The organism is Chitinophaga barathri (assembly GCF_003807585.1).
Classification (GTDB): Bacteria; Bacteroidota; Bacteroidia; order Chitinophagales; family Chitinophagaceae; genus Chitinophaga; species Chitinophaga barathri.
Map to the genome: position 1 here is coordinate 576,713 of NZ_RMBX01000001.1, position 57,671 is coordinate 634,383.

The window sequence follows — 57,671 nt, forward strand, 5'->3', positions numbered from 1 at the left end:
TTTATGACGTAGGCGGCATCATCCAACAAAGAATGACCGTTCAGTACATCTTTAAAAAGTTGCCTGTTACTGTCGCTTTCGGCAAGCCACACGACCAAAATAGTTTTTTCTTCCTCCGATAGCGGCTCTTCAGGAGCGCCCCCAATGTGCTTCATCAGTATCGCAGTGGGGATCTCCATCCGATTGTTACGAGATTCTTTCATAGACTTGGTGTCATTTTTGAATATTGCTGAAGAAAACACCCTCTTCCTGTTAGAATACTCTTTCCGCTACCTTATAAATGGAAAACGGGTAGAAAATCCCGACGATTTCAGGGCAATTTTCAAATATAATTTTAATCCATGTGTTTCGTCATGATTACCAAAATAATTGATCACCTGAGAAAAGTAGAGGCAATGGTTATCAAGAGGGTTGTGTTGGGATATTTCAACATTGCTTTTCGCAGCATGGCGCGCAGTATTCCGGGGTAATTCTTTGCGGTCTTAGGGGAAATTTCCAGTTTTTTGCCGATCTCCTGGTGGCTGAGCCCTTGTCGGGCAAGCTCATAGTATTTCCGATACTTTTCAGGAAGAAGAGATAAATGCTGCTCAATTTCATTGTAGAGGTCTGCTCGAGTGATTGTTTCTGCGCTGGGATCGTCAACAGTTTCCGATAGTATTGCTAAGTTGGCTCTAAATTTTTCTTCCCTTGGTAATGCTTCGAGATAAGAAAGGCAGTTGTTGCTTACGGTACGCATGAGGAAACCGACAACATGACTTTCGTTATTGAAGTTCCGATGCAGCCACAATTTCATAAATGCTTCCTGGACAATATCCTTCGCAACTTCTTCGTCTACAACATATCTGCGTGCCTTAAGGAAGGCATGGGCATAATATTCGTCCCACACAGCCTTGAAAGCAACAGGGTCCTGCCGGTTGAGTAGCGGGACTACGTCTTTATGTTCAAATGATTTCATGTGCAGTTGCCTTGGAACGTCAACTATTTGGTTCAATGATATTCCCCGCCCACTCAGCAATCCTGAATCCATTATCAATAGGCCATCGTAAAATCTAAAACGAATAGGGAATTTCTATGATATCTAATAAGGAAAAGGTCTAAGGTGAGAAAATCGTTGAACTGGTGCCGAATCGGCGGTCAATCCGCCACAATAGTAAGGAAATTTAGCCAATTCGCATACATCTGAAAAATCAACGCTACTGAGCACTTCAACGCCTACACACCTGTCCCAAAAAGATTATAACGCTTATGTGAAACCGTACTAAGATTAAAAAATGAGACATTTTCCGAGGTATACCGAACGCATTCCAGAGGTCGCTTACTTTTATGATGTCAACATTAGTGGAATTAAACCTTTCCATCATCATGAAACGTGGAGTCACTATCTTCTTGGTAATTGTTTTCACCTGGTTAAGTTCTTGCAAGTGGGAAGACAACTTTACAGAGGCACAAGTAAAAAACGGAGATGCAATCAACTTCCTCCCAAAATTCAAGATGCTGCGTCTAGACAGCACCGAGATCAAAAGCACTTCAATTCCTAATGACAAAATCACAATTTTAGTATTGTTCGATCCAACATGTCACAATTGTAAAGACGAGCTAATTGCGCTGAGTGACAGCATTAACCATTTTTTTTCCGCAAGCATAGCCTTAGTTGCACCATTTCCTATTTCAGATATAAAATCCTGCCCCGAAATTAAGCGCTTTGAAGGCTTAAACAACGTGACAATAGCAAGTGATCATCATAATGTCACACAGACTATTTTTAATGGAATGCAAGTCCCAATGACTTTGATCTATGACAAGGATCAACGTCTGCGAGCAGTATTCCGCGGAACAGCCGATATGAATGACTTAATTAAGCAATTCAATAAGGTAAAACAAAAGCCAACTATGAAAGGCTAATATAAAAGTTTCATTCTTATAATTTATGCCTACTTCCTTTAAAAATTTAGACATCAAAGATGTCTTTGAGAAAGAAAATGTGCAATTCAAAAGTGAAAGCATCTTCCTCACAGTAGGAAACGCTTCACCAGAAGCTCAGGAGATTTTCTATATCTCAATTAGTCCCGCATTTTTAATCGATTTCCTCCCCTACTATATAAGTTTGGCACACAAAAGGCAAATTAATTATCAGATTGTCAGCACTTTAGCAAATGCTCTAGATGTTGTAGACGGTGTATACGGAATAACAACTGTCGGCAAAACGATCACAATTTACTTTTACGACTTTGTTGACCTCCCTTTCATAAAAAATGTGATTCAGGCATGTCAAACATATTCAGGACCAGATATTCCAGGAACATATAAAATCGACAATTGCGTTTATTCAAATTTAAAGACGAAGTTCTCAGTCACTGACTTCCCTAACATGGCCGAAGTTCAAGTTTCCAGGATAGATTTCGGTCACAACTACCAAAACACAGCTATTTTCAGCGAGCGGCCTAAAGGGAATATTCTAACCTCAACATTAATATTACCTGATAAATCCAAACAATCCGTTTTCATTAAAGAAGGAAAAAAGTGCATGTGGCGCGACAAATCTGGGCGCACAATCATAGATCGAATCAAATGGGAGGGAAATCTTCTCAAACAACTGCAGTCCATTGTCAAGGTTCCAATTCTTTTCGATGAGTTTTGCATTGACGGCAATGAATACATTGTTTTGGAAAAAATAGAGGGCTCTACATTTACGGACTTTATTAAGAAACTAAACAAAAACTATGAGGCATGGCGATACTGGAAATATTCAGATCAAACTAAGGCACTAACCACTTTCAGATCAATAATACTAATATTAAACAAGCTATTTATTAATGGATATATACACCGTGATATTTCGAGCGAAAATTTTATAGTTGGGAAAAATGGAGAAGTGACCCTTATAGACACTGAATCCATAGTTGATTTAAACGAACATCTGCCTGAACCACCTTTTGAAACAGGAACGAAAGGCTTCTCGAGTCCTGCGGTATTTGATAATCTAATGCCGTCGCTAAACGACCATATTTATTCAATAGGCAAATTAGCGCTATTTCTATCCACTACAATTCATCCTCTCTATTTTGACCAATACTCTTCAGACAAGCTTGCCTGGCATCTCGAAAAGTTTATTGGTCGCCATGAAATTGGACACTTCATAATATCGTGTTTGGATTATCCTAATGAATATACCCATGATCGGTTAATTTCGGAAATTGATAAAATTATAAATGAGCAAACTAATGTAAATAACCTTGGAAAGGTTGATAAATTCCATCCAAATAGAGACTCTTTGCATTCAGTGATAAAATCAGATTTAAGCACAATTGATCTGAAGAACATTCTTTCATTTGATTTGGGGCAACTGAACTTTCTCAAAAGTAATGAATCATCATCAGATCTGGGATGGCATAACGGGGTTCTTGGTCTGGTGCATACCTTTATTAAAGCTCATAACCATAGTGGTCTATTAACCAATGCGAATGAAAGTAAAATAATAAATGAGTTCCTGACGAACATTATGGAGTTCCATATGGATAAGATAAATGACTGTAAGGTTGGACTAAAGGATGGCGTATATAGTCTGCTCTATACATGTGCGAAGGCCATGGGGGTCTCTATCCTTAAGTCAAATGATATGTTTACCGATTTCTTTCAGCGCGTTGTATGGCTAAAGCCAAATAATACAAGCTACAACTACGGCTCGCTTGGCATCGTTCCGTCGCTACTTATAACTTCCGAGGCCCCATTTGAACCACAAATTAGAGAAATAAGCAAGGCTTTATTGTATAACCTATACCAAAATCTGGCCATCAATTTCGAAAATATAGTCAAGGACAACGATCAAAGCAACTTTATTCTTGAAAACTATTTAGCCATTTTACAGATTAAATCTTCAATCGATATTCCCTACTCACATCACATATTCAGGAGCATAACTAACAATATAAACACTTTGACAAATTCACTTCAACGTGAAATACAAATAGAAGGATTAAATAATCATAATAAGGCTAATTATAATCGACTAATCAAATACCTAACAGTTGCTTCAGCAGGATCTGGTGCAATGTTACCAATTATTCTAGAAGAAATTAAAGACACCCTTCCAAATTTCTTGGTTCTTAACAATCCCTCCCGATTTAATGGCTTAGCCTTTTTCGGAAATATCTTTTTGCAATCATTAAAGACCAATCATTCTGAAGAAATACATAAAAGGCTTTTAAACATTCTCGCGTGCCTTGAATCAATGCGTATGGGTTCAAGTCAAGGTACAACTTGGTACTTACCAAATAAAACAGAAAGATTTTTCGGGTTTGATAACGGTAACAGTGGAATTTTGGATTTCTATTTGGAGGTAATTGATAGCAATGTACATCTAAATTAACTAAACGTCTGCAATAACGATTTGTGTCCCGTTATAAATGCAATTCTAAGCTGCTTTTGAAATGAGTTTGCAGTTTTATCCTCTTATTACAAAACCGAATGTATGAAGAAAATAAAACCTCTATTTGCAGTATGCTTATTTCTTTTTATAGTGAAAATAAATGAAAGCCATCCAAAGAATAGCCATAGAGCCATTCCATCTGCAATCTACTTCAAAGCGTCATTCTCCTGTATTTTATTATTCTCAGGGTGCATACCAGGTTATTTTCAAGACGGAGCAAATGTAAGCAACCAAGCATACATCATTTCTTCAACCGGCACATATCATAGTCTATATGGAAACAATAATTGCGACAACCCCTCAGGTACTATCATGAGAGTAAAATTCTATTAGAAAAATGAACTATTGTCATATTAAATAAATTCCAGAAACTAATAAATAAAGTAGTAAACTAATTTCAATAACATGGTGCGGTATAAAAATAGTTATCGAACCAGATAGAAAAATATTGCTCCAAAATCTTCAAATTTAAACCAAATACTTCTTTTATGACTCACCTTACGACCAAAACATTAACCCTGATTTTCCTTATGACAATTTTATTGTCTCTAAATGATCCTGGGCTATTACGTGCTACTCCACCTTCACTCTATGCCAAAATTGGCGCTGCATGCGTCTTAATTCAAGCTTCAGGTGTATTACCTATATGGCAGGACAATGCGACAATAACCGAGCAAGCACTCATAAGAGACAAAAATGGAAATTTTTGGCGAGTTTACGGAACGAGTAATTGCGATGGTCCCAATGGTAACATAATTCGTGTAAAGTTTGGGTAACATCCCAAATCGAGAATCTTCTCGACGTATCAGTCAAATCGATATTGAGTAGCTACCAGTATAATGCTCCTCCAGGCATCTGATTCTGAAAAATGGAGAAAGGAATACGCCGAAAACCTTAAAACAAAGTAGGCATTTCGATTTGTTCAAAAAATCATTTTTAAATCTAAAATCATTAAACAATGAAACGTACATTCTTAGCTTTTGGAGCTATTGCCCTCACTGCAGGAACCGTAGTTGTAGCAAACAACAAGGAAGACGTTAGAGCAACTCCATCATCGTTATACGCAAAAATTGGAGCATCCTGCACATTAGTACAAGCGTCTGGTGTCAATGCAATCTGGCAAGATGGCGCAACAACGTTCGACCAGGCGAAAATTCAGTCCAATACAGGCAACCTGCATACTGTGTATGGAAACAACAACTGCGACAACGTCAGCGGTACGATCATTCGCGTGAAATTCAACTAATATAGCAGAAACTGCTTAATTAGAAGCAAATGGCAGCCTGATGGCTGCCATTTGCTTCTAAACCTCAGTAACCTGGATTCTGCGATAATGACGGATTTCGTCTAATCTCATCAAAAGGTATGGGTAGCAACTGAGCTGAACTTTTCCAACTTGGCTTGAGAGCAGGAATTATCTTGTCGGCAAGATCCCACCTTATTAAATCTAACCATCGATGACCATACTCGACGAAAAATTCAATTCTCCTTTCTTGTACTATGTCGTTAAAAAGCTGGGTAGCATCGGAGTTAGATTTAGGACCGAGTTCCGCTCTTTGTCTAATTCTATTCAGATACGAATATCCATCGGATACCTTCCCCAGCCTAAGGGATGCTTCAGCAAGAATCATATACAACTCAGACAACCTAAATAGCACAATATGCTCCGTTGCATCCTCTCGGGGAACCTGTTGTTCTCTACCCATTTTATACTTATAAGGGAAATACCATCTTTTTCCATTTCTTTCAATTGAACCAAGCCATTTTTCCTTTCGCTTATCTCCTGGCTCAAACTCCTGTATCAAAGTAGAATCAAGGTAGTAGTCTATAATTCCTCCTTGAGAAACATTATAAACAACAAATTGTCGACCTTCATTGGTCAAATTGAATGGAGCCCTCCTTACATCCTGAGCAAGCGAAAAAACCACTTCACTGCTATTTCTTTTGAACACATTATCCAAATCCGCCTCCAAGGAGAAAAGGGCTTCATTTTTTGCTACCGTGGCAGCGTACTTTTCAGCATCAGCCCATTTTTTTCGATAAAGAGACACTCTTGATAATAGAGCAGCCGCGACCCATTTATTTACCTTTGCTCTTTCCCCATTAGAAATGCTATAATCAGTATATCCATTGTCAAATCCGAAAAGAAGATCTTCTGAAATAAAATCATAAATTTTATCAGTTTTTTCTCTCGCCTTCTTTGCCTCTATTTTCCAATCTGTAGAAGAAATAAGAGGCACATCACCAAAATAAGATATAAGATAAAAATAATAGAAAGCTCGAAGCGTTCGTGCTTCCGACAGCAAGCCTTTCTGAACACTTGTCTTTAAGGTTTTGCTTTTTTCCAAGCCTTCAATGCAAGCATTAGCCTGATAAATGACGGAGTATGCAGCATTCCAGAATTTGCTTACACCAGGATCATTTGATGGAATAGTATTCAATTCATAAGGGGAAATATCACCGCTGAAAACGTGAAGTTCATCCGCCATCATTCCTCCCATCATAGTCAGTTGCGCTGATAAGAAACGAGGTTGCGTTCCAACATTGACAACTTCCGAATACAGAGTATTTACGGCTGCGGTAGCATTCGCACTATCCAAAAACGCCTTTTCAGTGTCAATACTACTTATGGGTGGCGGTATTTCCACAAGAGACTCAACCAGTTTATTGCAACTGCTAAATATAGGGAAGCAAATTCCCAATGCTAAGTGGAGGAAAAGTTTATATTTTTTATACATTGGAATCGTTTTGAAAATATCCTAAAAAGAAAGCTTGGCACCTGCAGTCAGTGCAGACATAATCGGCAATGAGCCAAATGATTGAAGTTCCGGATCAGACCCTTTATACCCTGTGATTAGCAATAGATTATTCCCGCGGATAAATACATTACAACTGGTCATTCCCAGCTTTTTTGAAGCACCTTCTGGCAAATTATACCTAAACTCCAGGTTGTTCAACCGAACAAAGTTGGCATTTGTAATTACTCCATCTGATATCTGAAATGCAACGTCAGATTCCTGCTGGATGACCCTTAATCTTGCAGATTTTGCAATGTCGCCTGGCTTTTGCCATCGGCTATCGTATACTTCCTTTGGAATATTGGCCGCTTCTCCGGGAACCAGGCCTCGGTATAGAGCGTTTTGTCCGTCGGCTATTCGGAATTGAAAGAAAATACTGATTTCAAATTTTCTGTACCGGAAGTCGATGCCGACACCACCATCAGATCGTATGCTGAGATCCTTTGAAATTAAATCGTTATCAGCAGAAAAAGCATTATAGTCAATTCGTCCATCTTTGTTTCTATCTTCGAAAGTATAATTACCTGTTTGTGGGTCAACTCCTGTTAACTTTAATACTCGAGTAATTTTTATTGGTTGACCAACTTCAAATATTGACGCGTAAGGAGATTCTTCGATGCCAGGATATTTTAATAGAATATTCTTGTTAGAGAATGCGTTTGCATAGATTTTCAAATCAATGTTACTTTTTCTTATGGGATTAAAAGATACACTTAATTCAATTCCACGATTCTGTACAGTTGCTGGAAAATTTGCTGTTACAGACTGAAAACCGGTAGCAGAAGGCAATGCGAACTCCAACAATTGATTACCAGAGCGTCTTTGGTACCAACTTGCTTCAATACCGATTCTATCGTCAAGTATTCCCAATTGAATACCGAAGTCAATCATTTTGTCCGTTTGCCACTCGAGATATGGGTTTGCATGTTGTACCGATCTATACGTGACAGAGCTAAGATATGTTGCGGCTGAAGGCAAAGACTGCCATCGAGTGAGATACTTGTAATCTGCTATCCGATCAGAACCTGTAACGCCGTAGCTACCTCGAATTTTAGCAAAATTTACAAACGGGAGCGAGCGTTTGAAATAATTATCCTCTGAGATGATGTAGCCCAATCCTGCAGAATAGAAGTTTCCAATGTTTCTCCCCGCCGCAAACCTTGATGAGCCATCCCTCCTACCTGTTAAGTTGGCAGTTAACTTAGATTTCCAGATATATGAAATTCGCCCGAATGCGGCGGCATACTTATATTCCCCTCCAACGTTACTGCCATATTGAATGGGAGCATTTTCAATCGATCTTATCAGGTTGTCATTTACAAATCCATCTCCCCTTGAATTGCTTCCATTTTGGGCAACTGTTTGATACGTTGCACCAACCTGAGCTCTGAAATCACCGTTTAAGAAAAATTTTCTAAATTCAAGTTGCGGCTCAATAATTATTCGTCCTGAATTTGCTTGCCCAATTATTGAACTACCTGTTGGATTATCCAATGGATTCTTAGAGGCAATAGGAAATATCATAATTTGGTTTTGGAAATTCTGCGAATAACCAAAATCAATCTTGAAAAGAAGTGGTTGAAGTATTTTGTATGATGCGCTTAACTGGGAATTAATATATGTCGTTTTAGCTGTATAGGGCTGCCAAATGGAACCAAAAGGATAGCGATCAGAAATAGGATACCATCCTTTATAGTTTAGCCGGTTCTCCTCATCAAACACTTCAGGTGCATTAGGAGGCAACACTACTGATCCGACCATTGAAATCATATCTGATTTCATGAAAGAAAAATAATTAACAAAGGACAATGACAATTTCCTGTTTAAGCTTTTATGTTCAATAGCAATTTGATTGGTTATTTTTTGATCAGAGCCTGCTAATGTATTTAATGCCTGGAAATTCACAAATGATCCTGACACCCTAAATGTCGTTAGTTTGTCACCGCCACTAACACTCACATCCGCTTGAGTGAGGTTGCTGGTGCCGTTCCAGAAGTATCTCTGCCAATCCGTGTACCGGGTTGAGTCCCATAATTTCAAATCGTAGGCATTCGATTCGTCCGGCGCTATGCCGTCGTTCGCAAATGCTTCACGACGCATCTCAAAATATGTCTTTGTGTCCAACATTGGATAGTTGCGTGGCACAAAGTTCACACCACTTGATGCTGTTATATCAAATCTTGTTTTTCCGGGCTTTCCGCGCTTTGTGGTTACCATAATGACCCCCTTGCCCCCTCTTGATCCCCAAATAGCAGTAGCCTCACCATCTTTCAAAACCTCAATTGATTCAATATCACTTGGCGAAAGACTGTATAGTGGGCTTTGGCCTCCAGAAGGACCCGTGATTCCACTTTGATTAAAACCAGAGTATTCACTAACTACATTGGCATCAGTAACAATTGTAAGTGGGTTCAAAGGCACTCCATCGATCACTATCAGAGGATCACTTGGACCATTAATTGTGCTTTCACCTCGTATTACGAACCGAAAAGGGCCGGATTTGTATCCTGATGTCGGAGTAACTGTTAACCCTGGTACTCGACCTTGTAATGCTGTTGCGATGTTCGCGACAGGATATCTTTCGATTACGGTGCCCTTGACTGTGGTTACGTTTGCATTACTGTATCTCTTCGAAGTAATTTGGTAGCCTTCTTTCTGGACGGCATTTAATCCTACAGTTTCGACCTTCAATCTCAAATTGACCTCTCGGTTAGAACCAACGGTAAAAAGCTGATCAGCATATCCTACGTATGAAACGCGAACACGATCTCCTAGGTTTACATTTTGAAGGATAAAGACGCCGCTCGCCTTCGTATAGGTCCCTTTACCCGTAGTTAAATTCTGGACTGTCACATCCGAAAGCGGTACGTCCCCTTCGCCAATAATTAACCCGGTTATTGGGAACCCTGATCGCCTGGAAGTATCATCAACAATGTTAGGGGGCTCTGCAGTCGCGATCGCAAATCTCTCATTTATCAAAATGCTCCGCCCCATTAATGATAGCCTAAGATCCTGTCCAACTTCTAATAGCCGAAGAGCTTCAGCGAGATCGACACTGTCCCGGCTTATCGTCACCGGTCGGGCCGTTTTCACTAAATTGTATTTACCAGCTAGGTTGAATCCAGTTGCGCGTTGAATATCGCGCAGCACAGTAGCCAAATCGGCGCCGTCATATTTCAGCCGGACTCGCTGTCCGTACGTCTCCGCACTAAGCTGTAGCGAAGCTACAAGGATAAGAAAAAAGGAGAGCTTCATAATCAGTAAAGGTTTGACAATTAACCACATACGTGGCTTAATTTCGATTTTGGCGAAAAAAAACATAACTTCGAAAAGTTGAAGGTTAGTGAAAGGTGATTACTATAAATTAGCCTGCAACACTATGGTACCGCGACGGGTCACGACCGTTTCGGTACTTTTTTATGTTCAGTATTTTGTTTGCGGATATCGTACCGGTAGCGTGACGGGTACCGGAACATATCCGGGCTCCGAAAGACTACCAGGCAGGAGGTTTAATGGTCAAGCTAAAGGGAAGAAAATAGCCGGTTTCAGGTTGGGACGTAAGCGCTTGATAATCTTACGTACACGCACCATTGACGGCTCATGTCTACTGTCAACGCATAATGGCTTTCGCGGGAAATGGTCTCGAATTTAACTTTCTTGGGGCTAAACAAATCGTAGATGAAAATAGTGGAATTACACTTCAAATCAACACAGGCATAAATTTCGACACCTTTTGCCTGCTTCCGGACACTGATAACTTACTTCACAATCAATTTTATATCAACGTCTTTCGACGATTTTCTTCTTAGGGTCAGGGGGAAAGATTTCGCCCCTGCACGCTGATATACAGTTGTAATCTAAACTCTAAATCAAAAGAACAAATTACTACTGTGCATATTCGTTAACCTTGTATTGTGGGGATCGGAAGATTCCGATCCCGGTGCTTGCAAATGTGGATAGTTCTAACAAGTTTAAAATCAAATGCTTTATGTTTCAAACAATCAATTCTTCAATACATGGATATGCCTACCATCCCGCTCAAAACGTAGCCCGATGTCACTCTGCTCCAGCAGGCGGAGCGTCTGGTCTATTCCTTCGTTGCGGCCGATAATGAGCATCATATTGATCTCTGGCACCGGCGTTTCCCAAAGAAAAGTGACATCATACCATCTACCAACCTCCCCAATGATCTCGGCTACCGGGATATTGTCCGCCCTGAAGAAGCCATCTCGCCAGTCGATGGCATCCTGGGTGGGCACTTGCTTAACCTCTATGTCGTCATTACTACGGCTACGCTTTACCGACGCCTGTTGCCCTGGCTTAAGCACTTTGTCGCTGTCGCCGTGTCGGACGCGCACGGCACCTTCCAGTAAGGTCGTCCTGATATCTCCCACACCCGGGTAGGCTTTCACGTTGAAATGGGTCCCCAGTACATCCACGGTCGTTGGCTTTTCACCGTTAAACCCCAGTATTGTCACCTGGAAAGGACGGTGGTGATCCTTGGCCACTTCGAAGTATGCCTCTCCCTGTAATTCCACTTTGCGCGCATCGGCGAAGCGAGTTGGATAAATGAGCCGCGAATCTGCATTAAGCCAAACGAGCGTACCGTCGGATAGTGTCACCTGGAATACGCCTGAGCGTGGCGTCACCAAGGTATGGGTAGCTGAATAATCGCCGGTTGTGAGCTCATCGGTGTATTGAAGTTGCGTCCCGGTAATCGAGCGCACGGCTACACCGTTAGCGGTCAGCGCCAGGCTGGCGCCAGAATCCAAAGGTATCTTTCGGCCATCACCCAGTATCAGCGTTGCGCGCGAGCCTGCAGGCTTAACCGGTACTGTCATTGCTGCCTTATCGGCCATCAGCGAATTGGATGTATGAGCAATATTCTGACGCCAAAACAGCAGCGCGAACGATGTAATCAATAATGCCAAAGAGCAGGCCGCAATCAGTAAGGACCAACGGATCTTCCTGACCTTGCCTTGTTTTCCTATGCGGCTCATGATCGCTGCATAGTTCTCGCGCCTTACCTCCAATACTTCCTTATACGAGTGCAATACATCTTTAGATGTAAGGTCTTTATAAAATCGTTTATGAAGAGGGTGTGCGGATTGCCACTGCCGCAAAAGTCCTTCTTCGTCAGGGGTAAGCTGCTGACCCAGCATTTGCCGGGCAATCAGCGCTTCTATCGCTGATGTATCCTCCATTGGAGTTGGTTTAATAATTAATACTATACCATCGATCTTCACTACTGCTTTTCGGCTTCTTTCCCGTGGTATACATAATCAATACACAGAAGTGGGCGATTTGTCCCGGTACTTTGAAAAAAAGTCTTTATGCCTCCGAATTACCCGGCGCCGGCATTGGATAGCCATGCCACCGTCTCCGATCCCATCAGGCAAAATGCAACAAGCGCCCAATCTCCTCGGGCTAGTTCCTCGCGCATGTAGCGCTTGGCAATGGAAAATCTGTTTTTAATTGTCTTTGGATGAGTCGCCAGCAGGACGCCGATTTCATCAGTGTGATACCCCTCAACGTATAGTCGTATAATCTTTCGGTCGATATCGCTCAGCTTCAAGAGCTCTGATTCGACCAATTCAATCACCCTAGCGCGAATGTTGGCCAACATGGCGCAATGCGCATCGGAGATCAGGAACGAAGCCTCGATGTCCATTTTTTTCAACCGAAGGTTTTTGGAATGCCGCGACACATATTCGCACCGGTTTTTTACCGCGATCATTGCGCAGCCTTCTAAATGTGCCCGGCTGGCGAAATCCTTACGAATAAGGGACACAAATACGTCCTGAACGACATCTTTGGCGTCTTCGTTGCCCACAAAGGTTGACGCGTAGTAGAATAACTTGTCATGCAGTCTTAAGTACAGTTCCTGGAAGTCCTCGGCGGAGCCGTCGCCGAACCTCATAATCTTTTCCATGTTGAGCCTTTTATCACTACTATTCAAATTCGAACTCCCCACGTATGACGATGGTCCCAGCAGTCTACGATAGCATCGGCAGATGGCAACGACACCGCGAGGGCGGTTAGGGTTGTAGCAGAAAAATGTATTCTAAAGGAAAAGGAGGCGCTACGGCGTTTTGGGGCGCAACCGCCTGCTGCAATCCGGGCGAGGCTATGCCTCTGCCAGGTTCAGGTTGGAAAGGAATGTATTTTCTTCAGCAATATTCAGAGGTAAATATACTCGAATTTTTTTTAACTATCATCTACTTTTATTCAACCTTATTTAAAAAACATTGAATAATACATAGAAATTATATGAAAACGTTAAATAGTGTTCAAATTCCCGATGCAATAAAAGATTTTGACCTCACTTAAGAGGCCGAGCTGTTCGGGGAAAGCACCTATCCATTATTTTTGTTTCTGCAATTTCTACAAACGGGTAGCATGTCTTTTGCCGGAATACGTGCTCGATGTCTCACTACTGTGCCACGGAGATAGTCAGGGTCAATCCCCCTGTTTATCCCTGGTCCACCGGTCAACCATGCGGGAATAACGGCCCCGCCTTTTAGAGATCAATCACCATTTACAACCGCAACGCGTTTTTCCTCCTCAGACGCGTGGCAAATTTTTCGCTCCGTCGGAACGTTCCCTCGGTGTCTTGGTGTGCACCTGCACGCTAAGCACACGATCGAGTTCTAACCGGAACAGGCCGACACATGTTCATTAACCAAAAATCGCCCATGTATCCAAACAATGTCAATACCCGTATTCCTTCATACGATGATCTGCGCGATTCCTTTTGCCAGCCACAAAGTTCGTCTACCAGTCCTTCTTCCGCACTGTGGCACTCACCGTTAGGAATACGCCAGTGGTTGCAGGAGTATGTTGCTGCCTTTACTTGCCGACCTGGCCGTCAATGCCTTTTACTGGCCATCCGAACTTACGGAATAGTAGTCGCATACAAAAAATATCTTATACACACCCGTACCGGTCCGAACGACTTCCGAACCGGACAACTGCAAATACGGCTGAATCTGACACTTCAACTTTCGTAATAAACCATCAATCATGACCTCATCCAAATTTACAAACCAACCTCCCCCGGTGACCTGGGTTACCGGCAAGGATATCATTGCGGTGGCTGAAGAAGCCATCGAACATCATATGGATTGTGTGATTACAAAGGCATTTGGACCGATTCGTTCCAAACCAGTGATCGAATGGCTAACCAATGGAGTGCAGGTTTCATATGCTACCGTTGTGGAACTGTACGCACTATGTTTAAGGGACCTTCAACATGAGATAAAGAGCGTACGTTACGAATCTCTTGACGTCGCCTTAAAGGATCAATTGCATGTACCAGCATGCGGGGACATTGAAGATGGAATGCAACAATTGTTGGAACGCCGGCAAGCCATAACCTACAACCTTCATCTGTACCGGCAAGGCAGCGACAAACGCGGGTTCTTAGTTGAATCACTATTCAACCAGCTCAACGAATATTTTGGTAGAAAATTTGGCATTACCGGAACGATCAAAGAAAAAAGACGACGCTGTTTTATAGTTACCTCCTTGCAGGGTTCCTCAAAAGCTCCTATTCCTACAGCCACTAAACAGGGCGAAAATCAGTTGACTTTTATCAAATTCTGCGCCGCACTTTACCGGCGTACACAGATGTATGTATCCGTTGAAGTCGATCGTGAAGTACCCGATTTGTTCCCCTCCCGTTGGATCAAATTCCTTGAACTTGAACCACTCAACGAAGTCCTCGTTACACGCGGGCTTCAAATCTCCATCGGGGAAAGAAATTACAGCACCATTTATCTCACCAAAAAAACTAACAACATAACTAAAGAAAGCGGAGCCTAAGTTGGAAATTCACAAAGGCTTCCTACCGGCATCCGGTGTTTACCGGGTGCCCTTTTTTCTCGCAACTATTAAACTAAATCCCCACTTCCTAATCAGTCTCCAATGAAATCTATTCTTTTCGCAATCCTGCTTTTATCCGTGACCTATACTTCCTGCTTACCCATCCGCAACACTTCCCTGACGGACCTGGAAAAGGAAGGCCGGTTGATCTACCAGTTAGAAAGGTGCCACGATTCGGCGCAAACCTACTGCCTCGATCTCCTCAGATTCGGGAAAAAAGTCAGGATCACGGTCTATGATATAATCTCCTACCTCGAAGATGGTAAGCTCCTCTTCGTCGCCTACGACACAGCGAAGATTGCAATTCTCCAAGGAGAATTTGACATTGCCTCAGGAAATATTGTTAACGCCGTGGTAAGAGATAGGACGTTGACGCCCCGGGAAGATTCACTCGCCCAGATCTGCAAAAAGGTGGATAGTCTCCGTTCAGCGCTCGAACCTGACGGCGCACAACGATACCGTCTTATTGCCTATATCGGAGACGACCATGTAGCCAGGGTATATATTTACCCGCGAGAGGAAAATCGCCGTGAGCTGGTTTGGGGCAACGACTATCTTGTTACTTTTAATAGCCTGACCACCTCCGGCGAGGTAAGACAGTTGCACAACACGGCAAATCGGAACGCATATGCAGCCTCTGAGCTCACCAGCCATAACCACAATGAAGACGATTTTTTTATTGCCGCCGATTATTTCCGATTGCTAAAGGTAAGAGATAAAGTGACTTGGAAACAGCACACCATTTACGGAAAAAGCAGGCATCGGTCATGGACCATTGATATGAATACGATGGGAGTATCCCAGCTCATTGTGCCCTGAGAGGCCACCGCATCTACACACAACTCTGTGCGCATTGTCTACCGGCATGATGCTCCTGCATTCGGCGTCAGGTGGCAGTATCTCACTTCTTGGTGAATAGCAAATAAGCAAGCTCTGGGTCGGATTTAATGCGTTCCATGGTCTCCTGGACGATCATCGCCACTTCGTTTTTGATACGGATATAATTATCCATCACATCCTGCTGCGTGACATTACGGATTTGGGGTAACGGCTCGTAGGCGTCTTCCTCGCGCTTGATTGCCTCCCAGTCATTTTGTATCTGGCAATGAAACGCTTTGAGCGGCACTGGTTGAGACGGCATGTCGGTAACCACCCCGGCGAACTCGCCGGCTGACAGGTTTGAAATTCTCGAAGCAGGAACCGCGAACTCCAAATTCGTATTACGGGACATCGAGGTGTCCGTTCGGTTAATACTGACGCTTTCCCGTTCCTGAACGATCTTTCCGATCCTTTCGCTTACCGTCCGCGCCGTGTCGCCGGTACCTTGTCCGGCGATGATATTGCCACAAATATTGATGACTACATCCGCCTGCTCTTTTGTGTAGTCCTTGCGGAGTTGCTCGATGCTTTGAACTATAACGAAGATGCTGACCTTATTCTGCCGACAGGTAGCGATTGTCGTATCCAGTGGCTGGAATATGGTGGGGTACTCTTCAAAAACCACGGTGCAAGGCTCCATTTTCTGGCGATTCACCAGCTTGAGCATTCTGCTTGTGTAAAGGCTGATGACCGCGCCGTAGGTCTGCAACTTCACCGGGTTGTTGCCGATACAAAGGATTTTCGGGTCTTCAGGATTGTTTATATCCAAGGAGAAATCGTTGCCGCTCATCACGTAGTAGAGCTGCGGCGACGACAGGCGAGCCAGACCGATTTTTGCTGAGGCGATCTGTCCTTCGAGTTGCTCCATCGCTCTGTTCGTGTAGGCATTAATATAGGGACTAAGATATGCGTCCAACTCGCCAGCCTCAACGCTCCCGAGCACAGGAAAGAGCATTTCATAGTCAGCCTGCAGGAGCTCCAGCACATGTGGCAGCGTGCAGTACCTGCCGTCCTGGTACTGGCGTAAAAACCAGATTACGGCGGTGACAAAATTAATGGCACTTTCCACGAAAAAATCCCCTGCCTTAGCGACAAATGACTTATTCAATCCGAACAAAATGCTTCGGCTTGCTTCGGCCGCATCGGTAATATCATCCATCATGGTGGGGTCAAGCGGATTGCAGCGGTGGGATTCATTGAGCCGGTCGAAGTTGATGACACAAAAGCGAGGGATACGCTCGTAACAATGCCGGTTCTTCAGGAAAGCGTTATAGGCCACACGCGTCAGATCATCGTACTTGAAATCATACACAAATAGCGTTTGCGCGTTTGCAGTACTTTGATAGAGCAGGGATTTAACGATGTAGGCGGTCTTACCAGCGCCGGGACTTCCGCAAATCAACGTCCCCCTCAGGCCGTAGATATTAATGAACATATCCCGGACCTTACCCCCGAATCGATACTTACCCGGGAGGTTAATGACAAACCGATCCCGGATGGCTTGCTCCATCTGCGGGAATGTCTCGTTTTCCAGGTTGAAAATGTCTTTGCGCATTCTCAACTTGATGTAGCGGCTCAACTGTGAGCCACCGGCCAGCATCATCAGGAAGCCTACACCGCTAAAGGCGATATAGTAGACAGTCAGGACTGCTGGGGGCAGCGAAACATAGAAGAAAAGAATACTCGCGAAATAGATCGCTGTGCCAGCGATCACCATGGTGATGACTACCTGCAGGCGGATCTTCTCGTCTTTTTTACCGCGGGTGCCGATCATCGAAACGGCCAGCACAACCCAGATGAAGAGTTTTGAAAAGTGAACATCTCCAATAAATGCAGCCTGCGCAAAATGCGAAAGAAACCGGGCCACCATTGGGTGGGCAAGTCCCCAACCCTGGAAAGCGGCGTAGCAAAAGATATAGTAATGGAGCACCAGCAACACGACGCTGGCTTTACGGACAAAGTCGGTAATGGCCCGCAACGCGGGATCAATATCAGGGCCCATAGCCTCGTTTTTTTAAGTGATGGAATGGCATGGCGCCTGGCCCGAGGCTATAGCCGGCGCTGCCTTTTCTTCTTCTTTTTCTTGGTCAGGAAGTGGTGTGGAGTATAATTTGAAGTGTAGGTGTAATCCAAGGCATCCTGTGTACCCTTGACGATCTCTTGCCAACCGGCCCGGATTTGCTGGCGGCCGAATCTTTCCAGCGCTCTGGCTATCCCTGTGGTCGGTTGGGGCGTACGGTGACGTGCTTTAGAGGGGGCCCCGGCCATGGTCGCCAGCCATGCCCGTACCCGCGGCGGCATACGCACGTAAGCATCAGTAGGGGTATCGACCCTACCCATCCAGTATTGCGATTTGCCGTCTTTTCCCTGGCTCACATGGATAAAGAGCCCCTGCTCGGCCCATGCTTTCAGGATGGATTGCGGCGTGCGGCGAAAATCAGTCCGGGCTATCACGTTGCGTACGTAAACACCATTGAAAGCGGTATCCGGCGTTTGAGGCGGCGAGAGCTTGCGAAGGACCGCTGCTGCACCTAAGTCTTTCCGCAAATCTGACCCGGAAAATACGACGCGGGTATGCGTATCTATAAAGGTCAGCCCGAAGATCCGGTCGTTTTTCCCGCGATGGAAGTGCGCCTTAATGCCGAACCGGCCGATCTCATCGCAGAAAGATTCAAGGCTGGAGCAGGACCTGACCGCGTCCGATACTATACGGGTAACCCGGCCCCGGAAGCGCTCGCGCTGCTCTTCCTTTACACTGAAGATTTGGCGTAACACCTTCATGGTTGGCCGTTCATGGATGGCTGAAGCGTTGACCTGCCGGCCTACTTTTTCGCCATGAGGGCCGAGCATACTATATACAAGACCATCTACGTCGCGCCGCTTGCTGCCCGACTCACCAGGGTCGGCCATGATGTTATATTGCCGCAAGACAGCGTTGAAGTCGCCAAGCGAGGCGAACTTGTACTGGGCAATCACCATGCGCACGATATTGGATATGGCGCGCTTGGTTTCCTGGTGACCATAGCGGAGCGCCTCTGCATCTAAGGACAGGTTTTGCTCTCCCTGCCTCTGGCCCCTTCCCTCTGCTTTTATCAGTGCAAACTCATCTTCTATCTGCTTGCGGGCGGGCTCGGCGACATCGCGGATAAACCAGTCTTCCGGCATTTGCGTGCCGTCCCGACGAATATTAGTGGTTACGATATGCAGGTGCGGATGGGCAGTATCCGTGTGCTGGTAAATCAGCGCCGGTTGGTCGCCGTACCCCACCAGGTCGATGTATCGCTGAGCGATTTCAATCATCCGCTCAGGAGAGAGCATTTCTTCCGGCGGGAAGCTCAAAACAAAATGCACAGCGTTGCGCATCGCTCCTGCATTAAGGCTCGTTATTTTTTGGAAGCGCCGGGATTTTTGCAGTGCATTGAGCGCATCGGGATCGGCGCCAAAACCCGATGCCTCCAGGCATATGCCGGTACCTTCCTGAACCTTGGCCTCATTGTACCGGATCAGTCCATCGAGGTCGCAACCATATATCACTTTTGCAACCACTGCTTGGAAAATTGGGCGATAATCGAAAGCAGCGCGTCGGTCTTCATCCCGACTTCGCGGTACGCCGTAGCCACCTCCTGCAGCCGTTCCATCCTCGCCGCTGTACCCGCCGTAGAATGGAAAACCCGCGTAGTTTGATTTACATTTTGACCAATGGCCTGCAGCTCACGACGGATACGAACCAACTCCTCCATCACCAGGTCAAGGCTGCCGTCAACCGTGAAAATGGTGACCTTCTGCTCACACAGTATGGTGCGCACCAGCTCACTCATACTACGATGGTGGCTTTGGTTTAGGAGTCCGGTTAGCCGCTGAAAATGCTCATCGTTAATACGCGTTTTGACGATATTGCGCAGGTGTCTCCCCTCCTCTTTCTTTTTCCTTCCCATAACTACACATTGTAAGCGCTGCCATGATGGCAAACGCCTGTAACAACTACACAGCCGACTTCGGAGGCCATTTTTGTGTACATTTTCACATCTTGCTGGGCAGCGCAAACGCGCTGTTCCCCTGCGGTGAGGCGAGTCCTCAGCAACCCGGTGTCCAACAAAACAGCGTTGCAGATCGGAAACGCTGACAGCCTGACACATAGATACTGCCCATCCTATCCAACGTTTACCCGTCGAAAAATGGCAATATCCCGGACACCTTTCTCCCGGACATTATCTTTTAGATCCATCCAGAGCCGGATGTTGTAATCTGCTAATTCAATAACGTCTTCAACGGTGAGGCCAAAGGGATTGGCGACGGATCGCTTCCTGTTATCTCCTTCCGGGACTTCTACCAAACCGAGTATGCTGGTAGTAAATCCTTCGCCCACTTCCAGGGTCGGCGTGATGGTTATGCTGTTGCCAGCCATCTTTATCACACGGTCGTTGCTGAGTACCAGCGTGCGTTTCTTTTGCGTTGCCATAATTTAAAATTTGATCGTTCACTCTTACATCTTGCGGCCAACTCGATCCTTCAATACCGGCCGCCGGCCAACTTGGCGTGTGGGGAAATTCAATTTGAGGGGATTATAAATGGAGCTCAACCTATCCACCATAAAAAAAGTTGCACTCCGTTTGATGGACTCTGGCAGTTCGCTTTCAACGAGAAAATCCCCCGGTTTTATATCACGCATCATTAACCGTACTACTATGCGCTGAAGTTGACTTTCTCCCTCCTCCGTGCTGGCTATTTCCTGAACCGGCTTGTGGAGCCGCCAAACCCGAAAACGCATCGACTGGCCTTTATAAATGGATAAGCAGTCCTTGAGCCATGATGGCCGAAACACCTCGCTGGTAAACTCTTCTTTTACCATACGGTGATGCAACCAGGCATCGTAAACAGCGGTGTTTAGCGTTTGTAAGGAACGCTGTTTCGAATAAAATAACTCCGCTTTAAGCTCCAAGCGACGCGCATTTTCATTGGAATCAACTCTTATCCAAAACTCATTTGAACCGGCCCTCTTTCGTGTTTGGCCTACACGGCGACCATTGATGTATAGATCGGCCGTTACCTCTCCGTTTGATTCGGCGCCCACATAATTGTCTATTACATTTTTAATTTTCACCCTCATGCCAACCAATTTTTATCGTGACCGCCTTGCATTCCAGCCTCTTAGCTGCACTGGTTCGCTTCTCCATTTCCAACGCATCATCCGGTCGAAAAATTCCCGCATCGATGCGGCAGGCGCATTACTTTGCTGGAAGTATACTGGTGGTAGCCGGAAACGTTCCGCTCGAACGACGGCCGGCGCAATCCCGGGTGGCGGGTCTACCTTGTGGAGGGTAGCGTATCCAACCGGGTCGAGTTTATCGGGACCGTCGAAGCGATATAAGCGGGTGCCAGAGGGAAGCCCTTCGGCCAACAATTCCGGACTGACAATGCCGGTACCTTCCCTATAAAAGATGAGAAATTTGTTTTCGGCTTGCAGGTATGGTAAGTCTGCCAACGGAATAACAGCGCTGTTGTCTCCGACCTTGGTAAGCAGCCCCGCAGCAACATTTGCCTCATAGATATCTCTACCGAACTGGATCATTGGGAACTGTCGCGTCATGGACAAATTAATTTAGGGATGAAAGAAATAGTTAAGAGTTTTGAAGTCATAAAACCCATGGGATCATCTTGGGGGCAAGCAGAAACAGGTCGAAGCTCTCCTGCTGTCCGTCTGTCGTAATGAAACATAAAGTCGGAGGAAAAGCAGGTGCAACTAGCCCGTCCCGCATCCTGATTTCCGGGACATTTTCCAATGCTTTTTTGCAGTCGACGATGGTTTCATGGGCATTTTTATTTCAATTAGTTAACCGGTGCCGTGAGTTACCAAGTGAGGCAACCAGTACAAGGTCAAAAGTGCGACACCTTGGAAAAGAAAAAGTACAGGTTAATGGAGTGGTGATTAATTTCGTAACGGTTTCTACGAGGTTTTTAGCGATGATTCCAGTCTCGCACCCACGAAAAACCTTCTGGGATCTTGCAACTTTTTTTTGTAAAATGTAGCAGAATGCCTAACCTTGTATTGAATTTCCAACTTAAATATCTCCGCTAAAAAATTCCAGCCGACGCCGCTGGGATAATTCACAAAATGCCTTGAACCGGAAAATTTTTCCGGAAGCCTTCGTGAACAATTTGACTGTTTACCGGTCTGCATTTCCCTGCCGTGATCGACCGGAAGTATTCGGATGATCACCGGTTTGATGTTGGCGTATGCAACTTGAGGAGTGACAATTTGCGCTCAGGAATGCCCAACGCAATGGGGTTTTGATGCACATCTTCGGGAGCAATATCCCGCAGTGTTGCCAGAAATTCCCTTATACGTGCCCCAGCAGTGGCCATGGGCGAACCTCAAGAAAAAACTGACGTCCCGCATGCTCAGGGGAAAGTGTTTGCGCTCATTGCTGCGGCATCATCTCAACCGATTTTCCGGGCAAATCCATCTCTAAATCAGGAGAAAATGGATCATCGCCTATACATAACTACCGGGGATATCGCCTTCGGTGGTATCGGTAAGTTGCCCTTACCTTTTAAAACATGCAATCATGTACAGCGAAAGTCACGAAGGGATTATTGCTGAGACAAACTGGTCGTGCGACGAGCTGGGAATAATCCTTTCGGTAAGTACGCATCAATTGCCATTGACCCCTCCTGGGCCGCGGGGTGAGCTCACGGAGCTGACCGGCTTTTACTTCCGTCCCTACCTTGGTTGGGTGCTCATCAGCTACCGGGGTTACCGATCAGCCTGCCAGTTTTGCGCTCATGAAATGCCTTCGCGGATTGAATGGCCGCTATCAATAATGCAATTAAATGTGACCAACCATACAACGCAGGAAACCGAAAAAATGGCGTATCTGTTGACTGACGCAGCTCGCCGGCAAATGAGGGATATGTTGGAGAAGCAACGATTAAGATATCGTAATGCTACTGATCTGGCGGCGGAGTATAATGCTGTTGAGAACATCGTCCCTGTATCGTTCATGTTTTTCATGGCCGGACTGCCATCGCTATCGGGAGGTAGGACCACTTTGCCGTTATAAGTGGTCAGGTGGCAGCTCCGACCATGAATGTCGTTTTCCCCTTTTCCAGGAGGGATGGCCCAACCAAACATTTGTGGTTCTCTTTTAGACCACATTTCATTCCGGGATCAACCGATACGGTTGTGCATTTTGTATACGCATTAAAGGATACCCAATTGTTTTTCTTTTAAGAGAAATACTGGCGATAAGAATACAACCAGAAAGAAATCAAAAAGTGTCAACAAGGGGTGCTATTAAGCGGCCACTTGAAAAGCTTGATTCTATTATGATCAACAATACAAATAAATTATCCCTCCGTATCTCCGTGATTTTGTGCATGCTCAGTGCATGTAAGAAGGGGTCCCTGGATGTGAATCCTAGCTATGCCATCGCCACCATTACGGCGAGACAGCACCTGAACGCTGCCATTTACGCCAGTAAATGGAGTAGCGAGACTTTATTGGAAGTTAAGGGCACAACTTTTCGATTCAGGAATAATTTCAACGGACGGCTGGGGGATTCTGTTTCAGTGGGCTACTATCAGGGAGGACAATTAATCCGTACGAAAGTATACTGTGATTGGGATTATATCAACGCTGAAGTCAGGAAAAAGCTAACAGCGGCAGTCTTCAAGATACTGACAGATGACGCTGATCCTCGTCGGTGGAGGACAATTTTGAAGTTTGACCTGGAACTTCAGGTCCCCCGTTTGCGCCAAACAGACACTGTCGTTTATTTCAAATATCCATTCTCAGCATTCTACTAACCCATGAAGCATCTTGTTGTAACATTAACTGTAGCATTTTGCATGATTGCTACTTCCTTCTCCCAAGTGAAACTCAATGCCTTCATGAAGCATAGAGATTTGGGTTCGCTTAAAGGAGCAATAAGAAACTGCGAACCCTGTTTTTACGATCCCTCGAATCTTTTCTTTTACGAAGATAGTACCGGTAGGAAGATCTCTGTCAATCCTGATGTGGTGGACTTGATTAAAGTAGATGGCCTTGGCGTTTTCCGTAGCTTTCCGTTAAAGATTAATGGACCTGGAAATTTTGTCTTGGACGAGCGGAGATTTGTACGAACGGTCTTTAAAGGCATGCCTTTTTCTCTCTTGGAAAGTGAGATTGAAGGTTACCGGTATTTTCTTTATGAAGACCGAACGAAGGGCAAAGTAGGAATCTGGAGATGGAGTCAAATTGAGGAGCAACAGTATGAACAAGCAGGTGATTACCTAAATCAACTACAACAATTTGCGGCGCGGGAGCAGGTTATTATTCCCCTGGAATTTTTGCAGAATGGCCGCTATGAGGTGGGACAACTGATTTGGGTGACCAAATTACTCAATAGGGATTCCAGTTGGATCAAACCCCTCGATACATCAGATTATGACCGTTGCCCCACCCGTTGGTCTGTTTCTGTCCGGGGCACTTTTGGCCGGCAGCAATATTTTTCTCCAATTAAACAATCAGGACCAACAATCGAATTTGGTATTGCTCGGGATTTTCAGGATGAAGCAGAAGAAAGTATTGTTAGTCTTGGTGCTGCATTCGGGTACTCTGTCAGTTCGGGTCGAGGAAACTTGGGAGGTAAAAACATACAACTGGCTTTTGAGGAATTCTTTATAAAACCAAGTATCATGGGAGCGCTCGATGTGGGTGAACCGATCGTGGGCATGCCGCTCTATCTTGGCCTGAGATACGGATATTATTTCTCTTATTATAATCAGGCATTCACTATCGATGGGCAGTTGGGGGAAGAAGGTTTGAAGAGGGACCAGAAACGAAGCTCCATTGAAGTAGACTTACAATTAAAATTGAAGCGCAACTTGGCGGCGGAGATTGCATTTGCGTTAAACACAAATAGAGAAGACCTGCCAAGTGTAAATTTATTTGTAGGCGCCTATTTCAGGTGGCACTGACCAATCAAATGAAGCGGTATGGGATTCGACGAAAAGGAAATACAGAGATAAGAAGATAACAAAAAATGCCCATGTTCAATTTTTACCTTTTCCGTACGACACCCTTACGACGAAATGGCGATAATATCCCATGTTGCCGTCCGATAGAACGCAAGGTACCAGCGGTATTTCGATGGCGCTTTTGCCAGAGGGTGCCAGATCTCCTGCAGTCAGATCCGATAATCATAGCATGCGACTGAATAGGCTCACTACAATACCTCCGGCCTCCATTACGCGCATGCGCAATGGCGACCTGCAACTGGCCGCTACGCTTGGCAGTGTGACCCAGCAATCATTGCTACTGTCCAGATTGGGACGAGAAGAGCACCTAAAATGGCAATTTGTGCCTACGGTAGGTACAGGCTGTAACACTGAGGCCGAAGCAGCCTGGGAAAAAAATGATGGCTCCTTCAGTCTAACGGGAACAACGGAAGGCGCTCCCTTCTGTGTAAGGGTTGAGGAAAAATGATAGCAGAATGGCAATGCACATGATCCGAAAACGAAAGATGTGAAGGTTCAAGAGTAGTTATGCCCTTGGCTGCTATGCAGCCAAACTCATTATAGAAGGAAACTAAATTGCTTATTCACCAAAACCTCTGCTTATGCGTCTTTCGGCTTTCAGCATCATGCTGATGTGCATATTCTATGCACCATGGTCCTTCGGGCAATCCGCCGCCACAACGGACATTGCAGTATTCGGAGCATACGCGGACAGATGCGCCAGGATCGAACAGGATCTGAACGCTTATACCAGTAAACAGCTCAAAAAAATTGAACGGCTGGCGCAACGGCTACAGTCTGGTCAGGGCACTGCGCGTACCGATACCGCCAGCCAACCCGGTTATGCCGAGCGTCTGAGGAACCCAGTGGCCAGCAACCTGGCTGCCCTCGCAGACGGAAAGGACCGGGCCCTGCATTACATCGGCTTTCTTGATTCCTTCCAGACGGCCCTCAAACTACACGCCATCAACCCGGGTGCCGTCCAACACATCGAGCGGCTCGGGCAACTGCTGGAAAAATCAGGACATGTCCAGCAGGCATTCAACGAATCTGCGATGATCGAAGGAAGACTGGTAGGCTATCTACAGACGCTGGCAGGGCAGCTACCCACCGCAAGGGCCATGCGGCAGCTTCGGGAATTGCAAAACGCCGTGGGGGCGTACCAATTGAAGATCCGGTACTACAAGCAAGCGCTGACCAATCCCGACCGGGCTTTACGGGAAGTGTTTACGATCCTGAAAAAGACCCGGGTTTTCCAACAGTTTTTCAGACGCTATTCAGCGCTTGCAGCGCTCCTGCCGCCCGATCCGGCCGAGGCAGTTCTTTTGGAACCTGGTACATTCGGTCTGCAAACGCGCGAGCTGGTCCGCCAGGCAATGTATGACCGGGCAGGCCAGAGCGTTAATACTGCTGCTTTCGCGAGTCAAAGCGCCACCGAGTGGAAATCGCAACTCCAGCAACTCAAAAACAAGCTCGAAAATGCTAAATCCCGACCGCTGCCGGAAGATGTGCAGGGCAACCCTAATCCTGAAAAAACAAAGTCCTTTCTTAAGCGGCTACAGTTCGGTACCAACGTGCAAAGTACCCGCGGCAACGGATTGCTGCCAGCTACCACCGACCTGGGGATATCGGTGGGCCTTAAACTTAACGCCCAAAGTGTCGTCGGCATCGGCGGTAGTTATAAAGTAGGCTGGGGAGAAAGTATCCGCAAAATCCGCCTGAGCCACCAAGGCGCCAGCCTGCGCTCGTTTATCGACTGGAAGATCAAAGGCAGCTTCTATTGCAGCGGTGGCTACGAATACAACTATCAGCCAGTAACTACCGAAACACCTCCTACAATACGCTTCTCTTCATGGAAGAACAGCGGCCTTATTGGTGTTTCGAAAACCATCGCTGCCAATCACAAATTTTTCAAACAAGCCAAAATGCAGGTACTGTGGGATGCGCTGGCTCGTCAGCAAATGCCGCGCAGCCCTGCCTTTAAATTCCGAATAGGCTACAATTTAAACTAACCGCAATGAAAAAAAAGATCATCCATTTCCTGTTTGCTATCGTGGCGACACTGCCGCTCTCCGCACAGATCCCCGAACCACTCCGTTCCATTCCAACGCCTAACGCCTTTTCGTTCCAGGAGTACGGTAAGCACGATGTATCGCACTTCTCCGGTACGCCGGACATCCGGGTGCCGCTGGCCAACATCGCCGTTAAGACTGGTAGTATCGACATGTCACTATCCTACAATGCCACCGGCTTTCGGCCCGATGTACATGCTTCGTGGGTAGGAACGAACTGGAATCTCAACCTCGGAGGGGTGATAACACGGCAGGTGAATGGCCTCCCCGACGAGTTTAGTTACTTTATGAACAACTATTGCAATTGCATCAGTTATATGCCCAACAATGTCAGCGCCACCTATAATTCGGGGTTTGCAAAGCGCACCTACGATACCAGCTACAACGTGGGTTACCTGATGAATGCCACCAATCATTTCCTGAACTTAAATCCCGGCAGCTCACCGATGGCCTGGACGAAGTATAGCCCGCCTGTACCCTACAAAGGCTATTGGTATAACAATTCCTGCATTGCCTTTGACAAATTCTGGAAAGATACTCCTTTCGGCAACCTTCCCAACAATGATGATTACTATGACGGTACCAAGGATCTGCAGTCCGATGAATATTCATTTAACGTGATGGGGCATAGCGGGAAGTTCATGTTTAAAAGCGATGCCACCATTGAGGTGATCTCCAACCGGAAATATCAGGTCGCTATACTCCGATCGGATGATACCATCCCCGGTGCGTTGCTCAAACCCAACGCCGATCCACAGGCGGGATCAACCTGTCCTAACTGGGTCATGGGATTCAGTCCATGGAAGGCTTGGAATCGATACCCGAAAACAAGATCCGGTTTCAGGATTACGGCTGATGATGGCACCCAGTTCGATTTCGGATCACGGTATGCCTACCTGAACGCGGTAGACTATTCCATTGCGGAAAGGTACATGCTCGGACAGAACGGCCACGGCCAGCAGGATTTCCTCGATTATTGGCAGGCTACCTCCTGGTACCTCGCGTCGGTGAAATTCCCCGATGGCAAAAAGGTATATTTCGAATACGACAGGGCTGAGTACACCCGTGCTATGTATCTCAGCGAGTTCTCTTACGGTATCCAACAGGGCAACTCCGGCTGTCCCATCGCCAATGCGAACTACACCTTACCTGGCAACATCGTCCAAAGCAAGATCCAATCCCCGGTGTACCTGTCAAGGGTGTATTCGGACTTGTTGGATATTCGTCTTTTCTACTCCAATACCGGCGAGTCCAACGCCCTCACGCAAAATGCGATTCAGGATTTCAAATGGAAAAAGCTGGACTCCGTGCGTTTCATTGACAACGAGGGACAGGGCGGTGTGTGGCGCTTCCGCTATTACCCCCTAGTCAACTACAGCCAGCGCCTGTTCCTGTCTAACGTGGAGAAATTCTCCCATACTGGGCAGAGGAGCGGCGAACTCTACCGCTTTCTCTATGATACCACCCTCACCCTGCCGGACTACCTTACAGGCCGGACCGATCACTGGGGTTACTGGAATGGTATCGATACACGCAGTGTAATAGGAAAAACCAACGCTGCCCTCGATACGTTACGTAAGGCTGTCCTTGCTAATACCAGAGCGGGCTTGCTGACGCATCTATTCTATCCAACCGGCGGCTATACCCAATTTACTTATGAACTAAATACGTACTCCAAACGTGTCAAGTTGGACCGAACCCAAGGCGTAGATCTTGCAGGCGGCAACCAGAAAGCCGGTGGCCTGCGCATCAGGCGCATCCGAACCGTCGATACGCTGTCGGGGATAGACACGTATAGTGACTATTACTACGTCACTGGATATACCAACCTGCTTTCGCCTGCCGCCGTGGAGGCCCTCCCTTCCAGCGGCGTCCATAACATCAACAGCTTCGTCTATCATTGGACGGACCAGGTCACCCGGATGTTCAATGATCCCATCTGCCTGCAGAATATGAAAATCTCCTTAACTTCTAACCAGCCGCTCAATCCGGTATTTGACGACGGGTATGTGGGATACACTACGGTGATCGAGCGCCAGCGTGATTCCAGTTACAAAAAGTACACCTATAGCAACCATGACAATGGCTATGTGGATGATCCAGTAGATGCGACAATTAACCCTTGGTCAAGCCCCTACAATCAATTCTCCAAAAGAACGCAGGATCGTGGCAATCTGTTGGAGGAAGCCTCCTTCAACAGCAAAAACGCCATAGTGCAACGCATTTCCACGCAATATGCCCCGATTTCGGCAACGCCACTTGGCGGGCCGCGTTCTTTCTTCAAGCACATTACAATCGTCAGCCTGGACGCCACCAGTTGGAACGCTAGTTTCCCCAATCCGGCGCCGATCAACTACCTGGTCAGCAGTCGGATAAAAGTTTACAGTTACCGGATGCTACCCAGCAGAATTACGACAACCAACTTTAGTATGACAACCGGTGATTCCATCACTACTGTCAGGGAGCATGCTTATGATAATCTCGAACACGGACAGCTTACCTCGGTTATCGATTACGACAGTGACGGCTCCATTACCCGGGAAATCATGAAATATCCTCGGGACTATGCCCCTACAACGGTGCTCACTAACCTGGTCAATGACCACAGGATCAGCACGGTCTTGGAAAAACTAAGAACATTCAAGGCAAGCGCTGGCGCTGACGAGAAAGTAACCGAGGCGGTACTGACCGAATACGCCCTAAATCCGGCAGGCACCTACGAGCTTTCGCTGGTTAAAACCGCATACAAGGCCGAGATAGACAACCCATTCAACCTTTCGACTATGACTGCGACCGTGCCCTCCAGCAACGGCTGGAAGAGCAGCAGCGTTTGGACCAAGGACAGCCGTTATAAAACGTACCTGAAAATAGATAGTGTCGACAGGTATAATAACATCACCAATTTCGTTGCAAAAAAGGAGCCGCGCATGCAGAAGTTCTTCGGTTTCGGAGGCTTAAAGGAATTGGGTTCTTTCGAGGTAAGCCCTTCAAGATCGATATGGTCCCCGGCATACACCAGCTTCGAGACAATCGTGACAAGGGACGCCGCGGATGACTATAGTACAACCCGGACAATGCTGGATGATAGTACCTGGCTGCCAATCGGCACCTTCAGCACTACCTATTCATTTACAGGCAAGCAGTCTTTTGTTGGCAGGGCACGTTACAACGGACCTGTATGGATACAAGGCACCATTTACGTCGCTGCGAGGACAGGTGGCGCCGCACCCACCCTTGAGCGCTACACCCCCGGCCCTAACACCTACACCCCTCTCAACGTTCCCGACAGCATTGTCGGCTACCGGGATGGTTGGACCATTTACCGTTTCTACTATAGCAATGCGGCGACTGTGATTACAGTCAACAGTAACGGAAATTACATCGATGAACTGCGGATGGGAGCGCGTGAATTTGGAGACGACCAGACGTTCCAAACATGCAGCTATGTGGATGGCCGGATATCGGAGATCACCAACCATCTCTACCAGCGTGAACGGTATCATTATGATGCGTGGGGACGGCTCATAAGGGTTGTCAACGAAGACAAGACCATCAAAAACGCATATTCCTATCAACTGGCCGGCCCTAATCAATAGGCAAATCAAAATTCAATTCAAAATTCATGAAACTACTCATCATATTCTGCGCGATGCTGCTCTTGTACGCTCCGCTGGTGGCGCAGCAACCGCTGGGTTCACCATACGGCGCCGGCGCAAAAATTACCTTCGTCAGGAAGCTGGAACCACAGATGGCCATCATCAACCCCGACAGCCTTGTGGGCCGTTCGCATCGCGAACAAAAGCAGACCACCGTGTACTATGACGGCCTGGGTCGTCCGGTGCAAACGGTGGTCAAGCAAGGCAGCCTTGCCACTGGTATCGCGGCTACGGATCTTGTGACCCCCGTGCTGTACGATTCTATGGGACGCCCATCCCTGACTTACCTGCCTTTTGGCGCCAACGCGACCGGGGGCAATACCTCTCTTAGCGACGGGCTATTCAAAAGTAATCCCTACCAGCAACAAGTAGCTTTTTACAATACCCAGCTCGCCGGACAAGCCGGAGAGACAAACCTCGGCGGAGGTAACCTTAACTGGGCCTATAGCCATCAGCTCTTCGAAAAGTCTCCGCTTGGACGGCAGGTGAAGCAATTACCGCAGGGTGCAAGCTGGATCGGCTCCGGTCGTGGTACCAGGATCATAGAAGCAGTCAACACGGACGCTGATAGCGTCAAAATCATCACCTGGACATATGTGGCAAGCAACTGGAGCGGCTTCTCGATACCCGGGCAGTATCCCAAAGGAACGCTTTTCAAGACCATTACCGTCGACGAGGCGGGGCGGTGCCATATCCTGTTTCGGACCAAAGGCGGGCAACCGGTGCTGGAAAAACGGCAGGTCACCGCTGCGGCTGACACCGGCCAGGGAAGCGGGCATGTCGGGTGGCAGTGCGTTTATAAGGCGTTCGATCCCATGGGCAGAATGAGGCTCGCTATCCAGCCGGTAGGCGTAGATCTGGCTATGGCCAATAGCTGGAACCTGAGTGCCCTTTCCGGCGCGATCCTTACCCAGCAATGCTTCCGATATGAATACGACGGGCGGGGGCTGATGATCAGGAAGATGGAGCCTGGTGGCAAGGAAGAGAGCTTTGTATATGACAGAAAGGAGCGGCTTGTTCAAAAACAAACCGGCGTGATGAAAGCTGCCGGTTCGTTTCAGTGGCAGTATTTCACCTACGATGAACTGAACCGCCCGGTATCCTCTGGTGTCTTCACCAGTGCAAGCAACGTATACAGCGATAATGCGAACGCTGCAAACGCATCGGGTGATTGGCCCGATCTGCCCAGCTATACTTACGAAGAGCATACACTTATCCATTACGACAACTATAAGGATATACCTGGTGGTCTGCCGGCCACGCTTACTTCGAGTGCGTACGAAACGGCCAATTTCCTAACTTCTTATAATAGTGCGCCCCACTACGCCGAACCGTGGACAGCGGTAACCTGGGTGCAGAACCGGGAAACGTGGCGAAAAGTCCGCGTGCTGGGAACATCCGATTACATCTACGAGGTATCCTTCTACGATAAGAGGGGTCGCAAAATCCAAACGGTGGTCAAGTATCCCTCCGGTGCACTGACGCGCACGAGTACCCAATTTAATTTCCGCGACAAGCCCGTCAAAATGAGCATTGCCCATGCAAAGACGGGGGCCAATAATTATGATTTTGCGCTGATTTCCCATTTTAACTACGATGATGCCGGTCGGGTGCTAAAGCTCAACCGTGGATTCACCAACATGAGTAACCCGACGAGGATTTTCGAACATAAGTTCGATGCACTGGGTCAGATGGTCGGCAAAAACCTGGGCAACGCGGACGGTCAATCCCCTGACAACACCGCCATTTTGCAGAATATCTACGAATATAACGTGCGAGGGTGGGTTACGGCGATGAATAAGTCCTATGCCACTGACTCGTCGAGCACTTTGACCTGGTCGCCTTTCGGTTACCAACTTTTTTACGATAAGACACAAGGGGCTATCAGTGGAACCCCGTTTACGGTTGCTGCGCCGATGTATAATGGCAGTATCGCTTCGATGATCTGGAAGAGCTACGGCGACAGCCGGGTGCGCCGATACGATTATACTTACGACGCGCTTGACCGGTTGACAGCTGCGGATTTCCGCGAGTTCTCCGCCAACAGTTTCTCCAGATTTCAAGGCCGAGACTATAGCATGAGCGGCGTTAGCTATGATAAAAACGGCAACATACTGACGCTTAACCAGCGAGGATGGAAGCCTGGCGGCGCTGTAACCATAGACTCCCTGCTGTACAGTTATGTCCCTTTTAGCAGCCAGCTCAAAAATGTCCTCGACAGGACCAATGATACCGCTACAGCGCTTTCAGATTTCCGCAGCTCGAAAAACTATATAACCGCACTGGGGGGCACCAAAACTACGGCAGCGACCGATTTCGGGTATGATGCAAACGGGAACCTTACCAGCGACAAAAACAAAGACCTGCAGGTAATCCAATACAACTTCCTGAATCTGCCGACGGTGGTCAACAGTCCGGGGAGGGGATCAATTATCTATGGTTACGATGCGACCGGCCAGCGCATAAAAAAAATAATCCGTGACTCGACCGGTACATATCCCGTTGAAAAAACGTTCCTTTATTATGGTGCCTTCTGCTATGAATCGCAGCAAACCAACCCGGCGGCCCCCTCGGACAAAACTGAGGTGCTGACCCTAATCGAGCATGAAGAAGGGCGCATCCGCTTCAAGACCTCGACGACAGATGCCGAATGGGATTGGTTTATTAAGGACCATTTAGGGAATGTTCGACAAGTGTGGACCAATAAAGCCAAAAATATCATTTATCCTGATCTTACTTTCGAGGGACAGCCTGGATCTGCACAGGTTCAGAACCAGGATGCCTATTATGAGAACAGGACCGGGCAGGCGATCAACGTGGCAGGGGTCCGGATATCCCGTCCCGCCGCGATGGGCGACACGGTTTTAAACGGGCATAATGTACATCTGGTTCGCAGAAGCACGGGCAGCGTCGGTGCTGCAAAACTGCTAAAAGTGATGCCAGGGCAATACATCACTGCAACCGTCGAATACTTCTATCCGTCCACCAATACGGATAATTCGGGTGTTCAGCCCCTCAATGCGTTTCTCACCTCGATGGCCTCAGCTTTTTCGGGCGCCTCTGCAATTTCGGATCTGCTGAAGGGGCAAGGGACGGCCATTACCAACACCCTATTGTCAGATGTCGCCCTGGCTTCAATGCTTAACAAACCAGCAGCCAGCCAGGGCGCCAACCAGGCGCCGAAGGCTTATCTCCATGTCCTCTACTTCGACGAGCAGTTCAATTTCGATCCGGTAGCCAGCCAGGTGGGAGTGGTAGCCTACCAACCCGGACAAAAAGGAATACTGGGGACCGGTTTTACGGCAAACATCACCAAAAGCGGGTATGCTTACATTTACTATAGCAACGAATCCGATGCACTCGTTTATTTTGATAATTTAAAGATTGGCATCACTGGACATATGTTCATGCAGGATAATCATTACTATCCTTTCGGATTGATCGCTAAGTCTATCTCTGCCGAGTCGCTCCGCGAGCCAGTCAATGTGCAAAATAATAGGCGTTTTAACGATGCTTCGGAACTCCACCAAAAAGAAATGAAGAATGTAAGCCTGGAATGGTATATGACCGATATGAGGCCCTACGATCCCCAGCTCGGCCGTTGGAATGCCGTGGATACCAAGCCGACTCATGCTGAAAGCCCCTACGTTGGCATGCGCAACAATCCGATCCGCTACAATGACCCAATGGGCGATACGATCCGGGTCGCCGGAGACATCTACGCCCAGGTCATTATCGGGGCCATACTTCAGAAAGCTGAGCAAAGCAGTGCCAAGGCAGCCAAGCAGTTTGATGATTTAAAACGAAATAAGAACACCGTCACCATTCAATTGGGCGGAGACAACCACACTGAAGCAACAAACATCAACAAATCACATGCAAAACAGCAGGTGGAACGTGGTGATGTAAAGGAAGGCCCCAATAATACTGGCGGATCAGGCAGTATTGTAACATTTAAAGTGTCAGGGACGAAACTGATTACCACAAATGGCGTCGAAGTCAATCCGGTCACGGATTTTATGCACGAAGTGCTTGGGCATGCCGGACTTAACGCAACAGGAGATAACCGCGGTGGAGATATTGAGGGTCTTGATGAGGGTGAATGGCAGGCTACCCACATTGAAAATGATCTACGCGCCGCAGCGGGGTTGTCACTAAGGCTATTTTATAAGAAGATTGATTACCACAATATCGACGAAGATACACATACTTACGTCGGTGACGGGCCGCGGATGGTTGACCGAAAAGGAAATAGCATCTACAAGCCAGGGTTTAACTATTATAAAGAAAATCCTCGAACACCATGAAATATCTTTTAATAGCCATGCTTGTTGCCATCTCTACCGAAAGACCTTTCGAAAAAGTGAGGGACCAGATTTACAAGAGTCAACAGCGCGCATTAAAGCCTATCAAACGCGACCCTAGGCGATGGGAATATGAACGAACCATGACACACGACCGTTCCATATCGAACTACGCCCTGCGAAAGGGAGATAGTGCACTACGAGCGCATGGAATACTTGAGCCTTTTAAGGATAGCCTGATGTTTTTGGTGGACTTTCAGACGCATGGGTTTTATGGCGGCCTAATGTGGTGTGATAGCACCAAAATTTTTATCTGGGACTGGAGCAACGGTTTTTCTTGCAAGGTCAGGAGCGTGGACTACCTGACGCGCTATGAACAAAGAATTGTACGAAGCTCAATGGATTTTTCTGACAGCCTATTTGTTCAAAAGCGTGCATTGCTGGGTCAGGAACACGGGAAGTACACGTCCCTTACCAAATGGTATGCACCGGCTTTGAAAAAACCGACCATTACGCGCCTGTTCTTCGTCCCGCCACACTAAGAGTGAGACATCAATTATTGACGATCAATGAGGATCATCAGTTAAAGGTTAGACCTGTATATCGCCTTTTTCCAAATAAATAAATCCCCATGGGAACATCGCCGCGCCGGCCAGGCGCGGCTTTTTTTTGCCCAGTCCTTGAACCTGTGTCCTTGTCCTACGGCACCAGGCTACCTTCAACCGAAAGTAAAAGTAATGGCCGAACACTGGCAGACGATATTATTAGAGCGGTACGGCTGGTATTACAGCGCAAATTTCGATGCGGCCGGCATGCCCAACAACGTCGATATTCATACCCATGGCCTTTTCGAGCGATTCAATCACTACGATCTGCAGATATGCCTGCCGGTAACGGCTGGTGAACTGGAGCTGGTGAATGGATTGTTTGGCATCGTCGTTGATGAAATTGCCTTGGGCAACCGCTTTCTTCCAGGCATACCTTACCTTGGTCTGCTTGCCGCTCCGGTAGCTGTATCCTTTGCCATGGCTTCGGTGGCAGGCAGACGCTACCTGCGGATCATCTACCCTGACATTGACGGCGAAGTAACAGCTTTCCCCTTCTGCACACAATCAACGCAGTTGACCGATCACCGACCACTGTTACCAGTTTTCCATGAACCCGGCGATATCGTCGATATCGGAGACGTCGCGCATTTCATCCTTGCCCTCAATACTGCCCACGGCCTGGTGTACCGAACCGGCTTGGAGCTGGCTACTTTCTGCCTACCGGGCGAAGAAGAGCCAGCCTTTGGCTGGGGTGCCGTCGAGAGATTGGAGGCGGTGTTGCATAAATGTCGGGAAATATGCGGGGTCGAGTTCGATATGGATAAAATAGCCATCCAGATGGAAGTCGTTCGCAAGGCAATGCTGCCAGTATCTTGGTTAGTGGAAAAAGGGCTTTAACAAAAGTTCCTCATCCTGATCTATCGTTTTTTCCGCTATGAAAAGATTTGTGTGTGGCGCCTTTTCTTTGGGTGCCGGTTTTCTTTTTGGCTTTGGAAAAAGAAAAGCGGCGGCGGGCACGCCAAAAGCGCCCCTTTGATGGGGCGCTTTCGCGGGTCCAGGTCAGCCGTTACAGAAGCGACTTAGCTAACTGGCGGGCGCATTGCTCTGCCGCAGGATTGAGCTTGCGCTGCCATGCCATTTCAATGCGATGAAAATGAAATCCCCTTTTACCTAACAGTTCAATGACTTCTCTGGAAGGCTTATTCGGCCATTTCAGTTGCACTCGGTTCTTCTCCGGGTCAACGATGAGGGTAACTTCGCCGTATTCCTCCATTTGGTAAGCCATCGCGGCAATGCTGTGTAGCTGCGCTATGCGCTGTTTTTTTGTCCGGATATTCTGACTGTTATTCGTGAGCCTGTAGCGTGGATAGCCCTTAACATTGCCGAAACGCGGGTTCATCAGTTCGTGCCAGTTTTCCTCAGTTGCCCCTTCCAGATGTAGGAAAGCCTCCTTGTCATTTTTGCGGACGCACTTGTTAGCCGCAACCATAAATTCATGGATTTTCTCCAGTTCGGCCACCTGCGCGATGAGTTTTTCAATGGCATCAGGGTCGTCGCTCGAAACGGATCGGTCGTTGCGGATGCCTTCAGCCTTGGCGGTGAAATAGCTGGCGGTTTGCTGATGGCTGAAGTTGCTCCCAAAAACACCATCGATGTCATCAGCCTGCTGCTGATGTTTGGCGGCCTGGCCTTCAGCGTAGTCAATTCGGTTCTGTTTGCGTTGTTCAAAATCGTTCTTCATAATAAAAGTGCATCGCATATACCGGCGACGCGGCGGGAAAGTGAAAAAAATGGTTTATTAATCATTTCGGAGCAGCTCATAAGCTGCAAGAATTTCGCGGGTCATGGCGGCTGCCAGCGCTTCGCCGTTAGCGTTGTGGTCAGGGTGCCATTTCATGATGGATTTGCGGAAAGCCTGTTTTATTTGCTGTCCGCTGGCTCCCGGCTCAATGCCCAGCACGCTCCACGGGCTATTTTGTGTTTCCTTCAGGACTGCCTCGGCCTCATCCCGGCTCATTCGCTGATCGAATGCTGTTTTCCATTGGCTGGCACTGCCATGTCCGTCTGTTGTGTCATAGGTAGGGTAACCGGATAAAAACGGGCGTTTGCTCTTAGCCATAACTGTTATTGTTTTATGTATTCGACTTCGTGGGGACGTTCCTTGCCGGGCAGATTCATGGCGGTGAGGTGCTTGCAAGTGCGGTGCGCACGCCACCCCGGGCAGTCACATCCCCAGTGTTTTTTCTGTTTGTACTGAGCGATGGTATAGAGGCGGTTAGAGCTTTCACTACGGATTTGAAAACGAAACCGCCATTGGTCGTTATCGGGTAGTGTCATGGCGCTGTTGACTTTGAGTTGTGGTAACATGCCTTTTTGTTTTAGAAGTGGATAGAATGCTGGTATTCATACCGGGTAACCGGAAAGGGGCTGGCGTGGCCCCCGGTACGAAACCGGGGGAGCCAGCCTCAAGGGGAGGTTAAAAAGGGAGATCGTCAGCAGTCGCACCGGTGGTAAAAGCTGCGGCAGCAACAGTTGGCCGAGGCGTACCCTTATGGGGGCTATTGGCCCAGCCTTTCCATTCGAAGTCGTTTACATCGATTATCAGCCGCCCGACCGGTTCACCCGCCGTATTGTTGTAGGCGCGTACGCCTATTATGCCGGTGATGGTCATGACCTGGCCTTTGAGGATGTGTTTTCCTGCCCCAGTCCTGTGCCATAAGCGGCATTCGAAGAACCGGTTGCGTTCTTTCCATTCGTTAAGCGTCTGGGAAAAATACTTGTCGGTAACGACCATGTTGAAATTGACTACCGTTTTGCCACTTTCTAAGTTGGTGGTGGTGGCATCGGCTACGATTGTACCTACGATGAGTTCCATGGTGAATTGATTTTAAAATGATGAATAAGTATTAATGCGTTCGGTTTTTGCCGCACTCGGCTACGCCTCGCGCTTCACCATCGTAGCATACCAATTCCTATCGGGGCCAGTCGGAAGTCAAGGTTTTCGCAGCAATTTTTTTTTGACGCTTCGGCAAAAAAAAATTCAAGAAACCTGCGCGGCAAAGTGCAACGGCGCCGCAGACCTTTACTTTCGACTGGAAACGATCGGACCTTCGCGACCGAATGGTCGTTAGAGGCGCAGCCGAATCAGCGGTGAGGGAGAAGGCGGATACGCCTTAACGAAAAGGGAAGAGTTTGAAAACCACCTCAAAAAAGGAAAGTAACACTACCGGTATGACAGTGAATATGAAAACAAGAAGGTATCTCCCGACCGCAGAAAACCGTCTGGCGTCCCGCAATCAGGGCCAACTGGACACCGATATGGGTTCCAGCTTCGTTCATTGCTAATCCGATGTAAGGGGAAAGATTGATAATTAATAATCAGCAAGCTCAAGGCCGCAAACGAGGTTCATTGGAAGGTTGAATAACCCGGTTACCTTGCAACATGCGTGCTGCAGCATTTAACTGTTCAACTGTTTTCGTAGCCGGAGCCATGGTCTGCGCACCCTGTAAATCCAACGTCATAGTATCTGGCGCTTCATCCTGGCTCTCCGCGGCTGCTATGGCTGCCAGGTCAAGTTCACCAGTCTGCTGCATCTGGTTTTTCTGAATACTAATGGCTATTTCCCGCTCCAGGCGACGAAGTTCCTCCTTCATCGATGCGAGCTCTGCCTCCTTAGTAAACGTATTGTCAAGTATTTTTTCAAGCACCGGCAACTCGCGCTCGATGTCCAATAGATCCTTTTGCCGCATTTGAAGCAGATGATCGACATTGTCAATTGCATGAAGGAAATACCGAGCCGCCATTTTTGCATTACCATCGATCGGCTTTCCGTTGGATGACATGTAGCGAATTTCGGTACCTTGGCGTTGTGCGAATAGCTTATTCTCCTGGGTGGTGTATTCTGCATACTTATCGCTATGCCTGCTGCGAATGCCCTGGATAAAAAGATCAAAACCGTAAAGTTGTCCGATGTGGGATGTTTTGGTGCCAGTGAAATTTTTATACAGATCAATGATATAATTCCCCATGTGTTCCGGGTCACTACTGCGACAGTCTTTCAGCAAAATAGGATTGGCTTTGGTATCATCTTTTTCAAAGTATAGCTCATTATGATAATGCTGAAAATCTGCCTGTAAAGCAGAAACCTGTCCAGCAATTGTAGTTCGTTGGCTGCGAAGATTGGCCGCCACTTGGCGGTTTTTGAATTGATCCCGTTGATGCGCAACCTTGAGAGCCTCCAGTACTGCAATCTTCTTTTCCAGCTTTGACTTTTCCAAAAGGGAAGTATCACCGGATAGGATGGCGATGTATTCGGAAAAATTCATCCCAGTCTGTTCATCGATTGCTCCCTCATCAATCGTCCGAACCTGGAGCGAACAGTTCTTCATCTGACTGATAAAGGTTTGCTTGTTTTTCAACAAGTTAAACCTGTAGTTATCAAGAGAACGTTCAGTAGCGTAGATGTAACGGAATACTTTGCCCTCTAAGAATTGCAGAGCCACGAGGTTCCCTTGTCGGGCTCCGCGTCCGCCGCGCTGTTCCATTTCAGATGGCTTCCAGGGAATATCGAGCTCGTGCATGGCAACGACGCGTTCTTGTACATTGGTACCGGTACCTAACTTGGGCGTACTGCCCAATAGCACCCGAATGTCCCCACGATTAAACCGGGTGAAAAGCTCGTGTTTTTTTGATTGCGCCCAGTCGTGGATAAAGGATATCTCTTTTTCCGGTATCCCATGTATATCAACGAGCTTTCGTTTAATGTCTGCATAGACGTTAAAACCATCACCACCAGGGGTACCCATGTCACAGAATATCAGTTGTGTCCCTCTATATGGGGTACTTTCTTGGTAAATTTGAGCCACTTTCGCACAGCACAAGGATATTTTATTCCGGGCATCGTCCTGATAGCGAGCTGAAATGAGTCGCATGTCCAATGACATTTTCTTAGCGTAATTGGTTGCGATAAGCATGCGGGCTTTGTCTTCCCGAGGGGAAAGAGGGCCTCGCCCGAGTAGTTTGCCGTTACCGGTCTTAGCGAACTCGATGAGCCGCACCATAAATTGTGCCTGGTCGTCTGTTGGTGGGATATTGACCAGTACATCTTCCAAGACAGGTTTACTCAGGTTGATATGTGCAGCCGTCTTATAATCTGCTATTTCGTTATAAAACATCGCCAATTCCGGCACCTTGATAAAATGGCGGAATCGTTCCTTAGAAATGATTTCATTGGTGACAGAAAATTCAAAGTCGGTAGTCTTCCGGGCGAACACGGCCGCCCATGAGTCAAAATTGCCGATTCCTTGCCGCTCTAACTCACGGGGTCGGAGGTATTTAAACAACAGGTACATTTCCGTAAGTGAATTGGAGATGGGTGTGCCTGATAGGAATGTCGCATTAAGGTCACTATTGAAACGCATCTGGAGGCTGCGTATGGCAAAAAGCATATTAAGAGCTTTCTGGCTGCCTTCCATGTTGCCCAACCCGGCGACGCGATTGTGTCGGGTGCTAAAAGTAAGGTTCTTGAACTGATGGGATTCGTCAACAAAGAGGTGGTCAATTCCCAATTCAGCAAACGAGATATCAGTATCTTTTTTCTTTTCAATGACGTACTCCAGATCCTGGAGGGCTCCGCTGAGGTTTTTCTTGCGAATTTCCAAGCCTTTAAACATCCGTTTGGAAACACTCTTTCCGAGGTCCACAAGTGTTTCCAGGTCGCGCTCTACGTTTTCAAGCTCATCTCGAATAATAATCTGTCGAATTTCGGGGCTCATCGGTATCTTTCCGAATTGTTCATGCGTCAAAATGATACAATCCCAATTGTTGTTTTTTATTTCATGAAAAAGACGTTGGCGCTGCCGCGGATTAAAATCGTCTTCAGAAGGCGCAAGGATTCTGTCACTCGGATATGCGAGCCGATATGTATGTGCAATTTGGCTTACATTAGCCTTGAGTGCAAGGATCACCGGTTTGTTGATGATTCCAAGTCGCTTCATCTCGTGGGCAGCAATAATCATGGTCAGCGTCTTGCCTAATCCTACTTCATGGTCAACTATCCCACCCCTGTTTTGAAGTAGGCGAAAAGCGGCGTCTTTCTGTGAAGGGTAAAGATCCTTAATGCCGAGTGCATCTTTTCGCAAGCCGGGAAAGGTCATATGACTGCCGTCATATTTCCGCAATACGTAGCAGTTGAAGGTATTGTTGTAGCGCTTTTCAATCTGCAGCTTCTCGTTTTCTGGAAGTTCCTGGAGAAAGTCAAGAAATCCCGTGCGGATGCTTTCAATTCGATGATGTGCCAATTGAATGGCTTCGTTATCAGGAACCCGGACCTTACTTGAACCGACTCCTACTTCGTAGGTAAAAAACGGTGCAGTATTTTCCAGCGCATGCTCTGCGAGGGCCGTACCGAGCATAGTATGGCCCTGTTTCGGAGAGACCGCATATTCATTACTGATTTTGGGGTTGTCATACTTTGAAACAACTTTAAAAATATCTACCGACTTAAAGAAGTGGACCTCGGTTGGCACTTCAAATAGCCTTGTCAGGTATTGTGAGTAGTAATTCGCTGGAATCCACCTTTCACCGAAGTTGAAATCCAGCATTTCAAAGGGAATAGGTTGGGGTTGAACAAGACGTATTGCCTCCAGTGAATCTTGGAGGTATGGGTTATCTTGGTTATTGGCAGCAGCTATTTCGGCATGCCTCAGTTTTTCAACTACATTGCCGCTAAGGTAAAGATCGCGTGTTTCCCATGAATCGCCGTCCGGATTTAAGAAAATATGCGTTCGAAGTGCTGCGATCGTATCAGCCTGTGTCGATGAGGTCGCCAATGCAATAAAATCAATGTTTACTCGTCCGTAATCATTAAGGCTACGGGCTAGCGCTTCCATATGGTCATGGGTTACAAACTCAATATCATTGGAGCCCAATGCGGAAGTTTGAATATCGGCCGCCACATATCCCTTTTGCTCACGACGCTCCAGCGATGAAAGGATTATATTGCCGAAGGCTGCGTCGTTGAGTATCAACCGTCGGTTATCGGGTAGGTTTAATTGACCATACGTATCAGTAAAGGATTGATACTGTTGTCGTAGCTTTTCCCTCAACGCTTCCACATCATCTGCGTCGTGAGATTGCTCCAACCGCATGTAGGAATCTCTCAGTAAAATGTATCCACTATAAAATTGGGTTTTATTGCCAGACCGTGAAAAGGGAAGGAATGGAGCGGAACGATAATCTGGTGCGGGTTCCCCGATGCTGCCGGGCACACCGTTGTGGATAACAAGGGTACCTTTGCGATAATATGGCTGCATGTCCCTGAATTGCCCTTGCGGTCCGAGATCGAGGCCAAAAGATTCCTTCATCACCAAGTCACCTTCGTATAAGAAGGAACAATCGAACTCCTGCAGTTTCTTGGAAAGCGCTGCCAGATCCCCGGTGATCGATGTCGAGTTTCTCCATCCAGGAGGGAAAGTAAGTTCAGCTACATTGGAATGAAGCCGAAAAACGGAGTGTTTGCCTTTAACTGTTTGGGCTGTAACCAGCACTATGGAATCATGATCAGGCTTCTCGTCGGTGCGAATGGTGCTGACAATCCGGGCTGATGCGACCAGTACACCCGTATCGACTTTGGCGTTTAAGTAGGCGGAAGCACGGTTCATAGCCTCGGCCGGCGCTGTATCAAAGAGGCCTAACTGCATATTGCCTGAAGGCACTTCAGGAGCGGGAACCTCCAGGTACGTAAAGACATGCCGTTTAGGAGGTGCAGTAACCGCAACAGCGATGCTCTCAAAACGCTTCCTGCTCAATCTTTGTCGGAATCCCGCGGTTAGTATCTCACGGAGCTGTGCGGCGATTTCGTCGAGATCGCCATGCTGCCAGATTGCCTGGGTGGCTTTCCCATACTGGTTGGAACCAGCTTTCACCTCATTTCCACAAATAAGATGAGTGTGCTGCGAAAGGAATTTGTTCACAGTATATTGCCCGTATTCGTTCTCTTGTGGCACTACATCTTGCAGCAATATTTCTTCACTGGTAAGGGCAGTCTTCTGTAGGTTCTTTTGAACAACCAGCAGGTGGGTAGGTGCTTCCGTATTGCCCGTAGTTTTCATAAGATTATCCGGCATAACGGCCAATGCGACCAGATCCGCCTTAGAAAATAGTCTTGCGCGATTTTCCTGGTTACCAGGGCTATTGAGAAAAGCGTCAGTAGTGAGAAAAGCAAGTATTCCTCCATCAGCAACAATATCGATGCCTTTTGCGAAAAAGTAGTTGTGAATCCGGGAGGTGTTCCAGTCTTCATACGCACGGTCATAAACAGAGAAGTTGCCGAATGGAATGTTACTTACAATCAGGTCTGTAATAGCTTCTCGATCTGCCACTTCTTCCAGACCACAGATGTGAATGTTGGTTGGCACCGACCATGTGCTGGAAAGCGCTTTCAGGATATTGCCGGTTAGGTGGTCTTTTTAGACGGCGGTAACCTCTTGCAGGTTGGGAAACGACCGGACGGCCTCGGTGATGAAAATCCCGGCGCCGGCACTCGGCTCGTATATCCTTTGAGGGGAAAGGCCACTTTCGATCATGGCTTCAAACAGGACTTGTGGAATGACAGTCGGTGTGTAGAATGCAGACAGCACGCTCTCCTTCATGGCGCTTACCGCCTGCTTGTAGTCATCGGCGGCAAGGTGCTCAGAAAGTAAGAGATGGAGATCCCGATTTAAAGGTAATAGCTGCAGGTCCGCCTCCTTAGCGCCGGATGCAACCCAGCCTTCCCGCTCAGTGCCGGGAAAAAGGATGGCGGGAATACCTCCGAAGCCCGCGTATGATTTCAAGGCGGAAACCTCCTGCTCGGATAGCTTCCTTTTTCCGTCCCATTGCAGGGATATCCGTAAAGCCGCAAGGTTGCCCTCCAGCTTACGCTTCGCATTGTAAGCCATACCACACAATTCATGTTCACTACGAAGATTTGGAAGCTATGCCTCCGCTGAGATGTATTCGCTAATGGCGCCAACTATGGAGTAGCGCAGCAGGCGATTGTCTTGGGTCTCGAAAGAAAAGCCAAAGCGATCAAACTCTTCTCCACACACCGTTAGGAGACTCATGACGGCGTGTATGCGCACACCACTATGCGTAAACTGCGTAAGATAATCGCTAAAATCCTCCTCTAGGATGTCAAGTACATACCTGAAGCGGGAAGGCCCGAGCTCGGAGATCATTTGTGCCATGCACTGCTCCTCAATTTCATAGGCTGGCATTTCCCTGGCAAGCAGAGAGGCAAGCAGGTGGTCGACGGAATCGACCTTCCCATGCAAATAATCGGTATATCCTCCCGTCTGCTGCAGCGAAGAAACAATTTCCGGGCTATGATCAACCAGGTAAGTATGCAGCCGCTGTGTTAGTAATTCTTGCATTTGTACTGTTTTAGTGAATTATTGCATCAAGCCAGTATCAGGGTAAAAATGCGTTTTTTTGTCGTTATCAAAGATCAGATTCATGCAGTGTATAAAAAAATAACTATCTCCCTGGGCATTAGCTTCAGGTGATAGACGGCATATGTGTCAATCACCATACAACGAGGACCGGGTGAGAACAAACAGAATCAGCGATAGACATGGCGTTCGAAATGATTTCCTGTAAAACTTGTATATAGGCGGCTATTGCGAAAACAGCCGGAACACTTCCGCTGGATCGGCTTCGCCGGAAACCTTATCGCGCAAAGAATCCCTTTGCTCTCCCCCACCAAAAAAATGCAGTCGATCCTCTCCGTATATGACATACCGTCCAACATAAAAATCTTCAATCCCGTTGAACTTTTCTGTTTGCAACATGCTATAGCATTCGTGCATTTTCAATAAGGGAACATACATAATTCACGTATTTCATTCACAAATAAATGTCGGCGAACGGGTCTAAAAGATATCAATACCGCCAGCCTTGAGACTAAGTTCCACGAACTACCCTAGACAAAATACAGGAATGCACAGGTGTGCAAAAAATAAGTCCTCCAACTTAAAAATAAAAGACACAGGACTATCAAACTGGGTGAAAGAGGGAACGCCTACTTGGAAATTGCAGGCAAAAATTCCATGAAAGTTATTTTCAACCAAAAATGCAGCGGCAAATACATGACATGCCGCATACTGACTTTTATCGCAGCATGTATGATCCTGATCCTCTCATGCCGTAAACAACCGGCAGCATCAGATCCAACACCGATAATACAGGTTCCAATGGACAGCCCTGTCTCCCAATTCTTTTCTGCCCTACAATCCAACGACGAGGCATGGTCGCTGGTAGAAAGACTTGAAAAGGCATACGGACCTGCCCGCTGGACAGACGCGCTTGCAAAAACTGGGGGTGAACGATCCATTTGCATCTTGCCGATGGCCTATAGCGGCGCCGATACAGTTTCGGCTTTACTTGCACTGGAGCTGAAAACAAGTATCCGGATTAAGGTTATTGATGCTGGTGATTTCCCAGTCAACACACCGAAAAGTGCCAAAAGCGAAACCGGCAGGCTGCTACATTTTATCAATTTCCGGACATTCGGTGCCCAGGGGTTGTCCGGCCAAAGGATTAAATTTGACCATAAGAATGTCGATTCTCTGCTACAATCCGCAGACGCGTCCAGAATGGCCCAGATGACGATGTCGGTTTGCTATCACTATTCAGCTTGTACAGGGGACGGATTCGGCAACTGCGTGGGGAATTATTCCTTTTACACCGAATGTTATAGCTCTACGACCTGGTTCGATGACTACAGCTATATTGACATGCCAATTTACGGTGGTGATATCGACGGTAGTCCGCGCCCTGGATCAGGTGGTGGCACTGGCTCGGGCAGCTCAACGCTGGCGCCGCCCCTGAAGCGTATTGATGACCCCGCCGCATACCTCTGTTTCGATAGGACCCAACCCGCTGTCCTAACCATTTATGTTGACCAGCCGCTGCCAGGCGCGGATGATCCATTTACCGTTTTGGGTAAAATGGGCCATGCCTTTATCTCTATTGAACAACCAGGTCAAATGGGAGTTAGCCGGCGATTTATCGGCTTCTACCCTCAAACTCCGGTAAATCCTTTCGGAAACACCGCCGCTCCGGCTGCCCTGGGAAACGATGAAGGGAAAAAACATGATGTACGGCTACCTATCGCACTTACCCCAAGTCAGCTTCAGAAGGTCCTGGATGCAATTCTGACCTATCAAGAAGTGTACGATCTGGAATCGTATAACTGTACGGACTTTTGCATGGATGTGGCGCAGGCTGCAGGTATCCTCATCCCGCGCAATTCCGGATGGTGGATTTTCGGCCGCGGCCGCAATCCAGGTCGGATGGGCGAAGATATGCGTGCTATGCCTGGAGTAATTACCAAAGGCGGCAGAAGTATGAGGAACACAGGCAACTGTGATTGAAAACGAGAGAAAAAAGACCGGCATCTCTATGCCGGTCTTACAAAACAACATAAACTATTAATAAAACATATGCGTATTGCCCACAACTCCCGAGCAGTTCTTCGGCCGGGGACCATTGATTGAACCACTTCCCATTTTCCATTGCTGCAAGATTTTCGGATACCCAATGCAAACGAATATGAAAATAGATTTACTGCCTTGAATATTGAGTTGTACTAAAGATTTATTATTTTCGGGTATTGATAGTAGTTTGCACACCGACAAAGATCTTTTGCCAGCATCGCTGAAGTAGCAGCAATGAGAAATCCCCGTCAATTATTAAAAAAACTATTGGTTGGCAAAAGGGTTAGAGTTAACGATCGAGGCAAAAGAGTTTGTGCCATATCGAAGCTTCGTTCATCGGTACTATTGTAGACTTATCGCGGGACCTTCTATGGTTTTATATTAAATGGGACAATGGTTCACAAAAAAAATCAACCAGTTATTCAAGAATCTTTTTTGAATTTGCGAACGAAGATCAGCAGCATGGATAAAAAAGTGGATGTATCGGTATTAAATACTTTCGAATATAACTACCTCATGGATCAGTACCTGCAGGAAGAAGACCATATTTCTGCCCAGATTGTTGCACTGCTTTCTGATCTTGTCTACATTCAAAGCCGGCTACCAATTTTTAAGCAATTGGATCGTCGGGACACAGCGATATCACCCAATAGTACTGATTCAATTGTTCAGGCGGACGAGGAACAAATGTAGTGAACAGGTTGATGACCGACGCCCCGTAGCTACTTGTCCATTATTTTTTCTATGTATACAATGAACCCACTACATGCAGGAATACTAGCAGCGAGAGGAGTGCGTACCGTTTAACGCCACGCAAGCCTGCTACAATCCTCGCTGGCTGGAACCACGCCCGTTTTGCCGTATCCCGACAATAAAAACTCAAACATCTTGGTGCTTTTATTAGTTAACCACTAAATAACAATCGTGCGCAATAAGCCATGCTATTTTAAGGGCCAAACCAAAACCCATATGCTATGATACGAAGTGTTACCCTTTTATGCCTCACCCTCATGCTGGTTTATACCGGTTGCGCCAGGAAGGATTCTATCACTCCTGACTCTGAAAGACAAAAAATCCTGAACTACCTACACGCCCAAGCACAGAAGTATCCTCAACTACAACGGGACCTGCCGCAACTTGACTTAAAGCACTATTCCCGAGTTAAAAGCGAAAATGTCGAAATCTTGGCTATATCTCTGCCAAAGAAAGCCGATGGCCTCTCTGAGCGCATCATCCTGGAGTTAGAGAACGGGATTATCAAAAATGGATTTAAGTTGTCGTATCGCGGTAAACTTTCAGAAATTGAAGCCAATGAGCAAATTCTCAATTTTTATCGTAAAGACTTCAACCATGTCTCAGGGCAACTGGATGGCCGGCAATTCTCTGAAAATCCATTATTTAGCGTTAAATTTAATGAGGGTAAACTGTCCACCTTTTCGATAGCTACGGCAAAACCACGCCGCGCAACAGAGATGGCCAGGGACATCCAGCATCCAAGAATATGTACCCACTGGTACTGGGTTACTTACAACTCTACTACCGGTGAAATATATTCTACGGATTACATGTACACATCTTGTGAGGGCGAGGCCGGCGGAGCCGTTGCAGATGTCGATGCCGTCGGGGGGAGCAGTGAGGTCACGACAAATCCATGCGACAGGGCCGGTCAATTTGCAGGAAACAATTACTACATGGACCGCTTAGAAGCCTTGTTAAGTCCGACTTATATGAATATAAATTATGAAGTATTGTCTATTTCGTCACGGAACTACACGGGTGGACCGGAATATTCAAATTTTTTCCAGGGCAGTCCCAATCAACACAGTGTTTCGACAAATTGGTCTGCCTACGGTCAGCGGTCGATCACCACGATGGTCCATACCCATGTGCAAGGCGGTTCGTCGTTCTACTCTGTTTCTGATTTACACGTAATGTACAGCGTTGTAAAAAATGGGCAGGTGTACGACGTAGAGGCTTTCAATATGATGTTGGCTACTTACAATGGGACTGTATACAATTGTCAGGTGGACAACCTCAATGCATTCATTGCATTTGGGGACACCTGGTTGAATTCGGAAAACGCAAGAACGTTATTGGAGTTGAGGTGGAGTGAAATCTATAACATAAAAGGCAATAACTCCCCGGCTCAGAATCAGGCAGGAATGGAAAGCTGGATGAATGCGATGAACACAGGACTTGTTTTCTACCAGGGCAATACCAGCAATCTTTCCTCCTGGACGCCTATTTTCAAAAATTCAAATGGGCAACTAATAAAAGTACCTTGTCAATGAACAAACTTCTCACTCTCCTTATATTTGTTGTATGCTTTACCGGTGCTGCCTTCGGGCAGCACCATAAAGTCGCCGGCATACAGGGGCAGAAATTGTCCAACGTGGATTCCGGCCTTCTCACTTACACAGGTTCATGGATTTACCAATCGGATAGTTGCACCATCACCGTCCGATTCGCAGTTGATACGATCACGTATCCTGATGGCATTCAATCAAAAGTTTTGTTGGGTGTCCACCAGCTGGAAGGAAAACAAAGCGAATCTTCGATGAACTATCCATTGAATATTGATTCTGCAACTATCCTTGCAGTACCTATTGATTCAGGCTATCTCTATGCAATTGTCCGAGAGATCAATAAAAAACATAAAATTTCAGTAAGGCTGAAGCATACCATCGAGGGTTGCCTATATTGGGAACGCCTTATGATCCGTCGGGATTCCTTTTTTGAGTATACAGCGGGAGAGTCAAATTTCCCCACCATCATGGTGCTCTGCCGTGAAGAACCTGCCGAAAATCCACCCCCCAAAAAAAAATACAACTTGAAGGGTTTCCTTAAAACTGATTAAACGCCATGTCACAACCCCAATTATAATGCGGCTAGACGCTACCGCTTCCGATACCCGATGTAATCACGGATCACATCCCGCGTCCACCAATCAAGATTCCCTCTCATGATGTGCGTTAGCCCCCCGTAAAACTGTATCCGAAGATCGTAGAATTCGATGTTCTCATTCATCGCAAACTTCTTATTGAGGAACTGGGTTAGATTGAAATCATGCAAATCAACCACCTGCTTTACGGCATCCTCCAAACTGATTTTGTATTCATTTTTTATTACATTGACCATGTTGTGGTTATCTGCATTGTCCGAGGACCTGGACACCAAAAATAGATCATCTGTTAAGCAGGTCACCATCTGAGCCAGCCGGACAATTTCCGCGTGATCGCTATCATTTAGTAATTCTTCTGGCAGATACAAATCTGTAACAAATTCCAGTAATAGTGTACTTACATTTACTGCGCTTGTAAAAGGTCGTAGTGTATGAAAGTCCCTAAAAGTGGGGATTCCTGATGAAGTATCCCGTTTCCAAAGTAAGCCATGCAATATCTGCGAACTGGCCTTGGAAAACCGTTTCTGCCAGCTCTTATTGCTCATCGGAACTATCTGGCTCCATACGTTCTGCAGTGCGGCAATCAGTCCGTCTTCATCACCAAAAGATATTGATTCATTGTCCAACACAGCCCGAAACATTTCCCCAAATTTTCTATAATTCACGAAATCCTCCGATCCGCCTTCTACAATTGCATCAAAACTGTTAAATAATTCATCTATTGAATTGAATAAGGAGTGTATTTTGTCTGCAAGAGATAATCGTTGGGGGTCCGCGTTTGGATAAAACCTTGAAACCCTTTGAGAGATTGGCATACTCCGGTATTTCTCATTGATTGGGTTATACAAATTAAAGTACCTTACCCAATGTGCCGTAGCATCAGCCGTGCTGACAGCATGAGGATTTACCTGGGATGTAAATGGCGAACTTAGGTTTGGAAAGAAAACGTCCATAGATAGTTATTAATGTCCATAGCCAAGTGAAAACCTAAAATATTGAAAATGACTGCGATAATATCGCAGTAGTTGTCGGCACTTCAAGATGTAGCAGTACTATCTTTCCCAAGGATAAAACTTAATATTGGCAGGGTTAACCACCTTTTCAATTTCAACAGACAGCGATTTATAATCAATTGGCTTTAATATATACCCGTTTGCACCAGCCGCCAAAGACACTGATTTAGCATCATTTTCACTATGCCCATATAAGTAGGCTTCCCCACTCAACACGATGATAGGTAGGTTCTTCGTTAAACCCGTTGATCTGATCCATTTTATCACTTCAACAGCGGTAATCGAGTTGGATAATTGATAGTCCAATAAAACAAGATCAACATTTTTATTCAACAGTATGTTCTTGCAAGCATCAAACGAGGCACAGGTGTAAATTTGATAATCTAACCGCTGGAGATTTATTAATGCTATTCGCCGGGAGGCATCGTCGTCATCAACAACCAACACCCGCAAACTTCTCGTGGAATTGTTCACCGTCTTTTTCATTTCCTGTGCCTGGGCATTTGTGGCAGTGACCAATGGCAGCGTCAGGATAAATGTTGCACCGACATCCGAATAAGGATCTACAAATATGTCGCCTGATAAGGATTTTGCCAGTTGTCTGGCAACAGGAAGCCCAATACCTGTTCCGCTTTCAGAAACAAAAGGTTTAAAAACTTCTTCGGCCTGATCTATCGGTATGCCCGGTCCCTGGTCTGATACTCCAATAACGAGGACTTCATTTTGTACATTGACCGACAACAAAACGACCGTGTTTCTACCGGTGAATTTGATCGCATTCGACAAGAGATTCCCCAAGATAATCTCTAACCTGTTCTTATCTTCCACGATGTAAAGCGGCAAATTTGACATCTGAAGTAACAAATCCACTGATTTTTCCCGCGCCATTAATTTGAAACGCTCGCTAATGCCATCCAGCCATAGCTCAAAGTCTATAGTTTCCTTTTTAATGGGTATTTCCAGCCCTTGTTCTATACGCGACCATTCCAAGGAATTGTTGATGAATTCATTGATCGCTTTAGTTGAATTAAGCATGGCATGGAGATCCCGAGTTCTCACATTGACCGCGCCGGGAGAATCTTTTTCGGGAACCTCAGCTGATAAATGCTGGAGGTATCCGTAGATGATGTTCAGGTCAATTCTAACCTGGTGGCTATTTTCTCTAACATATTTACTGATGGCCTGTTTGGTTCTTTGCAACTCCTTTGTATACATATTCACTTTGAACCGATAGTCCTCAATTTCCTTGACAAATATGTAAAACATCAAGGAGGTAAGGAACATAACCGTGCCGATAATCAAATAGCCGATTATATCCACATGTGCATTTTGCAATTCAACCTTACGAAAGAAATGTATATGGTTATTGGCCTCTATGGCAGCCGTTACGGCTAAAATAAACCCGATTGCCAACCATCTTTTGATTCCGCCAAACAAAAGGAAAACAAGGCCAAGCAAGAAGATGGCCATTACCTGAACACGGGCATTCGGACTAAGTATCAAGCCAAAATATAGCGTCGAGAGACTATGAAGAAAGAAGGTCACAACAATAGCTTTGGGTATATTACCGGAATTCGCCAACCCGTAAGCCCAAGCGCAAAGCAGGATCTCAACAATTGCACCTGCAAATATTTCCCTGGAACCTGTAATCTTAAATAGGTAATATCCGAAAATCTGGGTAAGAACCAAGGTTACTACGGCAAGACCGCTGATGATTCTTCCCATGTTCCGCTTAGATCCTTCGATTATTATTGAAGGAATGCCGTTAACCTGTGAATCGGCTTGAGTTGGGTTACTCATTCTCTCGTATATTATTAGGGTGAATATTGGATTCAGCTGTGCTTCTAACCATGACGACGCATAAACGTTCCATTGACACCGATGACGTGTCACGGCAAATTACTGGAATACGGAACCCAATTTGTTATTTATATGTTAACGCGGTAAATACTCGACTCCATTAATTGATTCACTGTTCACGATAGTTTGTGATATACTTTCTATGTAACCCCGCCATCGCTACAAAAAGCAAATCATGGGAATAGCGGCACAAAAGAAAAATACATAGCACAAATAGGTTTTATGGTCCGAATTTGCATTACGATATTTTATAATTCGATATGCAATTGCCAGATGAATCAACACCTGCAGCGCCAGTAATATTAAACCCCATACATTTCCTACCAGGGTGGGAAGCGGTACCTGCGTGAGCATGGCGGCCAGAAATAGAAACGGGGATAACAGGGAAAAGTGGGTTGCCAATACAATCCTTGCCTTTTGATCACCCAAGGCGATGGGTAGGGTTTTACGACCCGCTTTCCGATCACCGTCCTGATCCCTCATGTCCTGCAACGGTAGCGCGAAACCTGCCCATAAGCTCAAGAAGAGAAAATAAAGCTGGGTTTCTCCGCTTATGGGTTGATGAAGCTGAGCGATCCTCCATTGTACATTAAACAGGATAACGGTGCCCAGGGTCATGCCCAGGAGATTTTTGGTTGCCCAATGGTCAGACCAGCCAAACAAGTTCAATTTTAGACTTACAAATATCCAGGCGACCGAAAACCAGAAAATTTCAAGCTGATAAGCGATCACCAGGTAAATCAAGTTATAGGCAATCAACCGATACCTGGTTTGCTTAACCGTTACCAATCCAGTAACTAGCGGACGGTAAGGTTTATTTATTCTGTCCTCCTCGATTCCAGCTAATTGATTCGATAAACAAAAGGTAAGGATGTAAAGCCATGCGTACAGTAGGGAATACAAAAGGAAGAGAGGAAGTTCTTGCCAGGCTTTAGATCCTTCAATCCAGGCAGCCATGAAAATGATGAGTGAAGGCAAAATAGTATCCCATAAATCATTGTCAATAAAACGCCATGCAATAATGAATTCTTTACCCAATATTGCCAGAAATGTGTCTTTACATGGCTTGAAGAACAACATAGGCATTGGATCTTCCTGCTCAAAATAGTTAAAAAGTATACTATTCTTAAGTAGAACCCCAGGCTTAACAACTCAGCAGTAATATGAAATATTCCAATTAACAATTACGTAACAATGTGAAAATCAGCCGTCTCAGATAGACAGCAGTAAATTGCTTTTTGCAACTCCTTATAAATGAAAGGTTTGGTAAGATAGACATTAGCGCCCGCTTTTTTCATTTCCTCAGTTGACTCACCAGAAAGGTCACCCGAAACGATGATTACCGGGATTAAACACAACTCCGGAGAAGCTTTTAATTGCGACAACATCTTCCTGCCACTTAAGACCGGCATTTGAGCATCCGAGATAATTAAGTCTGGCTTTCTCGCCTTTATATGTGAAAGGGCAATTTCGGCATCTTCAAAACAAAATGGTGTTGCACCTGTTTTTTGGATAAACTTTGCCAACATGGAAAGGTTCATAATGTTGTCTTCTATCACCACAATCTCCTTTCCCGTTAAACTCAATATCCCAATACCCATATCCTCTGCAGGAACACCACTTGCGGGGCATGCTTCATAGGGGATTCGGAAAAGAAAGCTCGTCTTTTCGCGCTCATCCGTATCTACCCAGATTTCTCCACCCAAAATACCGATCAGGCGCCTGGTGATTTCTAGACCTAAGCCCGTGCCATCTACAAATGGATGTCGTTCTGAAACGAAAGGATCAAATATCTTTTCCGCGCGTTCCTTGGTCAAAGTGCTTTGGTTGGTGACTGAAAAAATAAATTGACCATCTGCTACTAACGCATGAATCTCTATACAACTTCCGGTTTGCGTAAATTTAATGGCATTGGAGATGAGATTATTCAGAATTTTCAGAAGGACAACCTTATCACCGTTAATAAAAGGCAAAGTAGTTTCATTTATTAGAATTGAAACTTTGCGCATATTTGCCACCAGCACATTCATACCAACGCTTTGCTCGATCAGCCCCTGCAGGTCCAGAGGCTGCTTTACCATTTCTTCCATTTGCCCCGCTTCGATCTTGGCTTTGTCCAATACACTGTTGATAATATCCCTGGTAAGACAATTTGCAACATGTAGCTGATTGATCTCAGAAATGATTTCTTCATATTCCGGCAATCCCACAAACTGACTTTTACGTAAATGCAGCAATTGTGCGTTACCTAGGGAAGCATTTAAAGGTGTGCGTAATTCATGCGATATTTCCCACATAAAGCGGGTTCTATTATTATCAGCGTTTTTAAGAGCCTCCACTAAACGCTCTTTTTCGCTAAGCAATTGATCCTTTTCTTTGATAACCAGGTCATTTTCCTTCATGTTTGCAAAGGTGACAAATAGCATCAGGACCACCATTCCAAAAATGCAACCAAAAGAAATGATTAACCGAGCAGTAGGCTCAAAATGCACAGGCGGAATTATACTATAATGATGGTTTGCTGTGACAGCCAGGTACAGTAATACCGTAATTAGCGCACAAACAGCACGCTCTCGCTTTGATTTATAGATGCGCAAAGAAGCTCCCAGCAGGAAGACAAACAGAAATGCAGCCACCAGTTCAACCGGAAGCGCATTTCCCAGGGTTGCGCCAAAATAGATAGCTGAAAAACAATGGATCACATACATCCCGATATTGGCGCCCTGATACCACTTTACCTGATTGAATAGTATCAAGGAAAAAAAGGCAAGACCTTCCAGAATGACCGGATACAATATTCTGTTAGAGGGTACGAGCGCATAGAAAGTCAATCCGAAAACAAACACCATCGTGCCAGTTATGAGGGCTAACGAATTAATGCTTTCAATTGGGCGCCTTTCAGATTCGGTTAATCTCACTGTTCCTGCACTGATCAGCTTTTTAACAAAACTGGCAAATACATTTTTGCGCAGACTTGAAACGGATTCATTATGAAATAACCATTTTTCCATTTGCAGCGGGTTTGTCGGTGGGCATTGAGTACATCTTAATTGTACGCGATTTAACGAATGATTAACGATATGAAAATTATTACTTTCTTAGCGAGTGGATGTTAATTAGTTGTTAATGACTACTTTATTCTAACTTGCTAATACTAATAACTGTTATGTATAGTTGTTTATATAAATTTTTTTATTCGGTCACACTAATCTGTTTGCGCATTTTGCAGCAGAATCTAAGAAAGATGTAAGGTGGCATTGACCTTAGTTGGTATAGCAGCGTATATAAAGGCACTGAGAGCCTTCGCCCGCTTTCAGAAGTTGAGTTTGGTGATTATCCCCCGATGGATTTTAACGAATGTTCGGATAATTGTGGGTGTAGATCAACGAAAAGTGGGCCTATCAACAGTTGATTGAAAGAAAAGGAGGTTGCCGAAACCTCCTTTCTTTTGCAATAACTACACCCGAGGGGGCGCGGCTATGGGTTCAGAGCGTTAAACAACGAGCGAACATCCGTAGCCGTTAAAGGAACGTTTCTACGACTATTTTCAACCATACATCTACAGAATATTCTTGGAATATTGATTTTCCTCAATTTCTACAATCCTTTCAAGGACCACCTCTATATTATCCTGCGTTGATGTTGGCTTCCGTCTTCCAAGTTCGGTGAGACACGCCTTACACCACGTAAAACAAGTAACTGGTCAAAACGTCGCTGGCGTATTCTTTCCATCTCCTGGGGTGAAAAGACACCGAAATTCGTCTCCACATTTCTTAACATTAGCTTGGCCGCTACTGTTTCCTTGTCCATGGCGACAATAACCAGGTGGGGTCTGAAGCTATTCCACATTGCGACTTTTGGGACGGGCGCATCAGGCGGGGGCGGTAACTGGTGACTATTTCGCAACATTTTACCACAACCTGCTGAAAAGGTAAAATCTTGGGTACTGTTACCATTTGTTATGGCGATTATTGTTAAATTCTCGGAGGGGAAAACGTGTCTTATCAGGTGGCAGCAAAGGGCAATCCTCTTGGACTTATCCGGCATCAACTCTGGATTTCGGTGAAAATGAGCTGCTGCTTCTGAAATACGGGCGCGGATCAAAGGCTCTCGAATTTCGCGCAAGTCTAACACCTGGTCAAAAGAAAACCTGCGCTCCCGGGCACCGAGGCACAGATCCAGGCTAAGCGGGTAATGTAGTGCCGTTATTGCGTGTTTTTCCAATCCCGGGGGAACGTAGAGATCAACACCAAGTTCCGTTTTAATTGCTCGCATGATCTTTTAGTTTACCTAAAAGTCGCGCCGGTAGACCTCTCGGTCATACAGATCGAAACAGTCCATTAAAAAAGAAATCTCTCCATCGTGACAAAAAAAGGAGCTATACAAGCTCCCCTTCATCTGCCAAAGACAGGTACTGATTCCTTTGTGGACCAATTATCAAATGGTCTAACAGTTCAATTTTCAAGATTTCGCCAGACAACCTTATTTCCCTGGTAAAAACTAAGTCTGCTGTGCTTGGTGTCAGGTTACCGGAAGGGTGATTATGCGCAAGAATTATCCCCGTTGCCGCCCCTCTCAGTGCTGCTGCGAACATCAACCTTTGATCGATGCTGACTGCCGAAATGCCGCCAGTCGCAACAGGAAGCCATCCTAAAACCCGTCTTCCGTTATTGAGAAAAAGAACTTTAAATTCCTCCCGTAGTTCGATGCTATCCCAGTTCCATACCGACGCAAATAATCGGTAGGCTTTTTCTGAGTCGGTGGCCAGAGGGCGTTCGGAAGCCTTTATCTTATTTTTATAAACGAGCTCGATTTCCGACATAACACTCCAGTCTTTCCGTACTTGTGCTTCCA

The 57,671-nt window shown here is 46.3% G+C and carries 43 protein-coding genes (2 of these 43 running past the window's edge); 17 read left to right on the top strand and 26 right to left on the bottom strand.

The window, feature by feature from the left end:
- On the bottom strand, positions 1-203 hold the 5' portion of the coding sequence (locus EG028_RS02060) for a FecR family protein (RefSeq protein WP_120514378.1). 985 nt of this gene lie to the left of the window's left edge; the window shows 203 of its 1,188 coding nt (coding positions 1-203); its start codon is at positions 201-203; its stop codon lies off the left edge, out of view.
- A 170-nt stretch (positions 204-373) separates the two neighbouring features.
- A complete protein-coding gene (locus EG028_RS02065; RefSeq protein WP_162946210.1) occupies positions 374-955 on the bottom strand; it encodes a sigma-70 family RNA polymerase sigma factor in 582 nt (193 codons plus the stop codon).
- Positions 956-1,362: 407 nt separating this feature from the next.
- On the opposite strand from EG028_RS02065, the gene EG028_RS02070 reads away from it, so the two are divergent.
- The 3 genes from EG028_RS02070 to EG028_RS02080 all read left to right on the top strand — a co-directional run bounded on the left by EG028_RS02070 (position 1,363) and on the right by EG028_RS02080 (position 5,672).
- Positions 1,363-1,902: a peroxiredoxin family protein gene (locus EG028_RS02070; protein ID WP_162946211.1), complete on the top strand. Its 540-nt coding sequence runs from the start codon at positions 1,363-1,365 to the stop codon at positions 1,900-1,902.
- A gap of 25 nt (positions 1,903-1,927) precedes the next feature.
- Positions 1,928-4,366, top strand: a complete 2,439-nt coding sequence (locus tag EG028_RS02075; RefSeq protein WP_120514381.1) for a protein kinase domain-containing protein — start codon at positions 1,928-1,930, stop codon at positions 4,364-4,366.
- A gap of 1,018 nt (positions 4,367-5,384) precedes the next feature.
- On the top strand, positions 5,385-5,672 hold the full coding sequence (locus EG028_RS02080; RefSeq protein WP_120514382.1) for a hypothetical protein: 288 nt from the start codon (positions 5,385-5,387) through the stop codon (positions 5,670-5,672).
- Positions 5,673-5,736: 64 nt separating this feature from the next.
- On the opposite strand, the gene EG028_RS02085 is transcribed toward EG028_RS02080, so the two are convergent.
- From EG028_RS02085 to EG028_RS02100, 4 genes are all read right to left on the bottom strand, one after another.
- A complete protein-coding gene (locus tag EG028_RS02085; protein ID WP_120514383.1) occupies positions 5,737-7,164 on the bottom strand; it encodes a RagB/SusD family nutrient uptake outer membrane protein in 1,428 nt (475 codons plus the stop codon).
- Between the two features lie 21 nt (positions 7,165-7,185).
- The gene (locus EG028_RS02090; RefSeq protein WP_221198095.1) at positions 7,186-10,479 is read right to left on the bottom strand and encodes a SusC/RagA family TonB-linked outer membrane protein; all 3,294 of its coding nucleotides are present in this window, start codon (positions 10,477-10,479) and stop codon (positions 7,186-7,188) included.
- A gap of 746 nt (positions 10,480-11,225) precedes the next feature.
- Positions 11,226-12,428: a FecR family protein gene (locus EG028_RS02095; RefSeq protein ID WP_120514386.1), complete on the bottom strand. Its 1,203-nt coding sequence runs from the start codon at positions 12,426-12,428 to the stop codon at positions 11,226-11,228.
- Positions 12,429-12,568: 140 nt separating this feature from the next.
- Positions 12,569-13,156, bottom strand: a complete 588-nt coding sequence (locus tag EG028_RS02100) for an RNA polymerase sigma factor (protein ID WP_120514387.1) — start codon at positions 13,154-13,156, stop codon at positions 12,569-12,571.
- Between the two features lie 1,091 nt (positions 13,157-14,247).
- On the opposite strand from EG028_RS02100, the gene EG028_RS02105 reads away from it, so the two are divergent.
- Together EG028_RS02105 and EG028_RS02110 are read left to right on the top strand one after the other, a co-directional pair.
- On the top strand, positions 14,248-15,048 hold the full coding sequence (locus EG028_RS02105; RefSeq protein ID WP_123864515.1) for a hypothetical protein: 801 nt from the start codon (positions 14,248-14,250) through the stop codon (positions 15,046-15,048).
- Positions 15,049-15,150: 102 nt separating this feature from the next.
- Complete coding sequence (locus EG028_RS02110) at positions 15,151-15,927, top strand: hypothetical protein (protein WP_120514390.1); 777 nt, start codon at positions 15,151-15,153, stop codon at positions 15,925-15,927.
- An 82-nt stretch (positions 15,928-16,009) separates the two neighbouring features.
- Here EG028_RS02110 and mobC read toward each other — a convergent pair whose 3' ends face one another.
- From mobC to EG028_RS02140, 6 genes are all read right to left on the bottom strand, one after another.
- Positions 16,010-17,989 carry a conjugal transfer protein MobC gene (mobC, locus tag EG028_RS02115; protein ID WP_120514391.1) on the bottom strand — a complete coding sequence of 660 codons (1,980 nt, stop codon included), beginning with the start codon at positions 17,987-17,989 and terminating at the stop codon, positions 16,010-16,012.
- A gap of 47 nt (positions 17,990-18,036) precedes the next feature.
- Positions 18,037-19,533: a relaxase/mobilization nuclease domain-containing protein gene (locus EG028_RS02120; protein ID WP_123864516.1), complete on the bottom strand. Its 1,497-nt coding sequence runs from the start codon at positions 19,531-19,533 to the stop codon at positions 18,037-18,039.
- Positions 19,518-19,922, bottom strand: coding sequence for a plasmid mobilization protein (locus tag EG028_RS02125; protein WP_162946212.1), 405 nt, complete (start codon positions 19,920-19,922; stop codon positions 19,518-19,520). Before EG028_RS02125 ends, EG028_RS02120 begins: the two co-directional genes overlap by 16 nt.
- A 215-nt stretch (positions 19,923-20,137) precedes the next feature.
- On the bottom strand, positions 20,138-20,446 hold the full coding sequence (locus EG028_RS02130; protein ID WP_120514394.1) for a hypothetical protein: 309 nt from the start codon (positions 20,444-20,446) through the stop codon (positions 20,138-20,140).
- A gap of 24 nt (positions 20,447-20,470) precedes the next feature.
- On the bottom strand, positions 20,471-21,094 hold the full coding sequence (locus EG028_RS02135) for a hypothetical protein (RefSeq protein WP_120514395.1): 624 nt from the start codon (positions 21,092-21,094) through the stop codon (positions 20,471-20,473).
- A gap of 12 nt (positions 21,095-21,106) precedes the next feature.
- The gene (locus EG028_RS02140) at positions 21,107-21,574 is read right to left on the bottom strand and encodes a hypothetical protein (protein ID WP_123864517.1); all 468 of its coding nucleotides are present in this window, start codon (positions 21,572-21,574) and stop codon (positions 21,107-21,109) included.
- Positions 21,575-22,553: 979 nt separating this feature from the next.
- On the opposite strand from EG028_RS02140, the gene EG028_RS02145 reads away from it, so the two are divergent.
- The 8 genes from EG028_RS02145 to EG028_RS02180 all read left to right on the top strand — a co-directional run bounded on the left by EG028_RS02145 (position 22,554) and on the right by EG028_RS02180 (position 36,461).
- Positions 22,554-23,048, top strand: coding sequence for a hypothetical protein (locus EG028_RS02145; protein WP_120514397.1), 495 nt, complete (start codon positions 22,554-22,556; stop codon positions 23,046-23,048).
- Between the two features lie 265 nt (positions 23,049-23,313).
- Positions 23,314-23,793 (top strand): hypothetical protein, encoded by a 480-nt coding sequence (locus EG028_RS02150; protein ID WP_123864518.1) that lies wholly within the window; start codon positions 23,314-23,316, stop codon positions 23,791-23,793.
- 3 nt (positions 23,794-23,796) lie between these two features.
- Positions 23,797-24,945 (top strand): hypothetical protein, encoded by a 1,149-nt coding sequence (locus tag EG028_RS02155; protein WP_123864519.1) that lies wholly within the window; start codon positions 23,797-23,799, stop codon positions 24,943-24,945.
- Positions 24,946-25,586: 641 nt separating this feature from the next.
- Complete coding sequence (locus tag EG028_RS02160) at positions 25,587-26,996, top strand: hypothetical protein (RefSeq protein WP_120514401.1); 1,410 nt, start codon at positions 25,587-25,589, stop codon at positions 26,994-26,996.
- Positions 26,997-27,001: 5 nt separating this feature from the next.
- Positions 27,002-30,652, top strand: coding sequence for an RHS repeat domain-containing protein (locus tag EG028_RS02165; RefSeq protein WP_120514402.1), 3,651 nt, complete (start codon positions 27,002-27,004; stop codon positions 30,650-30,652).
- 26 nt (positions 30,653-30,678) lie between these two features.
- Positions 30,679-35,019 (top strand): DUF6443 domain-containing protein, encoded by a 4,341-nt coding sequence (locus tag EG028_RS02170; RefSeq protein ID WP_120514403.1) that lies wholly within the window; start codon positions 30,679-30,681, stop codon positions 35,017-35,019.
- Positions 35,016-35,558 carry a hypothetical protein gene (locus EG028_RS02175; RefSeq protein ID WP_120514404.1) on the top strand — a complete coding sequence of 181 codons (543 nt, stop codon included), beginning with the start codon at positions 35,016-35,018 and terminating at the stop codon, positions 35,556-35,558. Before EG028_RS02170 ends, EG028_RS02175 begins: the two co-directional genes overlap by 4 nt.
- A gap of 195 nt (positions 35,559-35,753) precedes the next feature.
- Positions 35,754-36,461, top strand: a complete 708-nt coding sequence (locus tag EG028_RS02180; RefSeq protein ID WP_123864520.1) for a hypothetical protein — start codon at positions 35,754-35,756, stop codon at positions 36,459-36,461.
- A 169-nt stretch (positions 36,462-36,630) separates the two neighbouring features.
- Here the strand turns inward: EG028_RS02180 and EG028_RS02185 are convergent, their stop codons facing one another.
- The 8 genes from EG028_RS02185 to EG028_RS27615 all read right to left on the bottom strand — a co-directional run bounded on the left by EG028_RS02185 (position 36,631) and on the right by EG028_RS27615 (position 45,395).
- Positions 36,631-37,305 carry a DUF3560 domain-containing protein gene (locus EG028_RS02185; RefSeq protein WP_162946213.1) on the bottom strand — a complete coding sequence of 225 codons (675 nt, stop codon included), beginning with the start codon at positions 37,303-37,305 and terminating at the stop codon, positions 36,631-36,633.
- A gap of 57 nt (positions 37,306-37,362) precedes the next feature.
- Entirely contained in the window at positions 37,363-37,683 is a 321-nt protein-coding gene (locus EG028_RS02190; RefSeq protein WP_120514407.1) for a J domain-containing protein, read from the bottom strand.
- A gap of 5 nt (positions 37,684-37,688) precedes the next feature.
- The gene (locus EG028_RS02195; protein ID WP_123864521.1) at positions 37,689-37,931 is read right to left on the bottom strand and encodes a hypothetical protein; all 243 of its coding nucleotides are present in this window, start codon (positions 37,929-37,931) and stop codon (positions 37,689-37,691) included.
- Between the two features lie 109 nt (positions 37,932-38,040).
- A complete protein-coding gene (locus tag EG028_RS02200) occupies positions 38,041-38,439 on the bottom strand; it encodes a single-stranded DNA-binding protein (RefSeq protein WP_120514408.1) in 399 nt (132 codons plus the stop codon).
- Between the two features lie 512 nt (positions 38,440-38,951).
- Positions 38,952-43,982, bottom strand: a complete 5,031-nt coding sequence (locus EG028_RS02205; protein ID WP_120514409.1) for a helicase-related protein — start codon at positions 43,980-43,982, stop codon at positions 38,952-38,954.
- A 51-nt stretch (positions 43,983-44,033) separates the two neighbouring features.
- Positions 44,034-44,504, bottom strand: a complete 471-nt coding sequence (locus EG028_RS02210) for a hypothetical protein (protein ID WP_120514410.1) — start codon at positions 44,502-44,504, stop codon at positions 44,034-44,036.
- A gap of 36 nt (positions 44,505-44,540) precedes the next feature.
- Positions 44,541-44,978: a hypothetical protein gene (locus EG028_RS02215; RefSeq protein ID WP_120514411.1), complete on the bottom strand. Its 438-nt coding sequence runs from the start codon at positions 44,976-44,978 to the stop codon at positions 44,541-44,543.
- A 243-nt stretch (positions 44,979-45,221) separates the two neighbouring features.
- Entirely contained in the window at positions 45,222-45,395 is a 174-nt protein-coding gene (locus tag EG028_RS27615; protein WP_162946214.1) for a hypothetical protein, read from the bottom strand.
- Positions 45,396-45,629: 234 nt separating this feature from the next.
- On the opposite strand from EG028_RS27615, the gene EG028_RS02220 reads away from it, so the two are divergent.
- The 4 genes from EG028_RS02220 (at position 45,630) to EG028_RS02235 (ending at position 49,899) form a co-directional block, all read left to right on the top strand.
- Complete coding sequence (locus EG028_RS02220; RefSeq protein WP_123864522.1) at positions 45,630-46,979, top strand: hypothetical protein; 1,350 nt, start codon at positions 45,630-45,632, stop codon at positions 46,977-46,979.
- Positions 46,980-47,435: 456 nt separating this feature from the next.
- Positions 47,436-47,735, top strand: coding sequence for a hypothetical protein (locus EG028_RS02225; protein WP_120514414.1), 300 nt, complete (start codon positions 47,436-47,438; stop codon positions 47,733-47,735).
- 281 nt (positions 47,736-48,016) lie between these two features.
- Positions 48,017-49,333, top strand: a complete 1,317-nt coding sequence (locus EG028_RS02230; RefSeq protein WP_120514415.1) for a hypothetical protein — start codon at positions 48,017-48,019, stop codon at positions 49,331-49,333.
- Positions 49,330-49,899, top strand: coding sequence for a DUF6705 family protein (locus EG028_RS02235; protein WP_120514416.1), 570 nt, complete (start codon positions 49,330-49,332; stop codon positions 49,897-49,899). Before EG028_RS02230 ends, EG028_RS02235 begins: the two co-directional genes overlap by 4 nt.
- Before the next feature lie 38 nt (positions 49,900-49,937).
- On the opposite strand, the gene EG028_RS02240 is transcribed toward EG028_RS02235, so the two are convergent.
- The 6 genes from EG028_RS02240 to EG028_RS02265 all read right to left on the bottom strand — a co-directional run.
- Positions 49,938-50,897 carry a terpene synthase family protein gene (locus tag EG028_RS02240; protein WP_123864523.1) on the bottom strand — a complete coding sequence of 320 codons (960 nt, stop codon included), beginning with the start codon at positions 50,895-50,897 and terminating at the stop codon, positions 49,938-49,940.
- Between the two features lie 99 nt (positions 50,898-50,996).
- A complete protein-coding gene (locus EG028_RS02245; RefSeq protein ID WP_120514418.1) occupies positions 50,997-52,757 on the bottom strand; it encodes an ATP-binding response regulator in 1,761 nt (586 codons plus the stop codon).
- A 219-nt stretch (positions 52,758-52,976) separates the two neighbouring features.
- Positions 52,977-53,897 carry a UbiA family prenyltransferase gene (locus tag EG028_RS02250; RefSeq protein ID WP_162946216.1) on the bottom strand — a complete coding sequence of 307 codons (921 nt, stop codon included), beginning with the start codon at positions 53,895-53,897 and terminating at the stop codon, positions 52,977-52,979.
- A gap of 104 nt (positions 53,898-54,001) precedes the next feature.
- Positions 54,002-55,828 carry a response regulator gene (locus tag EG028_RS02255; protein WP_120514420.1) on the bottom strand — a complete coding sequence of 609 codons (1,827 nt, stop codon included), beginning with the start codon at positions 55,826-55,828 and terminating at the stop codon, positions 54,002-54,004.
- Positions 55,829-56,438: 610 nt separating this feature from the next.
- Positions 56,439-57,092, bottom strand: a complete 654-nt coding sequence (locus EG028_RS02260; RefSeq protein ID WP_120514421.1) for a hypothetical protein — start codon at positions 57,090-57,092, stop codon at positions 56,439-56,441.
- Between the two features lie 103 nt (positions 57,093-57,195).
- Positions 57,196-57,671 carry the 3' portion of a JAB domain-containing protein gene (locus tag EG028_RS02265; RefSeq protein WP_120514422.1) on the bottom strand. The gene runs 1 nt beyond the window's last position, so only the last 476 of its 477 coding nucleotides appear in the window; only part of the start codon is in view: it crosses the right edge, with 2 bases visible at positions 57,670-57,671; its stop codon occupies positions 57,196-57,198.

What these genes read in the sequence shown, in the direction of transcription:
- EG028_RS02065 (WP_162946210.1), bottom strand. Translation starts at nt 955, where the DNA reads ATGAAATCATTTGAACATAAAGACGTAGTCCCGCTACTCAACCGGCAG.
- EG028_RS02070 (WP_162946211.1), top strand. Translation starts at nt 1,363, where the DNA reads ATGAAACGTGGAGTCACTATCTTCTTGGTAATTGTTTTCACCTGGTTA.
- EG028_RS02075 (WP_120514381.1), top strand. Translation starts at nt 1,928, where the DNA reads ATGCCTACTTCCTTTAAAAATTTAGACATCAAAGATGTCTTTGAGAAA.
- EG028_RS02080 (WP_120514382.1), top strand. Translation starts at nt 5,385, where the DNA reads ATGAAACGTACATTCTTAGCTTTTGGAGCTATTGCCCTCACTGCAGGA.
- EG028_RS02085 (WP_120514383.1), bottom strand. Translation starts at nt 7,164, where the DNA reads ATGTATAAAAAATATAAACTTTTCCTCCACTTAGCATTGGGAATTTGC.
- EG028_RS02090 (WP_221198095.1), bottom strand. Translation starts at nt 10,479, where the DNA reads ATGAAGCTCTCCTTTTTTCTTATCCTTGTAGCTTCGCTACAGCTTAGT.
- EG028_RS02095 (WP_120514386.1), bottom strand. Translation starts at nt 12,428, where the DNA reads ATGGAGGATACATCAGCGATAGAAGCGCTGATTGCCCGGCAAATGCTG.
- EG028_RS02100 (WP_120514387.1), bottom strand. Translation starts at nt 13,156, where the DNA reads ATGGAAAAGATTATGAGGTTCGGCGACGGCTCCGCCGAGGACTTCCAG.
- EG028_RS02105 (WP_123864515.1), top strand. Translation starts at nt 14,248, where the DNA reads ATGACCTCATCCAAATTTACAAACCAACCTCCCCCGGTGACCTGGGTT.
- EG028_RS02110 (WP_120514390.1), top strand. Translation starts at nt 15,151, where the DNA reads ATGAAATCTATTCTTTTCGCAATCCTGCTTTTATCCGTGACCTATACT.
- mobC (WP_120514391.1), bottom strand. Translation starts at nt 17,989, where the DNA reads ATGGGCCCTGATATTGATCCCGCGTTGCGGGCCATTACCGACTTTGTC.
- EG028_RS02125 (WP_162946212.1), bottom strand. Translation starts at nt 19,922, where the DNA reads ATGGGAAGGAAAAAGAAAGAGGAGGGGAGACACCTGCGCAATATCGTC.
- EG028_RS02130 (WP_120514394.1), bottom strand. Translation starts at nt 20,446, where the DNA reads ATGGCAACGCAAAAGAAACGCACGCTGGTACTCAGCAACGACCGTGTG.
- EG028_RS02135 (WP_120514395.1), bottom strand. Translation starts at nt 21,094, where the DNA reads ATGAGGGTGAAAATTAAAAATGTAATAGACAATTATGTGGGCGCCGAA.
- EG028_RS02140 (WP_123864517.1), bottom strand. Translation starts at nt 21,574, where the DNA reads ATGACGCGACAGTTCCCAATGATCCAGTTCGGTAGAGATATCTATGAG.
- EG028_RS02145 (WP_120514397.1), top strand. Translation starts at nt 22,554, where the DNA reads ATGTACAGCGAAAGTCACGAAGGGATTATTGCTGAGACAAACTGGTCG.
- EG028_RS02150 (WP_123864518.1), top strand. Translation starts at nt 23,314, where the DNA reads ATGATCAACAATACAAATAAATTATCCCTCCGTATCTCCGTGATTTTG.
- EG028_RS02155 (WP_123864519.1), top strand. Translation starts at nt 23,797, where the DNA reads ATGAAGCATCTTGTTGTAACATTAACTGTAGCATTTTGCATGATTGCT.
- EG028_RS02160 (WP_120514401.1), top strand. Translation starts at nt 25,587, where the DNA reads ATGCGTCTTTCGGCTTTCAGCATCATGCTGATGTGCATATTCTATGCA.
- EG028_RS02165 (WP_120514402.1), top strand. Translation starts at nt 27,002, where the DNA reads ATGAAAAAAAAGATCATCCATTTCCTGTTTGCTATCGTGGCGACACTG.
- EG028_RS02170 (WP_120514403.1), top strand. Translation starts at nt 30,679, where the DNA reads ATGAAACTACTCATCATATTCTGCGCGATGCTGCTCTTGTACGCTCCG.
- EG028_RS02175 (WP_120514404.1), top strand. Translation starts at nt 35,016, where the DNA reads ATGAAATATCTTTTAATAGCCATGCTTGTTGCCATCTCTACCGAAAGA.
- EG028_RS02180 (WP_123864520.1), top strand. Translation starts at nt 35,754, where the DNA reads ATGGCCGAACACTGGCAGACGATATTATTAGAGCGGTACGGCTGGTAT.
- EG028_RS02185 (WP_162946213.1), bottom strand. Translation starts at nt 37,305, where the DNA reads ATGAAGAACGATTTTGAACAACGCAAACAGAACCGAATTGACTACGCT.
- EG028_RS02190 (WP_120514407.1), bottom strand. Translation starts at nt 37,683, where the DNA reads ATGGCTAAGAGCAAACGCCCGTTTTTATCCGGTTACCCTACCTATGAC.
- EG028_RS02195 (WP_123864521.1), bottom strand. Translation starts at nt 37,931, where the DNA reads ATGTTACCACAACTCAAAGTCAACAGCGCCATGACACTACCCGATAAC.
- EG028_RS02200 (WP_120514408.1), bottom strand. Translation starts at nt 38,439, where the DNA reads ATGGAACTCATCGTAGGTACAATCGTAGCCGATGCCACCACCACCAAC.
- EG028_RS02210 (WP_120514410.1), bottom strand. Translation starts at nt 44,504, where the DNA reads ATGGCTTACAATGCGAAGCGTAAGCTGGAGGGCAACCTTGCGGCTTTA.
- EG028_RS02215 (WP_120514411.1), bottom strand. Translation starts at nt 44,978, where the DNA reads ATGCAAGAATTACTAACACAGCGGCTGCATACTTACCTGGTTGATCAT.
- EG028_RS27615 (WP_162946214.1), bottom strand. Translation starts at nt 45,395, where the DNA reads ATGTTGCAAACAGAAAAGTTCAACGGGATTGAAGATTTTTATGTTGGA.
- EG028_RS02225 (WP_120514414.1), top strand. Translation starts at nt 47,436, where the DNA reads ATGGTTCACAAAAAAAATCAACCAGTTATTCAAGAATCTTTTTTGAAT.
- EG028_RS02230 (WP_120514415.1), top strand. Translation starts at nt 48,017, where the DNA reads ATGATACGAAGTGTTACCCTTTTATGCCTCACCCTCATGCTGGTTTAT.
- EG028_RS02235 (WP_120514416.1), top strand. Translation starts at nt 49,330, where the DNA reads ATGAACAAACTTCTCACTCTCCTTATATTTGTTGTATGCTTTACCGGT.
- EG028_RS02240 (WP_123864523.1), bottom strand. Translation starts at nt 50,897, where the DNA reads ATGGACGTTTTCTTTCCAAACCTAAGTTCGCCATTTACATCCCAGGTA.
- EG028_RS02245 (WP_120514418.1), bottom strand. Translation starts at nt 52,757, where the DNA reads ATGAGTAACCCAACTCAAGCCGATTCACAGGTTAACGGCATTCCTTCA.
- EG028_RS02250 (WP_162946216.1), bottom strand. Translation starts at nt 53,897, where the DNA reads ATGTTGTTCTTCAAGCCATGTAAAGACACATTTCTGGCAATATTGGGT.
- EG028_RS02255 (WP_120514420.1), bottom strand. Translation starts at nt 55,828, where the DNA reads ATGGAAAAATGGTTATTTCATAATGAATCCGTTTCAAGTCTGCGCAAA.
- EG028_RS02260 (WP_120514421.1), bottom strand. Translation starts at nt 57,092, where the DNA reads ATGCGAGCAATTAAAACGGAACTTGGTGTTGATCTCTACGTTCCCCCG.